Source organism: Bacillus sp. FJAT-27445 (assembly GCF_001510665.1).
GTDB lineage: Bacteria > Bacillota > Bacilli > Bacillales > Cytobacillaceae > Bacillus_D.
On the sequence record NZ_LMTI01000001.1, the window covers coordinates 228,024 to 285,694 of the forward strand.

A 57,671-nucleotide genomic window follows, 5' to 3' on the forward strand; every position below is an offset into this window, starting at 1 on the left:
TAGGAGTCGCCACCCTCCATTTCAATCAACTGAAATTTCCTTAATATAAAGGACACTATATATGGGGTGACCTGCCATGATGACCAAAAATCAAGCCAATGATGTGAACAATTGGAAGTAATCTTAGGTTTAATTTAACCTGGTTCTTCACCATAAGTGCTGGTTTATAATTAATATGCCTAACTTTTATGTTGATTGGAGCGGAGGGCACCGACTCCAGCGGGATGCAGCGGCAAGGTGGAGACCCCACAGGCGCAAGCGCCGAGGAGGCTCCACTGACGCCCCGCGGAAAGCGTGTGCCCGTAGCGCAAATCAACACATTCGCCAAAACCACTTTTGTGGGGAAGAACGTTTAACCTTCGTAATTTCCATATGAATTACAAAAGGCGGCGAGTGGGTAACCTCTCGCGGCCTTTTGTCGACAGTCTGGGAAGCCGGAAATCTCGGCTTCTTTTTTCGTTAATTTGGGTTTATCAAATGTCATAGATTGATAATCCCTAAGAATATGCCAGACTATAACTTTTTAATAAAGAGAGGCAAATCGGAAAGAACTTCTCTGAAATAGGTAGAACCTACTATTTCAACATTCCATCACACATGATATTATTATTGGCCTTTAGCAAAAGAGCGACTGGATTGTCAATAAAAATTTACGGATTTCGACAATTTTTGTTTTCCAAAAAATTGACTCTATCCTATTTATTTATAGCTGGAAAAATGTTATAGTATTGTCGATTAGTAGGAATGATTAAACATCAGATGTCTGATGTCTCAGAAAAGCCTGGAGGATGTACATGTCTATAAAGTCAGATAATCGTCATTTGTATTTGCAGGTGATCGATCGTTTAAAGCAGAATATTGGAGAAGGCGTTTACAAAGAAAGAGAAAAGCTGCCTTCGGAATTCGATCTTGCTAAACAACTGGGGGTGAGCAGGGCGACGCTTCGGGAAGCATTACGCATTCTCGAAGAAGAAAACGTTATCATTCGCCGGCATGGTGTTGGTACTTTTGTTAACGCAATGCCGCTGTTTACATCCGGGATCGAGCAGCTAAGCAGTGTGACGAACATGATCATACAGGCAGGCATGAAGCCAGGCACAATATTCCTGAGTTCATCAACACAACTGCCGGCGGAGGAGGATATTCGCCGTTTCTCATTAGGCCAGGATGAAGGAATTGCCGTGACCGAGAGGGTAAGAACCGCTAATGGGGAACCAGTTGTCTATTGTATAGACAAGGTACCTGTACGCATATTGCCCGAGGCATTCTCCCATCAGGAAGAATCCCTTCTTTCCATTTTGGAAAACCAGGCAGGCCGGAGAATTACATACGCGGTAGCCCAGATTGAACCGCTCGGCTATCACGATAAAATTTCTCCTATCCTTGAATGCGAGCCGGAAACAGCTTTATTGGTGTTAAAGCAAATGCATTTCGATGAAACGGATGAGCCAATCCTCTATTCGGTTAATTATTTCAAAGCAGATAAATTCAGCTTTAAGGTCCTTAGAAAGAGGGTTTAGAAAACTGTCTACTTTTGCTGAGAACCATTTCTACTAAATCAAACAATTATTTTTAGGGGGACAATGCCTTGAAAAAGCGCAAATTAGGTTTGTTTATGTCGCTGCTCTTGTCTGCGGGGATGCTTTTGTCTGCTTGTGGCGGTAAAGACGATTCCAAGGGTGTAGATGGAGACGGAAAGAAAAATGACCTTAAGGTAGGAATGGTTACTGACGCGGGTACAATCGATGATAAATCATTTAACCAGGGTACTTGGGAAGGTATTAAAAAAGCGGAGGGCGAGCTTGGCGTTAAGACCAAATATCTGAAGCCATCCGGTACGACTGAAGCAGATTATCTGAAAGAAATCGGCAACCTGTACGATGCAGGCTACAAATTCATCGTAACACCTGGTTTTAAGTTCGAAACTGCTGTATTCAAGGCACAGGACAACTATAAGGATGCAAAATTTGTCATTATTGATGGAAATCCTCACAACGGCGATTTTAATCCAGTCGTGAAGGAAAATACCGTTGCTATTTTCTTCGCAGAACACCAAGCAGGTTTCTTGGCAGGGGTAGCTACTGCCCTTGAACTGAAAGAAGGCGAAGCAGGTTTCATCGGCGGAATGGAAATCCCTCCAGTCCAGAAGTTTAACTGGGGCTTCCAGCAGGGTATTAAATACGCCAATGAAAACTTGGAAACCAAGATTGGCATGAAGAAGGAAAACTTTATTTACCAAGGCTCATTTGACAACGTTGCTGCAGGCGGCCAGATTGCAGCCTCCATGTTCGACCGCGGAGTTAATGTCATTCACGCAGCTGCAGGCGGTGTTGGCGTTGGTGCGATCAAGGAAGCGATCAACCGTGTTAAAGACGGTAAAAATGTATGGATCGTCGGAGTTGACGTAGACCAGTACGAAGACGGTAAATATGATGGGGACAAGTCAGTTATCCTTACTTCTGCGATGAAGAAGATTGACCTATCCGCATTTGACATGATTAAGGACGAACTTGACGGCAAATTCCAGGGCGGCAAGACCCTCATGTTTGATGCTAAAAATGATGGCGTAGGCATTCCTGATGAAAACCCTAACTTGAGCGATGATACATCCAGCAAGGTTAAAGAGGTTTACGAAAAAGTTAAGAGCGGAGAAATCGAAGTAAAGAGTGAACAAGGCGATCTGTTCAAGTAAAAAAAACGTGTGTACAAAATGAGACGGTTCTTTTCCCGTCTCTTTTGTATATTGGACTTGAAATATAGGACTCTTGCAAACTACCAGACCCGGGGAAGGTTTCTTTGTTCCGGAAACGGGTTTTTCCTTTTAACATTAAGGAAACAGTAAATGGCAAAGGTGAGTGTAACGATGAATTATGTAGTTGAAATGCTTAATATCCGGAAGGAATTCCCGGGTATTGTTGCCAACGATAATATCTCCCTATCTTTAAAGAAGGGGGAAATACACGCTCTCCTCGGTGAAAATGGTGCGGGAAAATCAACCCTGATGGGCGTCTTGTTCGGGATGTACCAGCCGGAAAAGGGAGTAATCAAAGTTCGTGGCGAAGAAGTTCGCATCACAAATCCAAATGTCGCGACAAGGCTTGGAATCGGGATGGTGCATCAGCATTTTAAGCTGGTGGAAAATTTTACAGTCACCGAAAATATCATTCTCGGGAGCGAGCCGATAAAAGGTTTGGTCCTTGATATTGACAGTGCAGCTAAAAGAATTGAAGATTTATCAAAATCATACGGCCTTAATGTGGATCCCCATGCGAAAATTGAAGATATCTCCGTTGGAATGCAGCAAAGGGTCGAAATTCTGAAAATGCTCTACCGGGAAGCGGAAGTACTGATTTTTGATGAACCGACAGCGGTATTGACTCCGAGTGAAATCGATGAACTAATGAAAATTATGCGCAATCTGATTAATGAGGGCAAATCAATCATTATCATTACCCATAAACTAAAAGAAATTAAAGCCGTAGCGGACCGATGCACGGTAATTAGAAGAGGGAAGTCGATTGGTACTGTGGATGTGGCCGAGACTAGCACAGAACAACTTGCCGAAATGATGGTCGGACGCCATGTATCCTTTAAAGTGAATAAGAAAGAAAGTACGCCAGGCGATGTCGTATTGAAGATAGATTCTCTTTCCGTAAAAAATAACAGAAAAGTGCTTGCGCTGAAAAACTTCTCACTCGAAGTGCGCGCCGGGGAAATCGTTGGGATAGCAGGGGTTGACGGGAACGGCCAAACCGAGCTTGTTGAGGCCATTACGGGACTCAGGAAAGCGGATTCAGGATCAGCCCAATTAAATGGCGAGGAAATCATTGCCCTTCCCATTAGGGATAGAATCGAAAAAGGGATCGGGCATATTCCGGAAGACAGGCAGAAACGCGGGCTCGTGCTTGACTACACGCTCGAATCCAATATGGTTTTGGAAGTTTTCAATAAGAAGCCTTTTTCAAAATACGGTTTATTGAATGAACCCGAAATGAAAAAATACGCGAATAATATCCTTGAAAATTTCGATGTCCGTTCCGGTAAAGGCGCAGCGTCGATAGCCCGCACACTATCAGGCGGAAATCAGCAAAAAGCGATTATCGGAAGGGAAATGGAACTAGATCCGAAGCTATTGATTGCGGTACAGCCGACAAGGGGGCTGGACGTCGGTTCAATTGAATATATCCATAAACGGCTTATTGAGCATCGGGATAAGGGGAATGCCGTTTTACTCGTTTCCCTCGAGCTTGATGAAGTCCTCCAGCTCTCCGACCGGATAGCAGCCATAAACAATGGGGAGTTAATCGGCGTCGTGAATGCATCCGAAACGAATGAAAACGAAGTAGGGCTCATGATGGCTGGGGTAAACAAGGAGAGAAGCGTATGAGAAATGCCATTGTATCTTTAATTGCGATTGTCCTCGGCCTCATTGCTGGCGGGATTTTGATGCTCTCAATCGGTAGCAACCCTATTGAGGGATATATGTATTTAATGCAGGGAGCTTTTAAAAACATCAAGCGTATCGGTGACACTCTTGCCACCGCTACACCGCTTATTTTTACTGGTCTTTCAGTAGCATTTGCATTCAGGACAGGCCTTTTCAATATTGGTGCTTCGGGCCAGATGTTGATTGGCGGCTTATGTGCCTCTGCGGTCGGCCTGACTTATGATTTTTCACGGCCGGTCCTTCTGCTTGCAATGATCGCGGCTGGCATCCTGGGCGGCGCATTGTGGGCGTTTCTTCCCGGATTGCTGAAAGCGAAATTCAATGTCCATGAAGTCGTCGCCACAATCATGATGAACTGGATTGCTTATTGGACCGTTTATTATGTTGTACCGGGCTATTTTAAAGGCGAATTCCTTGAAACTGAATCGAAGAAATTACCGGAAAAAGCTACATTGAAAGTCCAGTTTTTGACGGATATGTTCGATGGTTCCTATATCAACTTTGGAATATTCCTCGGCATTATCAGTGTCATCATTATCGCTTTCATTATTAACAAAACAACGCTTGGATTTGAGTTAAAAGCGGTAGGATTTAACCGGCATGCGGCGGAATACGCGGGAATGCGGGTAAACAGGAATATTATCCTTTCGATGGTTATCTCGGGAGCGCTTGCTGGCCTTGGCGGAGTCGCGATGTATACAGGCAATGCCTCGAGCATCCAAATTGGAATCCTGCCATTCCAGGGCTACGACGGAATCGCGGTTGCGCTCCTTGGGAACAATACGCCGTTTGGAGTGTTTTTCGCAGCCATCTTGTTTGGGATTCTTTATTCCGGTACAGGCTTTATGAATGCCATGACGGAAATCCCGCCTGAACTAGCGAACACAATCATTGCCATCATCATTTATTTTGCGGCCACTAGCGTCCTGATCCACCGCCTTGTCAATAAATTTTGGAAGCGCGGTTCCGAAGGCAATGTGAACGATGTGCCGGCGGCAAAGAAGGGGGAAGCATAATATGTGGACCATCATAGAGCAAATATTTCCTTATGCGATTGCTTTTACAGTTCCTCTTCTGATTACTGCATTGGGCGGCCTTTTTAGTGAAAGAAGCGGTGTCGTCAACATTGGGTTGGAGGGCTTGATGATCATTGGCGCATTCGCAAGCGCGCTGACAGTCCACTTCCTGAGCGACGTGTGGAAAAATGATACGATGGTTCTTTGGGCGGGGCTTTTCGCGGCGATGGCAGCCGGCATCCTGTTTGCCACACTGCACGCCTTTGCGAGCATTAATTTGAGCGCGAACCAGATTATCAGCGGTACAGCAATCAATTTAATTGCCGCTGCACTAACGATTTTCCTTGCGAGAAACATCACCGGGAGCGGAAATATCGGGGTAAGCGGATTTACTCCTAAATCGGTTCCCTTACTTTCAAAAATTCCTGTCATAGGCGATTTGTTCTTTACAAAAACCTACCCTACGACATGGTTTATACTTATCATTCTTTTTCTAAGCACATTTATTTTGTATAAAACGAAATTCGGTCTCAGATTACGGTCTTGTGGTGAATTCCCGCAGGCTGCCGAGGCGGCGGGAATCAATGTGCTGAGAATCCGGTACGCGGGCGTGCTGATTTCCGGGGCTTTCGCCGGATTGGGCGGAGCAATCATCATCCTTACGTATGCCGGGGAATTCACGGGTACAGTATCCGGACTTGGGTTCCTTGCCCTTGCTTCCCTGATTTTCGGCCAGTGGAGGCCGCTGGGTGTTTTGGCCGCAACGTTCTTCTTTGGATTCGCGAGCACGATTGCCAACGTTTCGCAGGTTATTCCGGAACTGGCCGTCATTCCGCCAATCATCCTGAAGATTTTCCCTTACGTCGTAACGTTGATCGCCCTGGTCGTATTCTCCAAATCATCCCAGGCGCCAAAAGCGGTCGGCGAACCATTCGACTCGGCGAAACGATAATTTTATGCGGAAAAGCTTTAAATGTATGAAAAAGCCTCCTGGCCATCCAGGAGGCTTTTTTAATGCTGGGCAAACATAAGCTGTATTAGTTGTAAAAACGAGTCCTGACAAATTATAGTTAGAATAGAATGTAAATGGCATGGGGAAAATAATATGGAAAAAATTATGGATTTTATTTCCTATTGCGCTTACTAAAGGAGGCTTTTCACATGAGCTTATTGCCGGAAAAAACGTTTTCAATGCAAGGGTATAATCTTCATGTAACGAAAACGGGAAAATATAAAACAAATGCGATTGTTTTTAAAATGAAAGCCCCATTGAATGAGGAAACGGCTACACTAAGAGCCCTTTTGCCCCATGTGCTACAGAGCAGCTCTGCCAGTTATCCAACAACTACTTTGCTCCGATCCTATCTCGATGACCTGTACGGTGCTGTCCTTAGTGTCGATCTCGCCAAGAAAGGAAACTCCCATATTATCACCTTTTACATGGAGATAGCCAATGAAAAGTTCCTGTCCGATCCCTCGCCTTTATTGAGGAAGGGATTGGAATTAATAAAGGAAATTATCGTAAATCCCTTGCTTGAAGGAAATGGATTTTCCGTTGCTACGGTCGAAAAGGAAAAAAGGACACTAAAGCAGAGAATCCAATCGACCTTTGATGACAAGATGCGCTACTCGAGCTTTCGCCTCATAGAGGAAATGTGCAAGGGTGAGCCTTATGCAATCAATGTGAATGGCAGGCTTGAAGATGTTGATTCCATTACCCCCGAAAACCTGTACGAGTATTACCGGAGGATTTTGGCAGAGGACGAGATGGATCTGTTTGTTATCGGTGATGTCGAAGAGGAAGAGGTTAGGGAAATAGCTGGAGAGTTATTCCAGTTTGAACAAAAGCAATCGAATAGGAATGGCAATACCGCCCTTGGAAAAAAAGGTGAGCCAAAGGTTGTAAAAGAAGAACAGGATGTGAAGCAAGGGAAGCTGAATATCGGCTATAGGACAAATGTTCTTTATGGCGACCCGGATTATAATGCCCTGCAGGTTTTTAACGGTATTTTCGGAGGGTTCTCACATTCCAAGCTGTTCATCAATGTCCGTGAGAAGGCAAGCCTCGCCTACTATGCTGCCAGCAGGCTCGAAAGCCACAAAGGGCTGATGCTCGTCATGTCGGGGATTGACCTGAAGAATTTCGACCAGGCGGTAGGAATTATTAAGGAACAAATGGAAGCGATGAAAAAAGGCGATTTCTCGGATGAGGAGCTCTCACAGACAAAAGCTGTCATCGTAAACCAGCTTCTTGAAACAATTGATACGAATAGAGGCATAGTCGAAGTCCTTTACCACAATGTAGCGGCCGGAAAACAGGTTCCTTTTGACAGTTGGTTAAAGGGCATGCAGGAAGTCACCCGTGAAGAAATCATTGCCGTAGCCGAAAAAATCGAACTGGATACCATTTATTTTCTGACAGGAAAGGAGGCCGCCAATAATGGATAAGATTAAATTTGACCAATTAAAAGAGGAACTTTATTATGAAAAAATGCCGAACGGGCTGGACGTGTATATCTTGCCGAAAAATGGGTTTAACAAGACATATGCCACCTTTACAACAAAATACGGCTCGATTGACAATACGTTCAAGCCGGAGGGCAAGGATGAATTCGTCAAGGTTCCGGACGGGATTGCCCACTTCCTTGAGCATAAGCTGTTTGAAAAGGAAGACGGTGACGTTTTTCAGCAGTTCAGCAAGCAAGGCGCTTCCGCGAACGCATTTACTTCTTTTACAAGAACTGCCTACCTTTTCTCAAGCACGTCCCGTGTTGAAGAAAATCTTGAAACGCTAATCGATTTCGTTCAGGACCCTTATTTTTCCGAAAAAACAGTTGAAAAAGAGAAGGGGATCATCGGGCAGGAAATTACCATGTATGATGACAACCCGGATTGGCGCCTTTATTTTGGGTTGATTGAAAATATGTACGAAACCCATCCTGTTAAAATTGATATAGCCGGCACCATTGAATCCATTGCGAAAATCGATAAAGATATGCTGTATGAATGCTACGACACCTTTTATCACCCGGCGAATATGCTATTGTTTATTGTTGGCCCTGTTTCTCCGGAGAAGATAATGGGGCAGGTAAGGGAAAACCAGTCAAGGAAACAGTTCGATGACCGGCCGCCCATTGAGCGGAAGTTTGATGCGGAGCAGGCAGGGGTCGCGAAGGCGAAGCAAGTTCTGAAAATGAATGTCCAGACACCAAAATGCTTGGTGGGTCTGAAAGCTGCCCATACCGATACGAACGGAAGCGAAATGCTTGTCCAGGAACTTTCCATTAATCTGCTTCTTGATATCTTGTTCGGAAAAAGTTCGGAAAACTATATCCGCCTTTACGATAACGGCCTGATAGACGAGACTTTTTCCTTTGATTATACACAAGAGCAAGGATTCGGCTTTGCGATGATTGGCGGAGACACAGCAAATCCTGATGGCCTGGCCGATGCATTGCGGTCAATCCTTGAGAAAACCGGGGAAGGGTCCATTACAGAAGAACAGCTTGAAAGGGCCAAGCGGAAAAGGATTGGATCATTCCTAAGAGCGGTCAACTCACCAGAATTTATCGCCAACCAGTTCACACGATACGCATTTAATGAAATGGATTTATTCTCCGTTGTACCCGAACTGGAAAAACTAACGGTTGATGATATCCGCAAAGCGGCAAAGGAACTATTTTCGGAAGAACGCTTCTCGGTCTGCCAGGTTGTACCGGCCGGAAGTGCAAATGCCGGTTAAAAAAGCGCCTTAAAGGCGTTTTTTTTACGATATGTTCCCAAATTCTAAAACGGATTGCAAAAGTAGTAAATTTGGTTTACAAAAGAGAAATAATTGATTTGGGGGTGAGGAGGATATGGGGAAATACGTACTGATAACCGGCGCAAGCGGCGGTATTGGACGTGCAATTGCGATGGAACTTGCTGAGCAGGGGTACAATCTGTATCTCCATTACAATGCAAATAGGGAATTGGTTGAAAGCCTGCTAATCGGCCTATCCGCTTACGGTGGGGAGTACATTCCGGTTCAGGCGGACTTTTCAAAGGAGGCGGGTTATAAAGGCTTGCTTTCCCAGTTGTCCGAGCTTGACTCCGTAGTCCATTGCGGAGGGATGAGTATGTATGGGCTGCTGCAGGACCTGGAGGATGAAGATGCTGTGCGGCTATTCAATATCCATGTCTTGAATCCAATTCTTTTAACAAAAGCATTAATTCCAGGACTTTTGAAGAAAAAATCGGGCTCGATTGTGTTTATTTCATCCATATGGGGTGAAACCGGAGCCGCTTGCGAAGCCGTGTATTCAGCCGCAAAAGGGGCACAAAATTCGTTTGTCAAAGCGTTAAGCAAGGAGCTTGCCCCTAGCGGTATCAGAGTTAACGCTGTTGCTCCGGGCGCTGTGGAGACACCGATGCTGGCAGGATTCGAACAAGGGGAAATCGAGGACTTGGCTGCTGAAATCCCGATGGGAAGGCTTGGAAGGCCACAAGAAGTCGCCAGTGCCGTAGGATTCCTCCTCTCTGCGCAGGCGTCCTATATTACCGGCCAGGTATTGTCTGTAAATGGCGGATGGTATACATAATTAACATTGAAAAATCCAGGTATATTTTTGCCAGCCCTCCGGGAAACTAACGTTGTATTACGAAATAGGAGGAATTTCAATGTCAGTACTGGATAACTGGAAACAGTGGGAAGATTTCTTGGCAGACAGGCTTCATCAAGCCCAGGACGAAGGAGTCAACAAAGAAGTCGTTTCGGATTTGGCTTATCAGATTGGTGATTATCTCGCAAACCAGGTTGAGCCTAAAAATGAACAGGAGAGAATCCTGGCAGATCTATGGTCTGTGGCTGATAAAGATGAACAGCAAGCCATCGCAAACATGATGGTAAAACTCGTTCAAAATAACGGCACCCGCTAAAAGAGAGGACTCCCTCTCTTTTTTTTTTGTTTTCCGCCAGCACAATGAAACTCGAGCCGCATTGTTTTTCTTTCATCTTCTAACAAAATCATATAATATAGGTTTAGATAATATGATGAAATTTGTCAGAAGGCTTAGCCAGGAGGTAACTATGGCGAAAAAAGAATGGTACGTCGAATATGAAATCCAACAAGACCGGCCCGGCTTGCTGGGAGATATCTCATCCCTTCTTGGCATGCTCTCCATAAATATAGTAACGATAAATGGTGTCGACCAGGGCAGGCGCGGACTATTGATTCGAGCGGAAAGTGATGACCAGATCCAGCGGCTTGAGTCGATTTTACAAACAATGGATACAATAAAGGTAATCAAGATAAGGGAACCGAAGCTTAGGGACAGGCTTGCAGTCAGGCATGGAAGGTATATCCAGCGTGATGCGGATGATAAGAAAACGTTTCGGTTTATACGGACTGAACTCGGTGTCCTAGTGGATTTTATGGCTGAACTATACAAGCAGGAGGGCCATAAATTAATCGGCATCAGAGGGATGCCCCGTGTCGGCAAGACGGAATCGATTGTCGCAGCGAGCGTCTGTGCGAACAAAAAGTGGCTTTTTTTGTCCTCCACTCTTTTAAAGCAGACGATCCGAAGCCAACTGATTGAGGATGAATATAGTGAGAACAATCTTTTTATCATTGATGGGATTGTTTCCACTAGAAGGGCAAGCGAACAGCACTGGCAGCTGGTGAGGGAAATTATGCGTCTTCCTGCTGTAAAAGTGATTGAGCATCCTGATATGTTTGTTCGTAATTCGGAATATACGTTGAATGATTTTGACTATATTATTGAACTCCGCAATGATCCGGACGAGGAAATTACATACGATGTGGTCGAAAAGGAAAATAAACCTTTTACTGCATCCAATTTTGGGGATTTCGATTTTTAAAAAAGTTGGAAGGTGTTTGAATTGACGGAATTGGGAAACCGATTAAAGGAAGAGCGGCTTGCAAAAGGCTTGAGCCTTGATGACCTGCAGGCAGCCACAAAAATACAGAAAAGGTATCTGTCCGGCATAGAAGAGGGGAATTACTCAACAATGCCGGGGGATTTTTATGTGCGTGCTTTTATTAAGCAATATTGCGAAGCGGTAGGGTTGAATCCGGATGAAATTTTCGATACATATAGTACGGAAATTCCATCTCCCTACAAACAGGATCTCCCTGAACAGCTGTCCAGGGTAAAAACTAGAAAAGGTATTGGGGATAGTGGATCGAGAGTGTTGGATATCCTTCCTAAAATACTGTTTTGGGTGTTTGTATTGGGAGGGGCCGCACTGATTTATTATTGGTTCCAGCAAAACGCTGCAAGTAATTCAGATTCTGAACCCGGCTTAGTAAAAGAGCCAGCCAATATTGTTGAACCAAAGGAAAAACCGGAAGATAAGAAAGAGGAAGAAGCAGGCTCAGGGAAAGAAGATGACGAAAATAAGCAGGAAGAAGAGCCCGCTGAGCCAGAGACACCTGCCCAGGAAATGGTTGTGGCAAAATCATCCGGTGGCAATACGACTTATGACTTAAATAGTGCGGAAAAATTTGAGCTGAAGATTGTTTCCACAGGTGAAACCTGGGTAAGTATAAAAAATGGCAGTGGCAAATCTTTCTTCCAGGGAACATTGGCTGTTGGCAAAGTAAGCGAAAAAACAGTTGATTTTTCCAATGAAGCGGAAGCTGTATTAAGAGTCGGGAGAACCGGTGATACTGACATTTTCGTAAATGGCCAGAAGCTGGAATATGCTATACCGCCAACGAAATCGGTCTCTCAGAATATTACAATCCGCTATAACAAAGGGAATGAATAGTCATCCTGCATGATGGCTATTTTTTCTCGCCCTAGACAATAACCCTTGGAGGAAAGACAATGAATGTGCCTAATAAGATAACAATTTCGAGAATTTTTTTAATCCCTGTATTTATGATAATCGTATTATTCCCGTTTGATTGGGGAACCGTCAGCCTTCTCGGCGCGACGATGCCTGTCACCCATTTTATAGGGGCGCTGCTGTTCATCATAGCGGCATCCACAGACTGGGTCGATGGCTATTATGCCCGGAAATACAAGCTTGTCACGAATATGGGGAAATTCCTTGACCCGCTTGCCGATAAACTGCTTGTATCAGCAGCGTTGATTGTGCTTGTGGAACTGCAATTTGCGCCATCCTGGATTGTTATTTTGATCATCAGCAGGGAATTCGCCGTTACAGGCCTAAGGCTCCTGCTAGTTCAGGGCGGCGAAGTAGTTGCGGCCAATATGCTTGGCAAAATTAAGACATGGGCGCAGATTGTGGCGATTTCCGCATTACTGCTCCATAATATCATTTTTGAAATGATCTCCATTCCGTTTGATGATATCGCCCTTTGGGTAGCGTTGATTTTTACGGTTTGGTCTGGTTGGGATTACTTTGCAAAAAACATGCATGTCTTTAAAAATTCAAAATAAAAGCCATATAGTTAAGGTGTGATCAATGGGTGAACGCTGAAATAATAGCTGTGGGTTCTGAACTGCTTCTTGGACAAATCAATAACACGAATGCCCGCTTCCTTTCAGGGCAGCTTGCACTTATAGGAATCAATGTTTACTTCCATACCGTAGTTGGTGATAATGCAGGGCGCTTGAAGCAAGCATTGGAAATCGCCGAAGGCCGCTCTGACCTGATTGTCATAACAGGAGGGCTCGGACCGACCAAGGACGACCTAACAAAGGAAACGATTGCCGCGCATCTTGGGGTTGGACTTGAAACCGATGAACAGGCGATGGAATCGATCGAGCTTTTCTTTAAAAGGACAAACCGCATTATGTCGGAAAATAATCGTAAGCAGGCCATTGTTTTAAAAGGATCGCAGGTGCTTCCGAATGACCACGGCATGGCTCCAGGTATGGTCATGAAAACTGGAGAAAAGCTATACATGCTGCTCCCTGGGCCACCAAGTGAAATGGAGCCAATGTTCCTAGCTTACGGCGCTTCGGCACTTACCAGCAGGCAGTCTTCACAGGAACAGATTGTCTCCAGAGTCCTCCGGTTTTTCGGAATCGGGGAAGCAATGCTGGAGAATGAAATCGAAGACTTGATTGACAGCCAAAGCAACCCGACGATTGCCCCTCTGGCAGCCGAAGGGGAAGTGACATTAAGATTAACAGCCAAACATTCCATCATTGGAAGCGCAATTGAATTGCTCGATGAGATGGAAAAGAAAATCCTCGATAGGGTCGGCAGCTATTTTTATGGCTATGACGACACCTCCTTGATGAAGGAACTGGCGAAAAAATTACAGGAGACCGGCCAGACGATTTCTTGCGCCGAGAGCCTTACGGGCGGAATGTTCCAGCAGGAGTTTACCGCCATTCCGGGCGTCGGGTCCAGCCTAATGGGCGGGGTAGTTTGCTACACAAATGAAGTAAAAGCGAACGTCCTCAAAGTCCGGAAGGAAACTATCGAAAAGCACGGGGTAGTCAGCGCGCAATGCGCCGCTGAATTGGCTGAGAATGTCGCTGTGCTCATGGATTCAACAATCGGTATTAGCTTCACCGGTGTGGCGGGCCCAGATGAACTTGAAGGAAATCCTGTCGGGACGATCTTCATTGGGATTAGCGTGAACGGAAAACCGGCTTCGGTTGAGAAATTGAACCTTGGCGGGAGCAGGAATGCGAACCGGATAAGATCAGTCAAGTATGGATGCCATTTTCTCCTTAAGGAACTGAATAAACAAAAGGAAGCCTGATTTTTAGCCGGCTTCCTTTCCTTTTCGGCTGGCGAATGTTCAGATAATGGGTGGAAATGGCTGAACCAACAAAAAAATAGGCCCATAATGTCTAAATCGTCCGGAGATCAGGTCTTTTTGGGACGGATTTGGCTTAAGAAAAAATCGAATAAATGTTCGTATTTTTGCTGGACAAACCCAAAGGAAAATTGTATATTATTAATAGAAGCAATTTGCTAGATTAGAGTCAATCGCTTATGCTTTTATATATATGATTTTGAAGGAGGAAACACAGTGAGTGATCGTCAGGCTGCCTTAGAAATGGCCCTAAAGCAAATAGAAAAACAATTCGGAAAAGGTTCCATCATGAAGCTCGGTGAAAAGACGGAGAGCAGGATTTCCACAATCCCGAGCGGCTCGCTCGCACTTGATGCAGCCCTTGGGGTAGGCGGATATCCTAGAGGACGTGTCATCGAAATTTATGGACCGGAAAGCTCGGGTAAAACGACAGTGGCTCTTCATGCAATCGCTGAAGTCCAGGCTGCTGGCGGCCAGGCTGCTTTCATTGATGCCGAGCATGCCCTTGATCCGGCATATGCGCATAAGCTTGGAGTCAATATTGATGAACTTCTTCTTTCCCAGCCAGATACCGGAGAACAGGCTCTTGAAATTGCTGAGGCCCTCGTCCGAAGCGGCGCCGTGGACATCGTTGTCGTCGACTCCGTTGCTGCATTGGTTCCGAAAGCTGAGATTGAAGGGGAAATGGGCGACTCGCACGTTGGTTTGCAGGCACGCCTGATGTCCCAGGCGCTCCGTAAGCTATCCGGGGCCATCAATAAATCGAAGACCATTGCCATTTTCATTAACCAAATCCGTGAAAAAGTCGGCGTCATGTTCGGGAATCCTGAAACAACTCCTGGTGGACGTGCGCTTAAGTTCTATTCGACAGTCCGCCTTGAAGTTCGCCGTGCGGAAGCATTGAAGCAGGGAACTGAAATGGTCGGGAATAAGACGAAAATCAAGGTTGTTAAAAATAAGGTCGCCCCACCGTTCAGAACCGCAGAGGTTGATATCATGTACGGGGAGGGCATCTCCAAGGAAGGCGAGGTTATTGACCTTGGTTCCGAGCTGGATATAGTCCAAAAGAGCGGCTCCTGGTATTCCTATAATGAAGAGAGGGTTGGACAGGGCCGGGAAAATGCGAAGGCGTTCTTAAAGGAAAATCCTACAATCCTCCGCGAGATTCAGCAGAAAATCCGTGATCACTATGGCCTAGACGGTGAAAAGACTGTCAAGGAAGCGGATGAGGATCCTGGACAGTTCGAATTGATCGATTAATCCGATGGGAAAGCAGAGCCGACATGGCTTTGCTTTTTTTTTGTTGTCGTTCAGGAAATGATAAAATCGAACCTTGTGGATAACTAAAATATGTTGTATTTCAGCTCCACATGGGCACTTCCGCCTTTTGCCCATCGCGTATTCCGAATATTGAGAGCGTTAAAGGACTAACCCTTGACAATAAATATTGGCAGCTATACAATTAACATTGTATATTTTACATTTTTGGTAATTTTACATGTTAAAAAGCCTTGGTGCTTGCTGTATGTTGATTGACAATGTACATGCCGACACTTGAAAATGTAACAAAAGTTCATAGCAAGAGGAGGTGTAACAATGGATCCAATTCATATCATCTCCATTTTGCTTGGCCTATTCGTCGGTGCGGTTGTTGGCTATTTTATTCGTAAATCCTTTGCGGAAAAACAAGTAGCTGGTGCAAAAAGCGAAGCAGCACAGATTCTTGATGATGCAAGACGGGACGCAGATGCCTCCAAGAAGGAAGCCCTGCTTGAAGCAAAGGATGAAATTCACAAGCTTCGCACAGAAGCTGAACGTGAGATTCGTGAACGAAGAAACGAACTGCAAAAACAAGAAAACCGGTTGCTTCAAAGAGAAGAAAATTTGGACCGGAAGGATGAAACGCTCAATAAGCGTGATATTCAACTGGAGAAAAAGGATGATTCTCTTAACCAAAGACAACAGCATATTGAACAGATGGAAAGCAAAGTGGACGAGATGGTACGGGCCCAGCAGGCCGAGATCGAACGGATCTCCGGCATGACCAGGGAAGAAGCTAAAGCGATTATTCTGGACCAGACAGAAAAAGAACTTGCCCATGACATGGCCATGATGATCAAGGAAACTGAAAACCGCGCGAAAGAGGAAGCTGACAAGCGGGCGAAGGAAGTCCTTTCCCTCGCAATCCAGCGTTGCGCTGCGGACCATGTGGCAGAAACCACTGTTTCAGTTGTCAACCTTCCAAATGATGAGATGAAAGGCCGCATAATTGGCCGTGAGGGACGTAATATCCGGACCCTTGAAACATTGACAGGTATCGATTTAATTATCGATGATACTCCTGAAGCGGTTATCTTATCCGGGTTTGACCCAATCCGCCGTGAAACTGCCCGCCTAGCTCTGGATAAACTCGTTCAGGATGGACGGATCCACCCGGCGCGCATTGAAGAAATGGTTGATAAAGCAAGGCGTGAGGTGGATGAGCATATCCGCGAAATCGGTGAACAGACGACCTTTGAGGTCGGTGTGCACGGATTGCATCCTGACTTGATCAAGATTCTTGGCCGTCTCAAATTCCGTACAAGCTACGGACAGAATGTACTCAAACACTCAGTGGAAGTGGCCCACCTTTCGGGGTTGTTGGCTGCCGAACTTGGCGAAGACGAAACACTTGCCCGCCGTGCGGGGCTTTTGCATGATATTGGGAAGGCAATCGACCATGAGGTTGAGGGAAGCCATGTTGAAATCGGAGTGGAACTTGCTACCAAGTACAAGGAGCATCCGGTTGTCATTAATAGCATCGCATCCCATCATGGAGACAAAGAGCCAACCTCCATCATCGCGGTCCTCGTGGCTGCAGCTGATGCTTTGTCAGCCGCACGTCCTGGCGCGCGAAGCGAAACACTGGAAAATTACATCCGCCGCCTGGAAAAACTCGAGGAGATTTCTGAATCCTACGATGGCGTTGAGAAATCATTCGCGATTCAGGCAGGCCGTGAAGTAAGAATCATGGTTAAGCCGGAAGCAATCGATGACCTGGCAGCCCACAGGCTGGCAAGGGACATCCGTAAACGTATTGAAGAAGAGCTCGACTATCCGGGACATATTAAAGTAACGGTTATCCGTGAAACCCGTGCAGTGGAATATGCGAAATAAAAAATGGACAGCGGCAGTCATGCCGCTGTCTTATTTTGTTGATTGATCATACAGGAAGACAGTTTAAACGAGCATCCCGTGTGAATACGGGTGCTTTTTACTATTTTGGAGGGTTATTTGTAGAAAGTCAGTATAAAAAACAGTGAAAATCAAAATTAGTAGGAAATATTTATACTTTAGGTGTAATTTTAAACAATTGGGCAAGTATCCCTAAGACTCCAGGAACTTATTCGCCCCATTATTTAAAAGATTCACCCCATTTTCTCAACAATTCGCCCTGTTATTCCACCTATTCGCCCCTATCTTAATATTCAGAAAAATACCGGGGCTCTTGCTGAAAAACGAGGCCCCGTATTTTAGGCAAACCCTTTGCAAGCCAATATGAGTACAGTCTCCATTTGCTCGCATTTAACAAGGGCAATACTGGGGCAGAGAGGTTATAGGGGGGCTTCTTGTGTCGTTAAGCGCGGGTAATCGTGACCCAGACTATGTTTTCGGAGCGCCTTGTGTCTCGAAAAAGCTGATCCCTACGGCGTAGAAAGAGCGTATTGGCGCCGGGTACTCGGATAAATGCCATACGAATGTGATACAATGAGGGAAAAGACAATAAATAGCATTGGAGAGTACCATGAATATCTTATTTATCGGTGATGTAGTAGGTTCCCCAGGCCGGGATATGGTAAAAGAATACCTCCCGAAAATCAAAGAAAAATACAGGCCGCATCTGACAGTCGTAAATGGTGAAAACGCCGCGGGAGGCAAGGGAATCACGGAACAAATCTACAAAGGATTCCTTGAGGCTGGTGCCCAGGCTGTTACCCTTGGGAATCATGCGTGGGACAACCGGGACATTCTCGACTTTATTGAACGGGCAAAAAATATGGTGCGTCCGGCAAATTTTCCAGAAGGGACACCCGGAAAAGGGATTACCTATGTGAAAATAAATGATTTGGAAGCTGCAATCATTAATCTGCAAGGCCGGACTTTTTTGCCGCCAATCGACTGCCCATTTAGAAAAGCGGACGAGCTTGTGGAAGAAGCGGGCAAAAGGACGCCGTTCATTTTTGTTGATTTCCATGCGGAGGCAACGAGCGAAAAGCAAGCGATGGGCTGGTACCTCGATGGGAGGGTTTCCGCAGTGGTCGGTACCCATACACATGTACAGACAGCCGATAATCGTATATTGCCTGGTGGGACAGCTTTTATTACGGATGTAGGAATGACAGGACCGTATGACGGCATCTTGGGTGTTGAAAGGGATGCTGTTCTAAAACGTTTCCTTACTTCCATGCCGGTCCGGTTCGAAATCCCGAAGGAAGGGCGCTCCCAATTGTCGGCTGTCTCAATTGAGCTTGACCGAAAAACGGGAAAGGCAAAAAAGATTGAGCGAATTTTAATCAACGACGACCATCCTTTTTACAGCTAATTAAGACATGTCCGCAATGCACCCGACAGGAAAGTGTGAACTAGCGAAATATCCTCCAACACGGAATATGTCCCATTGGCCATGAATATAGTATCAATGGAATGATATATACCTGACTTGTCCATGAGCTGCTCATGCGGGATCGGGATTATATGAGGAGGAGCTAGGAATGGAAATATTAAAAGTTTCAGCAAAATCTAATCCTAATTCTGTAGCTGGTGCGCTTGCCGGGGTCCTGCGTGAAAGAGGCGGAGCGGAAATCCAGGCGATTGGTGCAGGTGCATTGAACCAGGCTGTAAAAGCAGTAGCGATTGCAAGAGGGTTCGTGGCGCCTAGCGGAGTGGATTTAATTTGCATCCCTGCATTTACCGACATCCTGATTGATGGGGAAGAGCGGACAGCAATCAAGCTGATAGTCGAACCAAGATAAGACAGTGTTTTGCCGCCCTGCTGGAGAGAAGAATGCCGCTTCACTTTTTCTAGGGAAAAGAACCTAAATAACGTTAGAACCTGCTTGAATATATACCAAGCAGGTTTTTTCATGCAATAATAGAGGATGAGAAACAAAACCCGAATCAAGGAGATGGAACGGTAATGAATATATTTGATGGCCACTGTGATGTCCTTTTAAAACTGTATGAGGACAAAGAAATCCAATTCACTAATTCCCCGAAGCTTCAGGCGAGTTTGAACGGAATGAAGAGCTCTGGTATCAAAGTACAATGCTTTGCCATATACGTACCGACTGAAATCGGTCCTGAGCATTTGTTTGATGCAGCCGAGCAAATGGCGAAAATTTTCCATGAAAAAGTCGTTAACGAGAATGAGGGCGTTGTCCATGTCAGGAGCAAAGAAGAAATCGTCCGCTTAAAGGAAAATGAAATCGGCGCGATGCTTACCCTGGAAGGCTGTGACGCGATTGGCAGTGACATCGAAAAATTGAAAACTCTGCTGGGATACGGCGTATCATCCGTCGGCCTTACCTGGAACTGGGCCAATGCGGTTGCCGATGGAGCGAAAGAACAAAGTGGGAGAGGCCTGACGCCATTTGGCAGGGAGGTTGTCGAGCTGCTGAATGAAACGAAAACATGGTGCGATGTTTCTCATTTATCCGAAAGAGGTTTTTGGGATGTAATTGAGCTGTCCGATTACCCTATGGCTTCCCATTCCAATTCCTATACGCTTTGCCGCCATCCCAGAAATTTGAAGGATGACCAGATTAGGGCGCTGATTCGCAGGGATAGCGTAATGGGCCTTACCTTTGTCCCTTATTTTTTAACACAGTCAGGGGAGGCAGGCATCAGCGATATTCTTGCCCATCTTGACCATGTTTGTTCTTTGGGCGGGGAGGACCATGTCGGTTTCGGTTCCGATTTTGACGGAATTGAAAAGACGGTCAACAAGCTAGCCTCCATATATGACTATTCCAATTTAGTGAATGAGCTACAAAAACATTATTCTGAAATACAAGTAGAAAAGTTTTTATTTGAAAATATGGAAAAGAGGCTTACTGTATAAAAAGCCTTTCTTTTGCTGATAGACATGAATTCTCCGCTACCCGAGAACGTTTGAGAGATATATATCATTGTATTAAAAATATATTAAATTTTTCGACAGGAAAGGGCCGCAAAGGGTTGCATTTTTGTCGACATAGGTCTAGAATTGATAGCGTTTAGTACCCATCCAGATAAATTCCTAAGTGCTTGCCATCCTTGGGATTCAAGCGTATTCCTAGTTGTTTATTTGGAAAAGTGCTACACTTTTAGTAGAAAGTCAATACTATTATTCTTTTACATATCCAAAGGGGTGTAAAGCATGATCAATCAACTTTCCTGGAAAGTTGGAGGGCAACAAGGGGAAGGTATTGAAAGTACGGGAGAGATATTTTCGATTGCATTGAATCGCCTGGGTTATTATCTGTATGGATACCGCCACTTTTCTTCTAGAATTAAAGGCGGACACACAAACAATAAAATTCGGGTAAGCACGACTCAAGTTCGTTCCATTTCGGATGATCTTGATATTCTGGTAGCTTTTGACCAGGAAACGATCGACCTGAACTACAAGGAGCTTCACAGCAAGGGGGTTATACTTGCCGACGCCAAGTTCAGCCCTAAAAAGCCTGAGGATACACAGGCCGCAATGTATTCGGTTCCATTTACTGATATTGCCACTGAGCTGGGAACTTCGCTTATGAAAAACATGGTGGCCATTGGTGCGACTACGGCAGTCCTGGATCTTGATATTTTAGTATTTGAAGAAGTTGTCCGCGAAATCTTCGGCCGCAAAGGCGACCAGGTTGTTGCGAAAAACATGGAAGCTATCAAAGCCGGCCGTGATTTCATGATTGAACAGCTTGCGGGAATCAGGACCATGCAGCTTGAAAAGGCGGATGGCCAGAAAAGATTGTTCATGATTGGGAACGATGCGATTGCATTGGGAGCGCTTGCAGGAGGCTGCCGCTTCATGGCTGCCTACCCAATAACACCGGCATCCGAAATCATGGAATACCTAATCAAAAAACTGCCTCCACTAGGCGGAACAGTTATTCAGACAGAAGACGAAATTGCCGCGGCTACGATGGCAATCGGTGCGAACTATGCCGGTGTCCGCGCAATTACCGCTTCCGCTGGCCCTGGGCTTTCGCTTAAGATGGAAGCAATCGGACTTGCGGGCATTACCGAAACACCGATCGTCATTGTCGATACACAGCGTGGCGGTCCGTCAACAGGACTTCCGACCAAGCAGGAGCAATCCGACTTAATGCAAATGATTTATGGGACTCACGGTGAAATTCCTAAAATTGTTATTGCGCCTAGCACAGTACAGGAAGCTTTTTACGATACTGCCGAAGCACTTAACCTTGCGGAAGAATACCAGTGCCCAGTCATTATCCTTTCAGATCTGCAGCTTTCCCTAGGCAAGCAGACTGTGGAGCCGCTTGACTTCAGCAATGTGGAAATCCGCCGCGGCAAGCTACAGACAGGCGAACTTCCGGAAATTGATAATAAAGGTTACTTCAAGCGTTACGAGGTAACAGAGGACGGCGTATCTCCTAGGGTTATCCCAGGCATGAAAAATGGGATTCACCACGTAACTGGGGTTGAACACGACGAGACAGGCAAACCGTCCGAATCAGCCACAAACCGGATTGCGCAAATGGATAAGCGTTTCAGGAAAGTCGAAAACATCCGATTCAATACGCCTGTGCACACGAATGCTCCACATGAGGAAGCTGACCTTCTTATTGTCGGCTTTAACTCGACAAGAGGAGCGATTGAAGAGGCGATCGGACGCCTTTCAGCGGACGGCCATAAAGTGAATCATGCACACATCCGCCTGGTTCATCCGTTCCCAGCGGCTGAATTACTGCCGCTCGTGCGTTCTGCAAAAAGGGTAATGGTAGTCGAGAACAACGCAACCGGGCAGCTGGCAAATATTATGAAGATGAATGTGGGACATGCCGAAAAGATGTTCAAGCTTTTGAAATATGACGGAAACCCATTCCTTCCTAATGAAATTTACACAAAAAGCAAGGAGTTGTTCTAAATGGCAACATTTAAGGAATTCCGCAATAATGTTAAACCGAACTGGTGCCCAGGATGCGGGGACTTTTCCGTGCAGGCTGCCATCCAGCGCGCAGCTGCTAACGTTGGCCTGGAGCCGGAACAACTTGCCGTCATTTCTGGGATCGGCTGTTCAGGCCGAATCTCCGGTTATATAAATTCCTATGGTTTCCATGGAATCCATGGCCGTTCACTGCCAATTGCACAGGGAGTTAAAATGGCAAACCGTGATTTGACTGTCCTTGCTTCCGGCGGGGACGGAGACGGCTTCGCTATCGGGATGGGGCATACCATCCATGCGATCCGACGCAACATCGACATTACGTACATTGTTATGGACAACCAGATTTACGGGTTGACGAAAGGGCAAACCTCGCCAAGGTCTGCCGCCGGCTTTAAAACAAAATCGACGCCTATGGGTTCGATTGAGCAGGCAATCGCCCCAATGGAAATGGCGTTGTCAGCTGGCGCTACTTTCGTTGCCCAAAGCTTTTCAACCGACTTGAAGGATCTTACTGCCCTGATTGAAGCGGGCATCAACCATAAAGGATTTTCCCTGATCAACGTTTTCAGCCCATGTGTTACTTATAACAAAGTGAACACGTATGACTGGTTCAAGGAAAACCTAACGAAGCTGAGCGACATTGAAGGCTATGACCCGCATAACCGCGAGCTTGCCATGCAGACGCTCATGAAGCATGACGGACTTCTGACAGGCCTTATTTACCAGAACACGGAGCGCCCTTCTTATCAGGAGCTAATTAAAGGCTACTCTGAAACTCCGCTGTCTTCTGCAGACCTGAACCTTGACCAGGCGCATTTTGACAAGCTTGTCGCTGAATTCATTTAACCACCCTTTTGGAATTACAAAGCACCCCAATGACCACTTGGGGTGCTTTCTTTTTACCGCACGGTTTTCCAGGCGGTATATGGAACAGGGAAGGGGAAGTTCCTATTGTTTTCGCCCTCTCTACCCTTTATACTATTATAATGTGTACAATTATATATAGTATTTATTTCTAATAGAAAAACAGCAGGAAAGGAGCAATACCATTGAACGAAAACCAGCGTTTAGAGTCCAGCCAGGCTAAAGCTGATAATTCAACGGACAAAAAATCCGCGAAGGATTACAGCAAGTATTTTGAAACCGTGTTTGTGGCGCCTTCCCTGAAAGACGCGAAAATGCGAGGCAAGGAAGAAGTAAAGTACCATGATGATTTTTCGATTTCCGAGGAATTCAGGGGGATGGGAGATGGGCGCAAATTCTACATCCGTACGTATGGCTGCCAAATGAATGAGCACGATACCGAGGTAATGGCTGGTATTTTCATGGCGCTTGGCTATGAACCTACTGACAGGACCGATGATGCGGATGTCATTCTCCTGAACACATGTGCAATCCGTGAAAATGCGGAGAACAAGGTGTTTGGCGAACTCGGCCACTTGAAGGGCTTGAAAAAGGAGCGTCCTGACCTGCTCATTGGGGTCTGCGGCTGCATGTCCCAGGAAGAATCCGTCGTCAACAAAATTTTGAAGACGTATCATCATGTTGATATGATTTTCGGAACTCATAACATCCATAGGCTGCCAAACATCCTTAGCGATGCGTATATGTCGAAGGAAATGGTAGTGGAAGTATGGTCAAAAGAAGGCGACGTTATAGAAAACCTCCCTAAAGTTCGCCGCGGAAACATTAAGGCATGGGTCAATATTATGTACGGCTGTGATAAATTCTGTACGTATTGTATTGTTCCATTCACTCGTGGAAAAGAACGGAGCCGCAGGCCTGAAGATATAATCCAAGAAGTCCGCCAACTGGCTGCTGAAGGCTACCAGGAAGTTACTTTGCTTGGCCAGAACGTGAATTCGTATGGAAAAGATATAGAAGATATTCAATATGGGCTTGGTGACCTTCTGGATGATATGCGTAAAATCGGCATCCCTCGTGTCCGTTTTACAACGAGCCACCCTTGGGATTTTGACGACCGCCTCATTGAAGTGCTTGCCAAGGGCGGGAACCTAATGCCGCATATCCATCTTCCTGTCCAGTCAGGGTCAACGGAAGTACTGAAAATTATGGGTCGAAAATATACACGGGAAGAATACCTTGAGCTTATCCGCAAAATCAAGGCTGCAATCCCGAACGTCGCCTTGACGACTGACATCATTGTCGGCTATCCAAATGAAACGGATGAGCAATTTGAAGAAACGATGACCCTTTATGAGGAAGTGGGCTATGAACTGGCCTATACCTTCATTTACTCACCACGGGAAGGGACGCCTGCCGCTAAAATGCAGGACAATGTCCCGATGGCTGTGAAGAAAGAGCGTCTCCAGCGATTGAATGCCCTTGTAAACGAGCTTTCGGCAAAAGCTATGAAAACCTATGAAAATCAAATTGTCGAAGTTCTTGTTGAAGGGGAAAGCAAGAAACATCCGGATGTTCTTGCCGGTTATACCGATACGAGCAAGCTGGTCAATTTTAAAGCGCCTAAGACCGCAATTGGCAAAATCGTGAAGGTTAAAATCAAAGAAGCAAGAACATGGTCCTTGAACGGGGAAATGGTAGAATCAGCCGAAGAGGCTGCATCATTGGCAGAGGTGAATTAAATGGCGAAGTATTCGAAAGAGGATATCATTGCACGCGCGAAAGAGCTTGCCAGCATGATAGCTGAAACAGAGGAAGTTGACTTCTTTAAGAGAGCGGAAGCCCAAATTCATGGAAACCCGAAAGTGAGCACGCTAATTTCCGACATTAAGGGCCTCCAAAAGCAGGCAGTCAATCTCCAGCATTATGGTAAGCCTGAAGCTCTAAGAAAAGTTGAAGAAAAAATCGCTTCAATTGAACAGGAGCTTGATGACATTCCTGTTGTCCAGGATTTCAAGCAATCCCAGATTGAAGTCAATGAACTGCTTCAAATGATTGCAAACACAATTTCCAATACAGTAACTGATAATGTAATCGAATCAACAGGCGGCGATGTCCTTCGCGGTGAAACTGGCGCGGCGGTCAAAACTGGCGCCGGCTGCGATCATGACCACGACCACAATTAATTCCTTGCAGGCCCAATTTCGGGCCTGTTTTTTTTTGTGAAAAATCCTCTTGCTTTAGTGACAGCAATTGGCCTTGATGAGGATTAGTTGTCACGTAAAAGCGGGTGAATGACATTGTCCGGCCAAAAACGGAAAAGGAAGTCACTCAAACCCGGATAAGTGACATTGATCTGCTAAAAGCCGAAAAGGAAGTCACTCAAACCCGGATAATTGACATTGATCCGCCAAAACTCATAAAGGATGTCACAGACCCGTTGATCAATTGCCGGGAAATTTTTTCCGCCAATAACTCCTCCGTTTCCCACCGGGCAGGAACCTATAAATTCTCTGCGCATATAATGAAGCATGCCTATACATTTATCCGATGCATTGTAAATTTAGTGCACCCAAGTCTGTACAAACGCATAGGATGAAGTGAAACTGAATGAGGAGGGTTTGCTCGAATGGGAGATTTCAGAGAGATAATTACAAAAGCAGTCGTCGCAAAGGGGCACAAGTTTACACAGTCCCAGCACACGATCTGTCCGGCGCATAATCCATCCAGCATACTTGGCTGCTGGATTATCAACCATAAATACGAAGCGAAAAAGGCCGGCAAAACAGTAGAAATCCATGGCTCCTATGACATCAACGTTTGGTACTCGTTCAATGATAATACAAAAACAGAAGTTGTCACTGAACGAGTCCGTTATACGGATGTAATCAAGCTGAAATACAGGGATAAAGATTGCCAGGATGACGATGGCATCATCGCGAAAGTCCTTCAGCAGCCGAATTGCTGCGAGGCGGTCATTTCGCCGAATGGGAACAAAATCATCGTCCACGTGGAGAGGGAGTTTTCCGTCGAGGTAATAGGGGAGACAAAAGTCTGTGTGGCCATCAATCCACACGGCTGCGGAAGCGATGATGAATGGGAAGAATGCCTGGATGAAGGGGAGTTTGAAGAAATCAACCCCGACTTCCTTGTCGGCTCGGAGGAAGAATAAACATAAACTAGGAGGATTTTCTTCCTAGTTTTCTTCTTTTAGGGGGATTCGTTTCTAAAGACCGATTGTGTCGTGAAAAGTGGATGCATCGGTCTTTAGGAGTTAAAAGGGCTTAGGTACCCCAGCGATTTCCTGCTTTCACAGGATGGACAGGCTGAGACCGCTGTATCACTTTGTTCCCATGTAAAATATGCAGTGCCGCAATCACCGCAGAGATTCTGGCTCAGCGTAACTTCTTCCCGCAATACCAGGTGTGCCTTTAAGTTTATCTGGACCGCCTCCACATCGCATAAATCCACGCAAAGCCCGCATCCATTGCAATTGCCGTGGTTGATTTCTAGAACACCATCATGAATCGTATACACCTGCTGTTTGCACATCTTGAAGCAACCTTCACACAGGGTGCACTTGTTTCTCTCCAAGTCAGCCTCGTACAAGGCGAATTCGGGGAACATGCCTGCCATGTCAAATTCATGATGATTGAACCGCCACTTTGCGGGTGATAGGGTTTTTGCAGCAAGCTTCCTGCTTTCAAGCAATGCTTTATTAAAAAAATCACGCCTTGAATATTCCGTCCCATATTCTTTTTCCGGTAGGGCCGCAACAACGGTAAAAGGAGTTAACCCTAAATCTCCAAGGATACAATTGGCCATATTCAAGGAATCAGGCATATCTTCACAATTTAATCCAAAGAAGAGCCTCTTGGCCCCTTTTTTATAAAAATAAAGAAGTTCCTCAACTCCGGGGAAAATTCCTTCATCAACTAGCAGCAGGTCCTTTATGACCTTCCTTTCCGGTGATCTGCCGTGGATTGCTTGGACGGGGCATACCGGAATACATTCAGCGCATTTAGTACAAAGGGCGTGATCGATTTTTACCCCGGCTTCTGCAATGGTAATGGCGTTTTCCGGGCAGGCTGAAACACACCTGCTGCAGCTGCTTTTCGGGCTTTGGGCATGTAAGCAACTAGTTGTTGTTTCGATTTCGCTCGCAAGGCTTTCAAGCCAATTGGTTAGCATTGACACCGGGATCAGCTCCTTTCTTTTATTGTAATCTGTATTCGCAAATGTTTCCTCTCTTTGCTCAATAATTCACAAATTGTTTGGAAGTGGCCGTAGGACTACGCATAACCGGGTGGTTAATTGGAAAAATAGGTGAAGGAGGTGCTCCAATGACCGAACCAAATAAACCCGGGAACGATAATATGCCAGATTTCAAGGAGCTTGAAGACAGAGTGATTGCTGAAAGGGCGAAAGGGCCGTTCCTCGTCATCAAAACAAATTTGGATCCGGATAACCCAACCGAGGATAACCCTTACTACGAGAACAAAGAATTGACGGATAAAGACAAGTTCGAGGAATATTTTTCAGAATGATTGCTAAGAACAAAAAGCAGCCGCCGGCTTGGCGAGCTGCTTTTTCTATTTCCTTTTCTAAAAGTTGAAGGATAATTGATAATATTGTGCTTCCTGGTTATTGTAAAACGGGATTTCTGAATAAAAACGATCCTCTTCGCTGTCTTCTTCAGATGTGTATCCAGCCGCCATGAAATCCGAGCTTACCGCTACAGGCCTCTTTTCGGTTCCGGTTGGAAAAACAATAAGGTCTCCGGGCTTCACTTCCAGATGGACTTTCCGTTCCCTTCCTATCTCCAAGGCTGCGCTCCCCTGGATGACGCCGAGTACTTCATGGCTGGAGCGGTGGGTGCGACAGTATCCGGATACACCGTTCTTCCATTTGTCGATCAATTCTTTTTCACTGCCTTGCGTTGCATCCTTCAGCGCACCCGGATAATAGAGGACCGGTCTCGATGGCTGCCCGGGTATAAAACGATTTTCCAGCAAATAGATAACTTTTACATCAGAATACTTCATACCTACCCTCCCATATTCAGGCATGCTAGTCGTGTATCGCAGATGTTGTAGTGTTTTATCCACTTGTTTCCCCGTTTTTCTGAATTATAAACAATTTTCCATTTTTTCAAGGGATTTGTCACGGAAAGCCGCGATTCACCCTTTTGCGTCTATAAATTAGCGTTGCCATCGGAAAGCAGATAGGAGAAAATATGCTATAATAGAATGTCGAAGGAACCCGAATTGGGAGCCGAAACTAGAATGCGAATCTTGGAGGATACGATGGCAACTTACACGCCGATGATACAGCAATATTTGAAAATCAAGGCAGAGTACCAGGATGCCTTTTTATTTTTCCGCCTAGGCGATTTTTATGAGATGTTTTTTGAGGATGCGCTGAATGCCTCCCAGGAGCTTGAAATCACATTGACAAGCAGGGAAGGCGGTACAGAGGACCGGATCCCGATGTGCGGAGTCCCTTACCACTCGGCACAGGGATATATTGAACGATTGATAGAAAAAGGCTATAAAGTCGCTATATGCGAACAGACTGAGGATCCCAAGCAAGCGAAGGGGGTCGTCCGCAGGGAGGTTATCCAGCTTATTACTCCCGGTACGGTCATGGAAGGCCGGAGCCTACATGAAAAAGAAAATAATTACCTTGCAACGATAACCCAATTTTCAGACGGTACATACGGGTTTGCTTATACGGATTTGTCGACTGGCGAAAATAAGGTGACTCTCCTGCCAGCGAAAGAGGATGAGGTCTTAAATGAGATTTCCGTCCTCGGGGCAAAAGAGGTTGTCATTTCGGAACAGCTGGATGAAAAGCTGCAAAAGAAAATGCGCGAACGGAATGTCCTGGCGATTTCGTATGAAGAACAGACAGAAGTGGCGGAGTCTTTTGCAGGATTGACAAAGGATTTGAACCAGGAGAAATTCAAGATTGCGGCGGCAAGGCTGTTCAATTACTTGCACCGTACGCAAAAACGGAGCCTTGATCACCTGCAGCCGGTGACAACCTATCAGGTTCACCAGTTCATGAAGATTGATTATTTTTCAAAACACAATCTTGAGCTGACTGAAACGATCCGTACAAAGGGGAAGAAGGGTTCGCTGCTCTGGCTCCTCGATGAAACGAAAACCGCGATGGGGGGAAGGCTGCTGAAGCAATGGGTGGACAGGCCAAGGATTGACAGGCAGGAAATTGAGAGGCGGCTTTCACTGACTGGCAATTTTATAGAAGCCTATTTTGAGAGGAAGGAATTGCAGGAGCGGCTGAAAGAGGTTTACGACCTTGAAAGGCTTGCTGGACGGGTCGCATTCGGCAACGTGAATGCACGCGACCTGAAGCAGCTGCTTCGGTCCCTTCAGCAAATCCCATATCTGCATGACATCCTCAGCCGGATTTCCGGGCAGGAGACAGAGGCATTGGCAGGAAGCCTGGACCATTGCGAGGATATCGTTGACATTCTTGAACAGGCGATTGTGGATAATCCGCCGCTGTCGATTAAGGATGGGAATATTATCAAGGATGGTTTCAATGAGCAGCTTGACCAATACCGGGATGCGAGCCGGAACGGGAAGACTTGGATTGCGCAGCTTGAACGGGATGAGCGCGAAAAGACAGGGATAAAATCGCTGAAAATTGGCTATAACCGGGTGTTCGGCTATTACATTGAAGTAACCCGGTCAAATCTCCAGCACCTTGAGGAAGGCCTATATGAACGCAAGCAGACACTCGCCAATGCGGAGCGGTTCATCACTCCGGCGCTGAAGGAAAAGGAAGCGCTGATCCTTGAAGCGGAGGAGAAATGCGGCGAGCTTGAGTATGAGCTTTTCTGTGAAATCCGTGATCAGGTGAAGGAGCATATTCCACGGCTTCAGGCTTTGGCGAAAACAGTCAGCGAAATCGATGTGCTGCTAAGCTTTGCTGAAGTAAGCGAGGAGCGGAAATATGTAAAGCCGGAGTTTTCGGACAGTAGGGAAATTGCAATTGAAGAGGGAAGGCATCCGGTCGTTGAAAAAGTGCTCGATTCACAGGAATATGTCCCGAACGACTGCAAAATGTCAGGGGAACGGGAAATTCTCCTCATTACGGGTCCGAATATGTCTGGTAAAAGCACGTACATGCGCCAGGTGGCCTTAACGGCGATTCTCGCGCAGATTGGCTGTTATGTCCCGGCGTCAAAAGCAGTTCTACCTATTTTTGACCAGGTCTTTACAAGGATTGGGGCTGCTGACGATCTTGTTTCCGGACAGAGCACATTCATGGTCGAGATGCTTGAAGCGAAAAATGCAATCGCGAACGCGACCCAGGACAGCTTGATCCTGTTCGATGAAATCGGGCGCGGAACGTCCACCTATGACGGTATGGCGCTAGCCCAGGCAATTATCGAGCATGTCCATAACCGAATAGGGGCAAAAACGTTATTTTCTACCCACTATCATGAGCTAACGATTCTCGAGGACGAGCTTGAAAAACTCAATAACGTCCATGTTAGCGCGATCGAGCATAATGGCAGGGTTGTGTTCCTCCATAAGATTAAGGAAGGGCCAGCCGATAAGAGCTACGGGATCCATGTTGCCGAGCTTGCCGGCCTCCCGAAGGAATTGATTAAGCGGGCGGATGAAATCCTTTCCTCATTAGAGGAGGCGAGGGTGGAAAAACCTGTTCCGGTAACGCCGGATGGGAATGAAGCCGTTAAAGAAGCTCCGCCTCCTTCGCCACAGGCCTCACAGCTATCGTTTTTTGATGAACCAGTCCAGGTGAAGAAACAGGAGCTTGGCGCGAAGGAAAAGAAGGTCGTGGAGAAGATTCGCGACATGGATATTTTAAATCTGACGCCGCTGCAGGCGATGAATGTCCTGTATGAGCTTCAGAAAAAGATTAAAAACTAGCCGGGGGTGAAGCCATGGGCAAAATTATTCAGCTTGATGACGCTTTATCAAATAAGATTGCCGCGGGCGAGGTTGTTGAGCGCCCTGCTTCCGTTGTTAAGGAACTGGTAGAGAATGCCCTTGATGCCGGCAGCACCAATATTGAAATCAAGGTCGAAGAAGCCGGGCTTGCGAAAATCCGCATTACCGATAATGGGGAAGGCATTGAGGAGGAAGACGTCTCAAAGGCCTTTAACCGCCATGCCACGAGTAAAATCAAGGATGAAACGGATCTGTTCCGCATTCGGACGCTAGGTTTCCGCGGGGAAGCGCTCCCGAGTATCGCGTCGGTATCGCGGCTAGAAATGAAAACATCGACCGGTGATTCCGCAGGAACGAGGATTGTGATTGAAGGAGGGCGGGAAACCGCGTTCGAAAAAGCTTCAAGCAGGCGCGGGACCGATATCATTGTCACGGACTTGTTTTTCAACACGCCAGCACGCCTGAAGTACGTAAAGACCATCCACACCGAGCTCGGCAATATCACCGATTTGGTCAACAGGCTCGCGTTATCCCATCCAGAAGTGTCATTCCGGCTTGTCCACAATGGGAAAAAACTGCTTCACACAAATGGGAATGGCGATGTGCGCCAGGTGCTTGCTGCCATATACGGCATGGGGATTGCAAAGATGCTCGTGCCAATTGAAGGCCGGTCGCTTGATTACCGGATAACGGGATTTGCTTCTCTTCCGGAGGTAACAAGGGCATCCCGGAATTATATTTCGACGATGATCAATGGCCGTTTCATCCGAAATTACGGGCTGGCAAAAGCGGTAAAGGAGGGCTATCATACACTGCTGCCGATTGGCCGCTACCCGATTGTGCTCCTGAACATAGAAATGGATCCAATCCTTGTCGATGTCAACGTCCATCCTTCTAAAATGGAGGTTAGGATCAGCAAGGAGGCGGAACTGTTCGAGCTTGTCCATAGCACCATCTCGGCTGCTTTTAAGGCCAAACAGCTCATCCCGTCCGGCTTTAAGCCAGACCGGAGCGAAAAGCCAAAATCGGAGCAAATCTTCCTTGAACTCGACAATGTCGAAAAGGAAAAAACCGTTGAAACGAGGGAATCGACAACAGGAGCGTTTGACAGCTCTTTGAACAAGGCACCATCCTCAGATCCTGAAGCAGCACCTCAGGCATCAGATTTTGATGGGCAAGGGATAAATTTCAACTCGGGAAATGCTGCATCGCCATCCGGACAGAAATCAGCATTGTATCCACCTCGACGTACGGTAAATTCAGATACTTCTTGGACGGATTTGCCAAACCAGGTAAAGGAAATGATTTTGCCCAGAGCCGAGGAAGGAAGCCGGCAGCCCTTGCCAACTGAGGCTCAAACGGAGGATTTTTATTCCGAGGTCCCTGTCGAAAGGGTCCCGCGCATGTACCCAATCGGCCAAATGCACGGAACATATATCCTTGCGCAGAACGAGAATGGGCTTTATATAATCGACCAGCATGCGGCCCAGGAACGGATCAAGTATGAGTTTTTCCGGGAAAAAGTCGGCCAGGTGGAAAGTGAGCTTCAGGATATGCTCGTCCCGTTAACATTTGAATATTCGACGGATGAGTGTGTGAAGATCAATGAATATAAAGGCGAGCTTGAAAAAGTTGGCGTATTCTTGGAGGATTTCGGCCCGAATAGCTTCATTGCCCGATCCCATCCGCAATGGCTTCCGCCCGGTGAAGAAAAGGACGTCATTGAAGAGATGATTGAACAGCTCCTTTCAATGAAAAAAGTCGATATCAAAAAACTTCGCGAGGAAGCGGCAATCATGATGAGCTGCAAAGGCTCAATTAAAGCCAACCGCCACTTGCGGAACGATGAAATTCAGGCTCTTCTGGACGAGCTGAGACGGGCATCCGATCCGTTTACCTGTCCACACGGGCGGCCAATCATCGTCCATTTCTCTTCATACGAAATGGAGAAAATGTTCAAACGCGTTATGTAATCGAAAAAACATCCCCTGGCATTGTCTGCCGGGGGATGGTTTTGTTTGTCTTATTTTATTTTTGTCAACTGGATGGTGACGACATATTCCTTGCCAGGTTCCAGATTGGTATTGTCAACGATTTCCCCGCTGTTCGACAAAGTGATAATCGTCTTATCTGTATTGATTGTGATGGAACTTTGCTGCAACTGGTTTCTCCCCTTGTGCGTCATCTATGGTTTGCTGAAAGTTTCCGCTTTTTGCAACAGAACCTGTTTCATTTATTGTACAGTGTCCAATAACCGATTGGATAGATGAAATCGACAAATTTTTAACAATGACTTTCTATTAATATTTTCTTTTGTTTATCTATTCGATAGAAAACTTCGGACAGGTTTAAGCGTTTTTATAGAAAAGCAGTCAGAAGTTAGGGACACTTCTGACTGGTTTAAGTATTGCATAGAGTGCTCCCGCCCACCGGCATTCGATTAGGCGGGTTTAATGCAGTCCTTTCAGTGGAAAAGAATAAGGACTATAGTTTTAAGGGGGATGGAACGATGAGTGAAAAAATTCTTACGTCATCTGTTACTGCAACCGGAGGAAGGGAAGGCCATGTCCGTTCAGAGGATGGGAAAATTGACATGGACTTAGCAATGCCCGGTACGGACAGGGCAAAGGCGTTTCCAAGTGCGGTAAATCCGGAAGAGTTTTTTGCCGCAGGGTATTCCGCTTGCTTTGATGGGTCGCTGCAGCTGATGGCCAAGAAGGAGCGCATAAAGTTTGACTCTGAAGTTACCGCAGATGTAAGCTTATTGAAAGATGAAGAAACTGATGGCTTTAAGCTGGCTGTTACACTTCGGGTTAAAGGGACCGGGATTGAACAGGAAAAACTTGAAAGCCTCGTCAAAAAAGCGCACGATTTCTGTCCATATTCCAAGGCAACACGCGGGAATATTGAAGTAAAGCTTGAATCGTCCGCTGAACAATAAAGCTCATTTCCGATTTTAGGGCAGGGAAGACAAGTAACATGGGGTGCTGCCAGAGCGGCACCCTTGATTTTTCTCTTTTCAACTGATACATTACTGCAAACCAACTATTTTTTAAAAAAGGATGAAAACAATGGAGATTAACATAAAGCCGGCAGCTTTGGCTGAATTAAAAAAATCCCATTTCAATGAAAATGAAGGAATCCGGATTGAGGCGGTATTCGTTGGAAGCTGCTCCCTCTATGCGGAACATTACTTGAAAATCGACCATAAAAGGGAAGATGATGACCTTTTTGAGATAGAGGGGATTCCGGTCCTCGTTTCTAAGGAGAGCCAAAAACATCTGTATGAGAGGATTTCCCTCGACTTTAACCCGGGCCTTGGGTATAAACTTTCGTCTGATGAAGAAGTGTACAGGTACAATTTGAAGCTGTAAAGGGCATAGTGTTGGTGGAGATGATGAGCGATGACACCCGATTTAATTGTTGAGAAACTGAAAAGGCATACGCCGAAAATATTGGGCAGTGAAAACTACTCGAAATATGCTGTCCTTCTGCCCCTCGTTGAAACAAGTGACGGGGTTGCTGTTTTGTTTGAGGTAAGGTCGATGGAGCTCCGCCGGCAGCCGGGGGAGATTTGCTTTCCAGGCGGTAGGGTCGACCCGGAGGATACGGATGAAAAAGAGGCAGCCATTAGGGAAACGCTGGAGGAGCTCGGGATAAAGAGAGGCAATATTGAAGGTGTTCTCCCTCTCGATTACCTGATTTCTCCGTTTGGCATGATCATTTATCCATTTGCCGGTTTTGTGAAGGATACCGCGGGAATTAAGCCCAATAAAGCTGAAGTCGGCGAAGTTTTTACTGTTCCCCTCGATTTTTTCATGAACACAATGCCAGAAATCTATCATATCAATTTCAAGCCGGAGCCGGAAGAGAATTTCCCGTTTGAATGGGTAGCCGGCGGAAGAAATTACAACTGGCGGGCAAGGCATATGGAAGAATATTTTTATCATTATGAGGGCCGTATCATTTGGGGACTTACCGCACGCATCCTCGCCCATTTTATTTCCATCATGAAGGAAAATGGCTTGGTGAAGCCTTAGTCTTATTCATAAAAAAAGCACGCCCGGCAAAGGCTAACGGGTTCGGTTTTCGAGTACAAAAACTTAATTAGCACAACAATTAGCAGTCCAATTCGCAACTGAATTGGACTGCATCTTTTTATTGATATATAAGCGATTTCTGTACGTTTTATGGCGTTTTAGCACTCGAATTCGCACCCTTTTAACAGAGTGACCGAAGTTATTGTCAGCTTGGGAATTCGTATGCTAATTACTATGTGAATTGGTTTGTTAAAAATAGAAATTAGGTTTTTGGTTATTTATGTTAAAATTTAAGCAGAGCTTATTTAACATAAGGGAGTTTAGTTCAAGAAGGATTAACGCTTTATTTGTTGAAGTTATTAATCTCACGGGCAGTTAGTTAAAGAACAGACTAATGCGGGTAAATTTTTATATTAAATTAATGGAGTGTGTGTGAAATGGTGGATTTAGGTAATAAACCATTAATAGAAGGTGAGAAAGTTGTTCTCAGACCTTTTATGGATGAGGACTTTCCTTTTATAGAGGAATGCTTAAAGGATCCCGAAGTATTAAAACTGACAGGAAGCAGTTCGGATTTTGATAGGGAATCAATTCTCAAATGGTATACTACAAGAAATGAACAAACTGATCGCTTAGATCTTGCTATTGTTGACCAATCGAAGGGCAACTTAGTGGGAGAGGTAGTGGTCAATTTATATGATGAAAAAAGTCATAGTATGAATTTTAGGATACTTATTGGTCCGAGGGGAAGGAATCAAGGATTAGGAACGGAAGCAACCAAACTCGTAATTGATTATGTATTTAAAAACACTACAATTAACCAACTTACTTTAAGTGTTTTTGACTTCAACCCAAGAGCCAAATATGTTTATGAAAAGGTTGGTTTTGAAATATATGGAATTGATGAAAACGACCTAGAATTTGAAGGAAAATGGATTGACTCAATCAATATGAAATTAACTAGAGAAAATTGGATAAGCAGAGAAAAAAATACTTATTGAGCTACTGGGTGCGTTGATCCACGAAGGATTAAACGCCTTTTTCTGTGAAAATAAATTGAGGCCTACGTAGAAGTATATATAGGATCATTTAGTGAAAGAATAGAAGTAGCTTAAAAATGGCAATAAGAAAACAAGGCAACCTTGTCGGAGGTTTCCATGTATATCTCTTATTACTTTGGGCTATACTAGCTAATTTGCTTTTCTTTAAAAGGCTCCTTGTTTATTAACATGGAGTAAATGATCCGAAGCATTCGGTGCGACATCGCAACGAGTGCTTTTTTCTTTCCACGTCTTGCGGCAATGGACCAATATCTTGTCGCGAGCCAACGGTTTTTGCATTTTGAGACAGCCCAGGCAGCTTTACACATCGCGGTTTTTATATGGGGGTTGCCTTTTGTTGTCTTAGTGCTTTTTCTTTTACCAGCACTTTCGTGATTGCCTGGTGATACGCCAGCCCACGATGCCAAGTGTTGCGAGGTCGGAAACTGTCCCATATCGACTCCTATTTCAGCGATGATTACAGCTGCAGTATCTTTCTTAATGCCTGGAATCGTCAGGAGGAGTTCTAATTCGATTTGATAGTTCTTTAATAAAATGTCCACTCTTTCCTCGATTTCGGATAGGAGCGATTCAAGATAAATGATATGCTGCCAGGATTTGTCTGATTAAGAATATCTGGTGCTCATTAAGGGTTCCAAAAAGTGAATCCGTAATTGCCTGCTTCTTCCCGGCCATTTTTCCGTGAATGTTCGCTTCAACATCCGATGGATCGACATAGCCTTGGTCAATAAGTTTTGTGAGAAGTTTCCTCCCTGAAACTCCAAAGACATCGGAGATGATCGACCCGAGTTTTACATTCGAACACTCAAGTACTTTTTGAATCCGATTCTTTTCGGCAGTAAGATGGCTTACCCACTTCTTTCGAAGTCTTGTGAGATCACGCAGTTCCCTAATATCGACTGGTGGGACAAAGCTTTTTTCGATTAGGCCATGTCGTAAAAGCTTGGCAATCCATTCTGCGTCTGAAACATCGGTTTTCCTGCCAGGTACATTCTTAATACGTTGGGCATTGGCGAGGGAGATATCAAAGTAGTCTTCAAGGATATTGAAGACCGGCTTCCAATATACACCTGTACTTTCCATTGCGATGTGAGTGACCTCGTATTCCTCAAGCCACTTTAGTAATCGAAACAAATCTTTTGTGAGGGTAGGGAAAGTTTCTGTTGTTTGGGTTAATTCCTCACCCTGTTTGCCAGTCAAAATACAGGCTACAATGGTTTCCGCATGTACATCGAGACCTGCACAGCGTTCAATGAATACATCCATTGTCATACTCTCCTTAATGTTAATCACAAACAGTGAGTGGATCTGAAACTAAGCATTTTTCTGTACGTAGTCATCCTTAATAATAAAAGGAGCTAACAAAGGGTTGATCACCAAATCCACTCAAACAGTTTTTGTTACAGGGTCAAAGCCACCATAAAGAGCCACGTTCCTACTATACTGTTTGTGTCATCAACATTATGGACAAGGGAGATATATTTTCATGCCTGGGTTGGGAGTCGAAGGAATCATGAATGTTTTTGTTGAATTCCTTATTAAACAAAAGGGGCAGTTTAGTACAATAACAATTAACTAATAAGGTGGAGAATGTATGATTGTTGCATTTCTAAATATAGGTTGGTTTTTAATGCCTATATTGTGTATTATATTTTGTTTAAATTTAGTTTCTATATTGAAAAAGGTAAAGAACGAAGAAAAAACTGCTGTCAATACATTTTGGCTAATAATATCTTTTACACTTATTATGTGGAGTATAGCAATAATAGCTTCGGCAAGCGTTTATTAAGCTAAAGGGGGAGTTTAGTTGAAGGAGGATTATTATTCTTGGGGGATGGTGATATTATGAAAAATTATATATTGAAAGTATTCTTTATATTTTGGGGGTTTATTTTATTTATCGAGCTATTCTGGTTTAGTTCGTTGACTCATAGACCTCATTCAACTTCAGAAGTTATATACGCTGTCACTGTGATTGCTGTAACCAGTGTATTTGGTTCGGTTGGAACGTACTTATTTAAAAGTTCGAGGAAATAAGATCTTATTCAACTAAGGGTTCGATGTTCTAGGAAGGACTTCTGCCCTTTTTCCCTATTGAACAAATGTGGCAGGTTTGTGGAAAAGGATAGCTGGAATTTACTTGGGGCAAAATACACCTAAATTTAATTTAGGGTGATGGTTTTGTGAATTTATTGCGATGCTTTATACTTTTATTTTCATTGATGCTGTTTAGTGGCAATCCCGCAATAGCAGCCCCAAAACAACTCAATCTTTTAGAAAGCCAGTTACTTTCTTTTATGACTGGTTTGCACGTAGGCGAACCGAAACAAGCCGTTGAATTGTGGATATTAGGCGTAAATAACCGAAGCGGTGCTGTTCAATATGCGATGTTGTCCCCTTCGCTTCAAAAGCAATCAAGGAGAAAATTTGAGGAGACTCGCTGGGTGACAGGTCAGTCAAGCCCTTCGGTCAGTAACTTTCGTTTTACCAAAGTAGAAAAGCTTAGCGAATCCAAAATGCGGTATTCCGTTAAATACGATTTATGGGCATCATATGGAGATTTTGGTGGTGGGCAGAAGATTATAATCGTGGAAAAGAATATAGAACCATTTAGAGAGTATTGGTTTATTTCATCAATAAAAACAAAATATAATCAATGGGAAGCATTTACCCCAGCCGAGACAGTTTTATAATAGAGCATTGCAGTTAACAATCAAATAAATGTCAAAGTTTGTGAATAAATGCACTTAAACTATCGGATGCTTTAGTTGAACAATGCACTACTATAAAAAAAGCTCGAAGCATAATGTGCTTCGAGCTTTTTTTGTGCTAATTTTACTGCTAAAGTGTTTGCTAATTCAACTGCGAATTACACTTCGAAAAGCACTGCTAATTCGAATTTTGCACTTCAAAACCGAACCAGCCAGTCAAAGGGGTGCTTTTGCTTATTTTGCAACAGTATGCAGCTTCCCCATAAACTGAAGCGCTTTTCCGGTGCCAATTGCAACAGATTCCAAAGGATTCGGAGCGACATGGACAGGAACAAAGATTTCTTGTGAAAGCCATTCTTCCATTCCCTTCATCAGGGCGCCGCCTCCGGTTAAAATAACCCCACGGTCAACGATATCGCCGCTTAGTTCCGCTGGGCAATCCTCGAGAGTGGCGCGGATGGCTTCAAGGATATGTAGGAGAGATTCCCTTATCGCATCCCTGATCTCATAGGAAGAAAGAGTAACTGTTTTCGGCAGGCCAGTTACAAGGTCGCGGCCGCGGATATCCATATGCAGCTCTGGATGGTCGACAAGCGCATAACCGATTTCCATCTTGATAGATTCAGCGGTCCGTTCACCAATCAATACATTGTATTCATTGCGGACATGCTTAATGATGTCATCATCGAGGCGGTCGCCAGCAATCCGGATGGAGTGGCATGCAACAACGCCGCCGAATGAGATGATTGCGACCTCTGTCGTCCCACCGCCGATATCAACGACGACATTGGCTACTGGTTCATCAACCGGCATGCCTGCACCAATTGCAGCGGCAACTGGCTCTTCAATCAGTTGTATTTTCTTCGCTCCCGCGTTGCGTACAGCATCATGGATGGCGCGGCGTTCGACACTCGTAGATCCGGATGGCGTACATACGACTACATTCGGCTTCCGCATCGAAAGGCCGATTTTTTTCGAAGCTTTCTTCATTATATGCGTGAGCAATTCCGTCGTCATATCATAATCGGCAATAACGCCGTCCTTCAGCGGCCGAATGGCGACAATTCTTCCAGGCGTCTTGCCAATCATTTCTTTGGCGTCCTTCCCGACAGCAAGGACACTTTTTGTTTCCGTATCAATGGCCACAACTGAAGGCTCGTTGACAGCGATTCCTTTGTTTTTGCTATAAACAAGTATATTTGCAGTACCTAGATCAATACCGATTTCAGCATTTGATAACATGATTTCATAATCCCCCATTCAAATATTTCAGGCAATCTGGTGGTCAACCCCGAAAAATAACATAATCAGCGGGAGTATAGTAAACAACTCCCTTACAAGATAGACTTCTATTAGCCTACCATTGCTATGGGGGTTGACGGGTGAATGTAATTAATTCGTTATCGAATTGTAAAGAAACATGTAAAATTATGAAAAGCTGGCAATAGAATTAGAATAAAGCGGTTAAAGAAAGTCGATACTTGAACGGTATTTAGCTTCGTTTTTGGTGAAGCGGCTGCCATTGTGTATAATAAGGGCAACCAGTATGAGAGGGCAGAGTGAAGCATTTTGGAAAGTTTGCAGAAACTAGTGGTCATTGTTGGGCCGACAGCAGTAGGAAAAACAAAGCTTGGCGTTGAAATGGCCAAACATTACAATGGCGAGGTGATCAGCGGTGATTCCATGCAAATATACCGGGGGATGGATATTGGAACCGCTAAAGTGACCGAAGCTGAAACAGAAGGCATTCCCCACCATCTCATTGATATTAAAGATCCCGAAGAAAGTTTTTCGGTTGCCGAATTTAAAACAATCGTCAGGGAGAAAATTGCCGAGATAGCTTCCAGGGGAAAGCTGCCGATCGTTGTCGGCGGGACAGGGCTATACATCCAGTCGGTTCTGTATGACTATCAATTTTCCGAAGCGCCAGCCGATGAAGCATTCCGCGCAATGCTGGAGGAAAAAGCAAACGAAGAGGGAAATGAAGCTGTCCACAGGGAATTGGCGGCACTTGACCCGGCTGCGGCGGAACAGCTGCATCCGAACAATGTCAGAAGAGTCATCAGGGCGATTGAAATCATCAAGTCAACCGGAATGTCCCTGGCCGAAAACCAGAAATCAAGCCAGCCGGAACTCCTTTATAAAGCTGCGATCATTGGCCTGACAATGGACCGTGATAAACTTTATCAGCGGATAAACCGCCGGGTCGACATAATGGTCGAACAAGGTCTTATTGAAGAGGTTGAGGAGCTTTACAAACAGGGGTTGCGTGATTGCCAATCCATTCAGGCAATCGGCTATAAAGAGCTTTATAGCTACTTTGAAGGGAACAAAACCCTCGAAGAGTCAGTTGACTTGCTGAAACAAAATTCAAGAAGGTATGCTAAGAGGCAGCTTACATGGTTTCGAAACAAGATGGACGTGGAATGGTATGATATGTCCAACACAGAAGCTTTTCAGAAAATAATTACTGAAATTTTCAAGCATGTGGAAGGAAAGCTTAAACTTAAATCGAATACATATTAGGTAGAGATAATAGAGGAGGATTTAAAATGAAAACAGTCATCAATATTCAGGATCAATTTTTGAACCAGCTTCGTAAGGACAATACGAATGTCACCGTATTCCTTTTGAATGGATTCCAGCTCCGAGGGCAAATCAAAGGATTTGATAATTTTACAGTATTGTTCGAATCCGAAGGGAAACAGCAGCTTGTCTACAAGCATGCGATCTCCACGTTTGCACCAGCCCGAAATGTCCAGCTTGACCTTGGAGAACAATAATCATTCCGATTTTAATAATATGTTTAAAATAGGCCCTGATGAAGGGCCTTTTTTCATTGATGGAAAATCGGATGCCCGCTGGTAAGTGCGTTCGTAGCAATGAAACCCTTATTTGCGGGAAATTTGCGGGTGAGGCGGACCTTCAATTTTTTAAAAAGAAATTTTTTCTACGTGGGCGAATAGGATAGTAAGAAGGCGAAGTGTTTTACGCCGGTACTGCGCGAGTGATCCGTATTTTGTTTCAAATTGAGAGGTGAACGTTTTGGACCAGCCCATGCGCATGAAAGGCAATGGCCAGATTAGTATTGTCCTGAATACAGAGAAACGAAAGCCTGTAATGCCAGGGGAGCTAGAATCCTCTCTGCCCAGGGTGGTACAGAAGCAAGAGCATGCGGCATTGAAGGAAATTGAGGAAGAACTCGGCTCTCTTGTTGGAATGGAGGAAATGAAAAAAACGATAAAAGAAATCTATGCCTGGATATATATCAATAAAAAAAGGGAAGAGGCCGGATTGAAAGCGAAGAAACAGGCGCTCCATATGATGTTTAAGGGCAATCCGGGAACGGGGAAAACAACGGTTGCGAGGCTGATTGGCAAGCTTTTTTTAAAAATGAACGTCTTGTCGAAGGGCCATCTTATCGAGGCGGAGCGGGCGGATTTAGTAGGGGAATACATTGGCCATACCGCTCAAAAAACCCGTGATCTGGTCAAAAAGGCGATGGGCGGAATCTTGTTCATTGATGAAGCCTATTCACTCGGAAGAGGCGGGGAAAAGGATTTTGGCAAAGAAGCCATTGATACGCTGGTAAAGCATATGGAAGATAAACAGCATGAATTCATCCTGATCCTTGCGGGCTATTCCCGGGAAATGGAATACTTCCTTTCGCTGAACCCAGGCCTCCATTCCCGGTTCCCGCTAGTGATCGATTTTCCCGATTATAAAATTGACCAGCTGATGGATATTGCCGGGAGGATGGTGAAGGAACGGGAATATACCCTCAGCCATGAGGCGGAAAAGAAACTGAAGGACCACCTTATTTGGATCAAATCGATTTTGTCGCCTAACAGTTTTTCCAATGGCCGCTATATTCGGAACATCATTGAAAAGTCAATCCGAACCCAGGCAATGAGGCTTCTTATGCAAAACAGTTTTGACCGGCATGATTTGATGACGATCCGCAGCAATGACCTCGTTCTAGAAGAGACCTAAAGGCCCTTTGGGGTCTTCTTTTTTGATTAAAAACGATTAAAAAGGGAATGACAATACTGTATCATCCTTTTCATGGGCATGGCTTCAAGCTAAAGGTTTGACAGTGGAGAAGGAGTTTGGTTAAGTTGGTATCAAAACTAACTAGGAGGCTTTTTTAATGAACGAAATTATTGTTTACACAACGAATACTTGACCATACTGCACAATGATGAAAAACTTCCTTGAGGCTCAAGGATTGAACTACAGTGAAGTAAACGTCCAGCACGACCGCGAGGCTGCTGAAAAGCTTGTGAATGAAACCGGCCAGATGGGTGTTCCGCAAACAAAGGTGAACGGCAACTGGGTGCTAGGGTTTGACCCAGAAACACTTATGCAATACGTTAAAGAGTAAAAAAAGAGGCCTCGGCCTCTTTTTTCGTTGGAGCTTAAAATAGTGTGTTGGTTGTGACTCAAAATCGGATGAGTGACAACGTTTGGCCAAAATCCGGAAAGGAAGTCACTTAAACCCGGATGAGCGACTATGTCCGGCATAGTACCGGTGAAATTAGAGAATTGGCTGAAGTTTTGGTATGATGGGAAAAAGATACTATGAAGGAAGTGTGCCACATGGAATTAAAAACGGATAAAGAAAAAGCAATCCTTGTCGGCTGCCAGACCACGAAAGACGATGACCTTCGCTTTCAATATTCCATGGAGGAGCTTGTTTCCCTTACTGAGACAGCAAAGGGGGAAGTGTTGATTTCTGTTGTCCAAAAACGCGAGCGTATCCACCCCGCTACCTATATAGGAAAAGGGAAGGTGGAAGAGCTGAAGGCGCTTGTCGAGCAGTTTGAGGCCGATATTGTTATCTTCAATGACGAATTGTCTCCGAGCCAAAAACGGAACCTTGGATCGGAGCTTGATGCCAGAATCATAGACAGGACTCAATTGATCCTTGATATTTTCGCACAGCGCGCACGTTCAAAAGAAGGGAAGCTGCAAGTTGAGCTAGCCCAGCTTCAATACATATTGCCGCGTCTTGCCGGCCAGGGTACAGAGCTTTCCCGCCTCGGAGGAGGAATCGGGACGAGGGGGCCAGGGGAAACAAAGCTTGAGTCCGACCGAAGGCATATTAGAAGGAGAATCGATGAAATCAAGCAGCAGCTTGCTGTCATCGTTCAGCACAGGGATCGTTACAGGGAGCGGCGAAAGAAAAACAAAGCGTTCCAAATCGCGATTGCCGGCTATACGAATGCCGGAAAATCAACGCTGTTCAACAGGCTGTCCGAAGCGGATTCCTATGAAGAAAACCAGTTGTTTGCGACCTTGGATCCAATGACGAGGAAACTTATTTTGCCAAGTGGATTCGTTTGCCTCATTACCGATACGGTTGGATTCATTCAGGATTTGCCAACATCCCTAATCGCCGCATTTCGTTCCACCCTTGAGGAAGTGAGGGAAGCGGACTTGATTCTCCATGTTGTGGATATGTCGAACCCCGATTATTTCCATCATGAGAAAACAGTCAACAGGCTCTTAGATGAACTTGAAGTCAAGGACATCCCGCAGTTGACAGTGTACAACAAGCGCGACATCCAACATCCGCATTTTGTCCCAACGGCTGATACGCCAACAGCCTTCATTTCGGCTTTTGATAAAGAGGACAGGGATGCACTGAAAAAGAAAATTGAAGAGACAGCCATCGCGATGATGGAGCCCTATAGTGTCATCATTCCCGCGAATGAAGGGAAGCTTTTGTCCCAGCTGAAGAACGAAACGATTTTAAGGGAGCTGTCCTTCAGGGAAAATGATCAAGTATACAGCTGCAAGGGCTTTACCCTCATGGACCATCAGGTTGCCGGTCAACTGCAAAAATTCACAGTATAGAATGGAGAAGCAACATGTTTAAGCATTTGAAGCAAGGTGAACGTCTGAAGCAGGCGGCGCAGGAGGTGGAAGAACAGGTTGCCCATGTACATAGGGCGATAGACGAAATAATTGAAGCAAATCAATTTAGGGTTCTTCAAAGCTTTCAAACCCATAGAGTGAGCGATTCGCATTTCACCCCAAGCACCGGGTATGGATATGACGATACGGGCAGGGATGTCCTCGCTAGTATTTATGCCGATGTATTCGGTGCAGAAGCGGGGCTCGTCCGGCCGCAAATCATCTCGGGGACACATGCGATCTCCATTGCCCTTTTCGGCATCCTAAGGCCAGGGGATGAACTGCTTTACATAACTGGAAAACCTTACGACACGCTCGAGGAAATTGTCGGCATTCGCGGGACTGGGAACGGATCCTTAAAAGAATTCGGGATTTCCTATGACAGTGTTTCCCTGACGGAAGAAGGGGGAATCGACTGGGACGCAGCAGCGGCAGCCATTAAGCCCAATACGAAAATGATTGGGATCCAGCGGTCCAAGGGCTATGCGACAAGACCATCCTTTACGATTGCCGAAATCGGGGAAATGGTCAGATTCGTAAAGGAAATCAAGCCAGATGTTGTCGTATTCGTGGATAACTGCTATGGCGAATTCGTGGAATTGGAGGAGCCCTGCCATGCAGGAGCAGACCTAATCGCGGGTTCGCTTATAAAGAATCCAGGAGGCGGCATAGCCAAAACGGGCGGGTACATTGTCGGGAAGCAGGAGTATGTTGACGCCTGTTCCTACCGGATGACATCCCCGGGAATTGGAGCGGAGGCGGGCGCATCCCTTTACAGCCTTCAGGAAATGTACCAAGGCTTTTTCTTGGCACCCCATGTGGTAGGCCAGTCACTTAAAGGGGCTGTTTTTACCGCAGCGATGCTAGAAAGGTTCGGAATGAAGTCTTTTCCTAAATGGGACGCACCAAGAACCGACCTAATTCAGGCGGTTGAATTCAATGACCGCCAGAAGATGGTTTCGTTCTGCCAGGCGATTCAATTTGCCTCGCCGGTTAATTCCTATGTCACGCCATATCCTGCCTATATGCCTGGATATGAAGACGATGTGATTATGGCGGCCGGGACATTTATACAGGGAGCGAGCATTGAGCTTACTGCCGATGGCCCATTACGGCCTCCGTTTGCTGCCTATGTACAGGGGGGTTTAACCTATTCCCATGTGAAAATGGCAATCTGTTTGGCACTTGATCGATTGATGGACGAAGGATTGGTATAGCAAAAAGGCACCGTTGTAGGTTAACGGGTTCCGTTTCCTATCGCAAACTTTCGAAAATGTATAGTAAAATGGCTATCAATTTGTATATCAATTTGATAGCCATTTTTCGTTTATCCGTCAATGTTTTGGCAATAATGATTAATGAATTTGTAGTACAATTTGTATACCAATTTGTAGGGGTACAATAGCAAGTGTACCCCTACAAATTACATTACATTTTCATAGGCATACAAAAACTAATGGTTAAATGGAGATGGTTGAAGTGAAAATAATACCAAAATAGCCAAATGCAGAGGATGTAACATATTTTTGACTAGGAGACTGGCTGTACACAAATTTTACGAGACAAGAGTTGCACCTGACGGAACCCATTACAAATTCTATAAATCAAATAAGATTGAACATCCGATTGCTATGTCAGACAGAGGACATCGTTACAATGATGTTATTACAGACACTTCCAAGTTAACAAATAAGCATTTAGAAAAACTTATTGTGAGAGCCAATGACAATGCAGTTAACCTTTTTGCAGGAAATAAGGCGTAGTTTATCCATTTTGGAACGCCCGATGGTGACTTCTAGAGGCGATGGTAAATCCTACATTTACAGTAACTTCAATCCGAAATATGCTCAGATGGCAATCACCATTTTAAGGACCTTTTATAACTTCTGCCAGCCCTTTACGGCTAATGGGGATGAACTTACTCATACTCAAAGAATGGGAATTGTTGAGAGAGCGTACACTTGGAGGGACATTATTTACAAACGTTAAAATTAGACGAAATGGATATTCCACAAGAGTTAAATTCATTAAGGTATTTTGAAGGTTTATTGGATATTTATGTTGAATTAAAAGAAAGCTATCAACGGACAGTTTAAAAGAGAAGGGTCCAAAATTATGGGGGGATATTTATGAAAAGAGTTATGATAATTGGTTCTTCTGGTTCAGGCAAAACTACGCTCGGTCTAAAAATATCAGAAAAATTATCCTTACCCCTAATTCATCTGGACTATCACTTTTGGAAAGCTAACTGGGAAGCACCATCTGATAAGGAATGGAGAAATAAACTAGAAAACCTTGTCAAAGAAGACAAGTGGATAATGGATGGTAACTTTACAAGCTCCTTAGACATTCGATTAAACAGAGCTGACACAATAGTTTTCGTAGATTTACCCAGGTTTACAAGAATGTACAGAGTGATTAAACGATGGTACCAAAGCAGGAAAATTAACCGCTCGGATTTACCTAAGGGGTGTAAAGAACAGATTGATATGAAACTTTTAAAATCAGTTTGGTACTTCGGTAAAAAGAAAAAGCCTGAAATTATTAAGCTTTTGGACCAACACAAAGTCGATAAAAACATTTTTATATTGAACAATTCCAGTGATATTAAGCAGTTCATTAATACGTTATATAGTAATTTGACTCCACTTAGGTAATTAAACCAACAAGGTTTTTCAATTAAACAACGCTATAATAATTAACAATAGCTTAGTTCCTTACGGAGCTGGGCTATTTTATTTTCCAAAATACAAAAAGCACCGCAAAATACGGTGCAAATTGAACTACATTTTTCTTTACATATTTAGCTGTAAATTCACGTTTTGCGATAGGAAACGGAACCGGTTAGTTGTAGATGCCTTTTCTTTTTGGTGTAAAACATAAATGGTGCCCATTTCACTCTTTCTATCTTTTACCATAAATAAAGAATAGAAAATAGGGAATATGCCTAAAGTGACAGGACATTGAAAAATGTAAGGTACATATTTCCGGTAGGTATTCCTTAAGATTCAGTTTTCCTTTTTAATACTATTTCTTGCTGTGAAAAAAATATAAAAAACTTATGTTAGAAAACCTAACATGATATTGACAGGTTTTTTAACATTGAATATAATTCAGTTTGTAAGTCACGATAAGGGGGAGAAAACATGGGTGGAAGCAAGATTCGCCGCTCCATGCCGCTGTTTCCAATGGGAATTGTGATGCAGCTGACTGATCTGACTGCAAGGCAAATCCGCTATTATGAAGAACATCAATTGATTTCCCCAGCAAGAACAGAGGGAAATAGGCGGATGTTTAGTTTAAATGATATAGACAGGCTGCTTGAAATCAAGGATTTGATTGACAAGGGAGTCAATATGGCCGGCATCAGGGAAATATTCCTCGTTGCCCAACCTGTCGGGCAGCAAGAGTCCGAAGAGCAGAAGAAACCGAAAAGGGAATTGACGGAAGTTGAACTAAGGAAATTGCTTCGCAGCGAATTGCTCCATGCCGGGCGGTTAAACCGTTCCACCTTAAGGCATGGCGATATGTCCCGCTTTTTCAATTAATCCGTTGCTATTTATAAAGGAGGAAACAACTTGGCTAGGTACACAAGAGATGACATCGAAAAAATGGCAAAACAGGAAAACGTTAAATTTGTCCGTCTGCAATTCACGGACATACTCGGGACAATCAAAAACGTGGAAATCCCCATTTCCCAGCTTGGGAAGGCACTTGATAATAAAATGATGTTCGATGGTTCTTCTATTGAAGGATTCGTCCGGATTGAAGAATCGGATATGTATCTTTTCCCGGATTTTGACACATGGGTCATCTTCCCGTGGACAGCCGAAAAAGGGAAAGTCGCACGCCTGATTTGCGATATTCATAATGCGGATGGGACGCCATTTGGCGGTGATCCCCGCAATAACCTGAAAAGGGTACTTAAAGAAATGGAAGATCTCGGTTTCACTACCTTCAACATCGGGCCGGAGCCGGAATTCTTCCTGTTCAAGCTTGACCAGAATGGCGAACCGACTCTTGAACTGAATGACAGCGGCGGCTATTTTGACCTTGCCCCGACCGATCTTGGCGAAAACTGCCGCCGGGATATCGTTCTTGAGCTTGAAGAAATGGGCTTTGAAATCGAAGCTTCCCACCATGAAACGGCTGCGGGCCAGCACGAAATCGATTTTAAATACGCGGATGCCATCACAGCATGCGACTATATCCAAACGTTCAAGCTCGTTGTAAAAACTATTGCCAGGAAGCATGGCTTGCATGCAACGTTCATGCCAAAGCCATTGTTCGGAGTGAGCGGTTCCGGCATGCACTGCAACCTGTCCCTGTTCAAAGGAAATGAGAACGTCTTTTATGAAAAAGGGAGCAAATTAGACCTAAGTGAAAATGCATTCCATTTTATCGCCGGCGTCCTGAAACACGCTACAAACTTCACCGCAGTCACAAACCCGACTGTCAACTCTTATAAGCGCCTGGTGCCTGGCTATGAAGCACCATGCTATGTTGCATGGTCCGCGAAAAACAGATCACCGCTTATCCGTATCCCTGCTTCACGCGGAATGAGCACGCGCGTTGAGGTGCGGAGCGTAGACCCTTCGGCCAATCCATATTTGGCAATAGCTGTCCTGTTGAAAGCAGGCCTGGAAGGAATCAAGAACAAGCTGACACCGCCACCGGCAGTTGACCGCAACATATACGTGATGACAAAGGAAGAGCGCCTCGAAGAAGGAATCGTAGACCTGCCAGCTACTCTTGCCCAGGCGCTTGATATGATGAAAACCGATGATGTCATCCTGTCCGCGCTTGGCGAGCATATCGTTGAGCACTTCTTGGAAGCGAAAGAGATTGAATGGGATATGTTTAGGACCCAAGTACATCCTTGGGAACGTGAACAGTATATGAGTATGTACTAAAATAATTTGGTTAAAAGTAGTCCGGCCCGGCAATAAAGGGTTCGGGTTAGAAAATACAAAAATAATTTCAACAAATTGAACTGTAATTGATTAGGTAAATCACTAAATGATTTGCAAAGAGAAACGCTCTGATCGAAATCAGAGCGTTTCTTTTTATTTTCTTATTCAATTGGCTATGTTAATTAAATGAATGAAAGCATCAAGTTTATAAAGTTCGGAAGGAGGGCAAAAAATTAATAAGGCAGAATTGTGACATTTGTTTATTACTTTCCAAACCACGTTGGTATATAATAGAGTGAACTTCCATCAGTTGGTTCATTGATGGGTAGGTTGAAACAATTGGACCCTTATAACAAGCTAACACTCCATCTTATTTTTTGAATCCCGAGGCTGCGGGCTTTTTGTCCGTTAAGCGCGGGGCAAAAGGAAAGCAAATGCAAACAGCCGCCAAGGGGGTGGGCGGCCATTTTAAGATATATACAGCATTTTTCAATGCGGTTTAGCGGGTTCAGCTGGCGCATAACTGTTGAGTAAATGCCAGCTGATCACAATGATGTGAATCTTGATGTGATGTCTTCTGGATGGCTGTACATGCTGTCTCTCCGATGCAAATGGTGTATCTCGATGTCTTATCTCAGTTGAGATCCTGATGTAATGAATTGTTTCTTTGCTGCTGTCTCTTAGTTGTCATCGATGCCGATGGTGTATCTTGTTCGCATATCTTAGTTGTTATCTTGCTGTAATGAACTGGTTCTTAGCTGTTGTTCTTAGGTGCATCATGCTGCGTGTTTTTGTCGATTCTGGATGCGTTTCCATTCATGGATGTGTGCATCTAGCTGTTGGCTCTGGCTGTATTCTGGCTGAATGATGCGATGTCGATACTCAGCAATTTCGTGTTGTGTTGTTAATGTGTGATTGCTGTTGTTGTTTCTCTGTATCTATAAAATAACAGATTCAACATTAAAAATGTGGGCATGTTGTTTATGTTCACAATACTGTAAAAAACTTTTGACAAACTTTTGACTAAGGGGATTTTAGGAGGGGTTAATTTGATCAGAATGGCGGTTGCAGGTGCGGCGGGATTCGTTCTCGTATTTATTGAATCCTATTTTGTCATGATAATAAAGGGGTTTAAGACGATAGAGTTTGGAGGAATCAGCCCGTTTGTCGGCGTATGGGCCATGAATTTCTTCCTCGTATTTTCCATACTTACGCACGTGAAGCTTTGGTATGACGAGAGGGAACAGGCAAGGGAAGATGCTCCTGCTAAACCATAAAACCGAATATAGGCAAAGAAAAAACAGGCTATCTGCAATAGCCTGTTTTTTAATGGATGCTTCTGTAGACGCCGATAACCTTCCCCAAAATGGAAACTTCCCTCAGGATGATTGGTTCCATTGCAGGATTTTCCGGCTGAAGGCGGAAATAGTCTTTTTCTTTATAAAATCGTTTACATGTAGCTTCGTCTTCTTCTGTCATGGCTACAACAATATCCCCGTTATTCGCGGTTTTTTGCTGCTTGACGATTACATAGTCCCCATCGAGGATACCTGCCTCAATCATACTTTCCCCCATAATTTCAAGCATGAATACCTGCTCGTCTGAGGGTACCATCCTTTCTGGAAGAGGGAAATACTCTTCAACGTTCTCGACAGCTGTTATGGGCTGGCCGGCAGTAACACGGCCGACAATAGGGACATTGACGACCCTGACTTTTGGAATGTATGATTCCTCAGTCTCCAATATTTCAATTGCCCTTGGCTTAGTAGGGTCACGCCTGATCATGCCTTTCAATTCCAGGCGTTCAAGGTGGCCATGTACTGTAGAACTGGAGGCAAGCCCAACTGCTTCCCCAATTTCACGGACGGACGGCGGGTAACCCTTTCTTTTTACTTCACTTTTAATGTAATCAAGGATCTCCTGTTGCCGTTTTGATATTTTAGCCATAAATGGATACACCTCGTTTATATTGTTACCTTATTATAGCATGAACTGGACAAGGATACAAACATAAGTTCGAGTTTTTGTGTTGACATCAAACAAATGTTCGTATTATAATAAAATCAATTAAACCGAACATACATTCTTAAGGGGTGCGTCCAGTGAAAAAGTTTTTGAAAAACAACTCATACGCAATTTTGCTTATTTTATTCAGTTGCCTGACCGCAGGGGCAGTATCGCTTTTCAATGAGCCAGCCACCGAAGATACATATATGACGATTACAATTAAAGAGGGAGACTCCCTTTGGGCAGTTGCCGGAGAACTTGCGGATCAACATTCGTTAGAGCGAGCCGAAATCATAAACTGGGTAAAGAAAAACAATGCGCTTGAAAGTGAAACCATTTTTCCTGGAGATAAGTTACTTGTACCGGTAAAAAAGCTTGCCATTGACGGCGGCCAGCAGCTTGCCAGTGCGGGAAGCGGTGAATAGAGTGGAGGGAAGCAGAGTCCGGGCAGCCATCTATTGCCGAGTCAGCACAGAAAAAGAAGCCCAGGAAACCTCCCTTGCCAGGCAGGAAGAGGAGCTGCTTGCCCTTGCAAAGCGGCATGAATTCGAAACTGCAGCCGTTTTTCGTGAGCAGGCAAGCGGCTATGACCTTGAACGGGAAGGCCTTCTTGAGCTCCTCTCGCTTATTAAGGAAGACGAAATCGATGCCGTCTTGATCCAGGATGAAACAAGAATCGGCCGGGGGAACGCGAAAATAGCCATTCTCCATCTTTTGTCCAAGAATGGAATTAAGCTTTATAGCGTGGCGCATGACGGCGAACTGCAGCTGTCGGAATCCGATTCGATGATTATCAAAATTGTCGCCATGGTTGAGGAATACCAAAGGAAGCTGCATAACATCAAAATAAAACGTGGAATGAAAAGAGCGGTTGAAAATGGTTACCGACCGCAAAGAAATCTAAAAAACATCAATGAAAGCCCAGGCCGGGAAAGAATAGAAATCCCGATAAATGAAATTATCCGGCTGAAGGGGAACGGACTTACATTTGCCGAAATCGCTGCAACACTCAGGGGATTTGGCTATGATGTCTCAAAGGCGACTGTCCATCGAAGATACAGGGAAGCAATGGATAAGGACAAGCCCTCTTCCTTGTAATCAGCGGTATTTTTATAGTATTATGCATGGTAGCCTAATCGAAAGAGGGAGTGCCATGCTATCAAAAGAAAAACTTGCCCGTATAAACGAATTGGCCAGGAAATCGAAGTCAGTCGGATTGACAGCTGACGAAGCAAAAGAACAAACCCTGTTAAGGAAGGAATATTTACAGGTTTTCCGTTCTTCCATGCTCGATACATTGACCAACACGACCATTATTGATCCGGAAGGGACCGACGTCACACCGGAGAAAATTAAAGCAAGAAAAAACAACAGGCATCTCCACTAAAACGGGGGGCCTGTTTTCTTTTTGCCTATACCAAAAAAACCCTGATTTATTCATGTTTTTAGGCTTTTTTACCGATAAAAAAATAATTTTTAATTGGTAGCGCATTCATATAGGTGATTTGTTGAATAATTCACAAGAGAGCTATAATATTAAGTAGGTAGGATTCTGAACACGAAAGGATGTAATATATGTTTGACAAAATTGATGCTTTGTCCGTAACCTCAATAAGGACGTTGTCAATCGATGCAATCGAGAAGGCTAACTCCGGGCATCCGGGAATGCCGATGGGCGCAGCTCCAATGGCTTATACGCTATGGACCCGGTTCATGAACCATAATCCACAAAATCCGAACTGGTTTAATCGTGACCGATTCGTGCTTTCCGCTGGCCACGGCTCAATGCTGTTATACAGCTTGCTTCACCTTTCTGGCTACAATGTAACTATGGATGATATTAAGCAATTCCGCCAATGGGGCTCCAAAACTCCTGGGCATCCTGAGTACGGCCACACTGAAGGCGTTGAAGCCACAACAGGTCCACTTGGACAAGGAATTGCGATGGCAGTGGGAATGGCCATGGCTGAACGCCATTTGGCAGCTACCTACAATAAAGATAATTACGAGCTCGTTAACCATTTTACATACAGCATTTGCGGTGACGGGGATTTGATGGAAGGTGTTTCAGCTGAGGCTGCTTCACTTGCAGGCCATTTAAAGCTTGGCAGGCTCGTAGTCCTCTATGATTCAAACGATATCTCACTTGATGGCGATCTTCATCAATCCTTCTCCGAAAGCGTAAAGGACCGATTCCTTTCCTACGGCTGGCAATACATCAGAGTAGAAGACGGTAACGACCTTATTGAGGTTGCTAAGGCGCTTGAAGAAGCAAGAAGCGATCTTGACCGCCCAACCATGATTGAGGTAAAAACAATCATCGGGTACGGCTCACCGAATCTTTCAGGAAAATCCGATGTCCATGGCGCTCCGCTTGGAATGGATGAACTGAAGCTAACAAAAGAAGCATATAAATGGACATTTGAAGAAGATTTCCATGTACCTGAAGAGGTTTATTCCCACTTCCGCAAGATGGTCGAAGAAAACGGCGCGAAAAAAGAAGCGGAATGGAACAGCCAGTTTGAGCAATACAAAAAAGACTATCCTGAACTAGGCAGCCAGCTGGATCAGGCGCTTAAAGGCGAGCTTCCTGAAGGCTGGGACAAAGACATTCCTGTTTACAGCGAAGGCAAGAGCCTAGCAAGCAGGGCTTCATCCGGCGAAGCGATCAATGCAATCGCCCAAAACCTGCCGACTTTCTTTGGCGGATCCGCCGACCTTGCAGGTTCAAATAAAACATCGATCAAGAATGCTGGTGATTTCCTGCCGAACTCCTACGAGGGACGCAACATTTGGTTTGGCGTAAGGGAATTCGCAATGGGTGCTGCCCTTAACGGTATGGCACTACATGGCGGATTAAAGGTGTTCGCTGGTACATTCTTCGTATTCTCCGACTACCTGCGCCCTGCTATCAGGCTTGCTGCACTTATGGGACTTCCGGTTACGTACGTCTTTACTCATGACAGCATTGCTGTTGGGGAAGATGGCCCGACCCACGAACCTGTCGAGCAGCTCGCAGCACTAAGGGCAATGCCGAACCTATCCGTTATCCGTCCGGCTGATGGAAACGAGACTTCGGCTGCTTGGAAATTGGCAATTGAATCAAGGGATATTCCGACAGCGCTTGTCCTTACAAGGCAAAACCTGCCGACCCTTAAAGGAACCGATAAAAATGCCTATGACGGAGTTTCAAAAGGTGCCTATGTGGTTTCCCCATCGTCTAAGGAAACTCCAGACGCCCTCATCCTCGCTTCAGGCTCAGAGGTTGGCCTTGCCGTTAAAGCACAGGAAGAGCTTGCGAAGGATGGAATTGAAGTATCGGTTGTGAGCATGCCTTCATGGGATCGTTTTGAAAAGCAATCGAAGGAATACAAAGAATCAGTTATTCCTAAATCTGTAAAAAAACGCCTTGGCATCGAAATGGGCACATCACTTGGCTGGCATCGCTACACAGGTGACCAAGGTGAAGTCCTTGCGATTGATACATTTGGCGCTTCCGCCCCTGGCGAAAAAGTTATGGAAGAGTATGGCTTTAGTGTTGGCAACGTTGTTTCCAAGGTAAAGGACCTTCTTCAAAACTAATCGAATGCAAAATCAAACCGAAGGCTGGGCGTAAATTGCCCAGCCTTTTTGATATCGCACAACGGTAATAAGATGTCCACAGATTGCACCAAAGACCTTGTTAATCTAGTGACAGGGAAAGCTTGAAATAGTATAATGAAAGACAAGGTAAAATTTTCAATAATCGGAATAAACGGACCGGAAACGGATCCGGAATGGCAAAAAAGTAAATGTAAAAAGGGGATACCGTCCAACCAGCCATGATATTTTTTTAAAAAATGATTAAGATTCGCGTTTCCTCCGTTACAGGGTAATAGGAGAATGGAATTAGAAGCAGGGAGAGAATGGAATGAGAAAGTACCAGCTCTATTTAATTGAAGACGAGTTTGCCTCCCATTACTTCGGAAGAGAGCGCATATTTTTTCATTTATTTAAAGAAAATAGAGAGGCTGCCGGTGAGCTTAAGCATATTACAGATAAGCAAATCAGCTTTATTACAAAGCCGCTGCCGGTTTTGCGGATTCATCAGCTTCTGCATAAGCAGTTGGAAAAGACGAATAGCCTTAAGGCGGAAAACGGCCGCTATATAATAGAACTCAACAATAGGACAAGCTGGGCAGCCCTAACGGTTAATGAAACCTTCATACTAATTGATGCCGATGGAGGCTATGAGGCGGAAACGGCATTTTTTGAAGTCCTTCGAAAATGTGAGTCTTCGTTCCTCGCCATTGACATGGAGAATGATAAATATGGATGGCTGAAACCAATTAAGGAAAGAAAATTTGTCTAAATGGCACGAACTATTGTATAATTACGCTTGGTAAATTACACTGTATTAGCAGGACAACACGAAGGAGGAAATAAAATGAGTACTGGTTATGTAGTCCTCATTGCTGTTCTGGCTCTAGTAGCTGGAATTGCAATCGGATTTTTTATAACACGCAAGTACATGATGGATTATCTTAAGAAAAATCCGCCAATTAACGAACAAATGCTGAAAGTCATGATGATGCAAATGGGCATGAAACCGTCCCAAAAGAAGATCAATCAGATGATGCAAGCAATGAATAAGCAAACCAAATAACAATTTGCTTGAAACCCTTATAAGACAAGGGTTCTACCGAGTTTTAGTAACCAATTTAGATGAGTTATATGGAAGCGGATTCGTGATTTAGTGAATCTTTCTCCGATTTTTTATCATTTTTGGTTAATCACTCTTCAATCCAAGCCTAAAGCCACTTTTACTGCGAAAGATTAAGCAGGAAAGGTGGCTTTTTATGTTGTTGGAACATTTAAGAGACTAATACTTGTTCAGGAATAAGACAATGATTCCGATGATGGCTGATTGTGGATCAAGGGCGATGTAAATTAGAGGGCTTAAATCAGTAAAATATCAGGGAAACAACAATCCTTATCAATGGGAAAAGAAATAAGGAAATAGTATCTTTATTAGTTCAGCATGAAAGAGAATATGGATTAAATTTCATAGATAAAGACACATATTATGAGGATAAGGTACAAAGATAGGATAATTTTTTCCGAACTTATTTAGGCACAGGCATTTCACATATCAGATTTTAAAACGTAAAAAAGAAGCGGCTAAAAGGGTTCTCCCTGGGTGACTCTCGCTAGGACCGAGCTGGCTCTTTAGTATAGCTGAAAATATAATCCACGATTTCAAAAAAAATGACGTAAAATGAACAAGAAATATGAATAAAATACCTAAAAAATTTGTTTTAATTTCTTCGCTTTTGTCGTATAACTAAGATAAGAGCGAGGTGAACAAAAAATGGAAACTCCAGAAGTGATAGTCTATGATTCCTTTAATATTGACGATTTAAGAGAGACACCTTATCTTATTGGAACTTTAACTAATGAAATTATTACCTTGCTGAATTTATCACTTAGTGAAAGACATATTTTGATATGGAAAGATAGAATCAAATATATTGAAAAACATAAAGAAGATTTTAGTAGCGATTTAGAATTTAAAAAACATATAGAAGCCATTCCATCAATTGTTCAAAACCCCGACTATGTTGGACTTCATCCAAAAGGGGATAGCTTACAATTTATTAAAAAAATTGATAAAACAATTCTTGTAGCAGTAAGGGTTAAAAATAAAGGCAAGTTAGCAGTTAGATCTGCTTACCCTATTGACGAGTTGAAATTAGAAAGTTATTTAAAATCCGGTACAGTAAAAAAATTCTAATCCAAATTCGAAAACCTTTACTTTTTATCATATTTTTGATATTCTCTAGTTAAGATATATAAGACAGATATT

At 44.5% G+C, this 57,671-nt stretch carries 53 protein-coding genes and 1 pseudogene; 48 read left to right on the forward strand and 6 right to left on the reverse strand.

All coding sequences use genetic code 11. The features are described 5' to 3' along the window. The first annotated feature begins 794 nt into the window (after positions 1 to 794). The 23 genes from AR337_RS01120 to AR337_RS01235 all read left to right on the forward strand — a co-directional run bounded on the left by AR337_RS01120 (position 795) and on the right by AR337_RS01235 (position 26,401). On the forward strand, positions 795 to 1,520 hold the full coding sequence (locus AR337_RS01120; RefSeq protein ID WP_059170168.1) for a GntR family transcriptional regulator: 726 nt from the start codon (positions 795 to 797) through the stop codon (positions 1,518 to 1,520). A gap of 68 nt (positions 1,521 to 1,588) precedes the next feature. Further along, positions 1,589 to 2,692: a BMP family protein gene (locus AR337_RS01125; protein WP_059170169.1), complete on the forward strand. Its 1,104-nt coding sequence runs from the start codon at positions 1,589 to 1,591 to the stop codon at positions 2,690 to 2,692. Positions 2,693 to 2,863: 171 nt separating this feature from the next. Next, positions 2,864 to 4,387 carry an ABC transporter ATP-binding protein gene (locus AR337_RS01130; RefSeq protein ID WP_059170813.1) on the forward strand — a complete coding sequence of 508 codons (1,524 nt, stop codon included), beginning with the start codon at positions 2,864 to 2,866 and terminating at the stop codon, positions 4,385 to 4,387. Further along, positions 4,384 to 5,463, forward strand: a complete 1,080-nt coding sequence (locus tag AR337_RS01135) for an ABC transporter permease (RefSeq protein ID WP_059170170.1) — start codon at positions 4,384 to 4,386, stop codon at positions 5,461 to 5,463. Before AR337_RS01130 ends, AR337_RS01135 begins: the two co-directional genes overlap by 4 nt. A 1-nt stretch (position 5,464) precedes the next feature. Continuing rightward, on the forward strand, positions 5,465 to 6,415 hold the full coding sequence (locus AR337_RS01140; RefSeq protein ID WP_059170171.1) for an ABC transporter permease: 951 nt from the start codon (positions 5,465 to 5,467) through the stop codon (positions 6,413 to 6,415). Between the two features lie 209 nt (positions 6,416 to 6,624). Beyond that, positions 6,625 to 7,911, forward strand: a complete 1,287-nt coding sequence (locus AR337_RS01145) for a pitrilysin family protein (protein WP_059170172.1) — start codon at positions 6,625 to 6,627, stop codon at positions 7,909 to 7,911. Continuing rightward, the gene (locus AR337_RS01150; RefSeq protein ID WP_059170173.1) at positions 7,904 to 9,205 is read left to right on the forward strand and encodes a pitrilysin family protein; all 1,302 of its coding nucleotides are present in this window, start codon (positions 7,904 to 7,906) and stop codon (positions 9,203 to 9,205) included. Before AR337_RS01145 ends, AR337_RS01150 begins: the two co-directional genes overlap by 8 nt. Before the next feature lie 115 nt (positions 9,206 to 9,320). Further along, entirely contained in the window at positions 9,321 to 10,043 is a 723-nt protein-coding gene (locus AR337_RS01155; RefSeq protein ID WP_059170174.1) for an SDR family oxidoreductase, read from the forward strand. Between the two features lie 79 nt (positions 10,044 to 10,122). Further along, positions 10,123 to 10,380, forward strand: coding sequence for a DUF3243 domain-containing protein (locus tag AR337_RS01160; RefSeq protein WP_059170175.1), 258 nt, complete (start codon positions 10,123 to 10,125; stop codon positions 10,378 to 10,380). Positions 10,381 to 10,531: 151 nt separating this feature from the next. Beyond that, positions 10,532 to 11,326 (forward strand): DUF3388 domain-containing protein, encoded by a 795-nt coding sequence (locus tag AR337_RS01165; protein ID WP_059170176.1) that lies wholly within the window; start codon positions 10,532 to 10,534, stop codon positions 11,324 to 11,326. A 12-nt stretch (positions 11,327 to 11,338) separates the two neighbouring features. Continuing rightward, positions 11,339 to 12,238, forward strand: a complete 900-nt coding sequence (locus AR337_RS01170) for a helix-turn-helix domain-containing protein (protein ID WP_367576239.1) — start codon at positions 11,339 to 11,341, stop codon at positions 12,236 to 12,238. A gap of 59 nt (positions 12,239 to 12,297) precedes the next feature. Continuing rightward, entirely contained in the window at positions 12,298 to 12,876 is a 579-nt protein-coding gene (pgsA, locus tag AR337_RS01175) for a CDP-diacylglycerol--glycerol-3-phosphate 3-phosphatidyltransferase (RefSeq protein ID WP_059170178.1), read from the forward strand. 29 nt (positions 12,877 to 12,905) lie between these two features. Then, positions 12,906 to 14,156 carry a competence/damage-inducible protein A gene (locus tag AR337_RS01180; protein ID WP_059170179.1) on the forward strand — a complete coding sequence of 417 codons (1,251 nt, stop codon included), beginning with the start codon at positions 12,906 to 12,908 and terminating at the stop codon, positions 14,154 to 14,156. A 273-nt stretch (positions 14,157 to 14,429) separates the two neighbouring features. After that, entirely contained in the window at positions 14,430 to 15,473 is a 1,044-nt protein-coding gene (gene recA, locus AR337_RS01185; RefSeq protein WP_059170180.1) for a recombinase RecA, read from the forward strand. A 336-nt stretch (positions 15,474 to 15,809) separates the two neighbouring features. Then, entirely contained in the window at positions 15,810 to 17,369 is a 1,560-nt protein-coding gene (gene rny / locus AR337_RS01190; RefSeq protein WP_059170181.1) for a ribonuclease Y, read from the forward strand. A 628-nt stretch (positions 17,370 to 17,997) separates the two neighbouring features. Continuing rightward, entirely contained in the window at positions 17,998 to 18,795 is a 798-nt protein-coding gene (locus AR337_RS01195) for a TIGR00282 family metallophosphoesterase (protein WP_059170182.1), read from the forward strand. A 169-nt stretch (positions 18,796 to 18,964) separates the two neighbouring features. After that, complete coding sequence (spoVS, locus tag AR337_RS01200) at positions 18,965 to 19,225, forward strand: stage V sporulation protein SpoVS (RefSeq protein WP_010193268.1); 261 nt, start codon at positions 18,965 to 18,967, stop codon at positions 19,223 to 19,225. Between the two features lie 164 nt (positions 19,226 to 19,389). After that, entirely contained in the window at positions 19,390 to 20,313 is a 924-nt protein-coding gene (locus AR337_RS01205) for a dipeptidase (RefSeq protein ID WP_059170183.1), read from the forward strand. Positions 20,314 to 20,610: 297 nt separating this feature from the next. Then, positions 20,611 to 22,344 carry a 2-oxoacid:acceptor oxidoreductase subunit alpha gene (locus tag AR337_RS01210; RefSeq protein WP_059170184.1) on the forward strand — a complete coding sequence of 578 codons (1,734 nt, stop codon included), beginning with the start codon at positions 20,611 to 20,613 and terminating at the stop codon, positions 22,342 to 22,344. Further along, entirely contained in the window at positions 22,345 to 23,211 is an 867-nt protein-coding gene (locus tag AR337_RS01215) for a 2-oxoacid:ferredoxin oxidoreductase subunit beta (protein WP_059170185.1), read from the forward strand. A 203-nt stretch (positions 23,212 to 23,414) separates the two neighbouring features. Beyond that, a complete protein-coding gene (gene miaB, locus AR337_RS01220; protein ID WP_059170186.1) occupies positions 23,415 to 24,971 on the forward strand; it encodes a tRNA (N6-isopentenyl adenosine(37)-C2)-methylthiotransferase MiaB in 1,557 nt (518 codons plus the stop codon). Beyond that, positions 24,972 to 25,415: a RicAFT regulatory complex protein RicA family protein gene (locus tag AR337_RS01225; RefSeq protein WP_059170187.1), complete on the forward strand. Its 444-nt coding sequence runs from the start codon at positions 24,972 to 24,974 to the stop codon at positions 25,413 to 25,415. Between the two features lie 443 nt (positions 25,416 to 25,858). Then, positions 25,859 to 26,401 carry an outer spore coat protein CotE gene (locus AR337_RS01235; protein ID WP_059170189.1) on the forward strand — a complete coding sequence of 181 codons (543 nt, stop codon included), beginning with the start codon at positions 25,859 to 25,861 and terminating at the stop codon, positions 26,399 to 26,401. A gap of 95 nt (positions 26,402 to 26,496) precedes the next feature. On the opposite strand, the gene AR337_RS01240 is transcribed toward AR337_RS01235, so the two are convergent. Beyond that, positions 26,497 to 27,420 carry a 4Fe-4S dicluster domain-containing protein gene (locus AR337_RS01240; protein ID WP_253701477.1) on the reverse strand — a complete coding sequence of 308 codons (924 nt, stop codon included), beginning with the start codon at positions 27,418 to 27,420 and terminating at the stop codon, positions 26,497 to 26,499. Positions 27,421 to 27,572: 152 nt separating this feature from the next. Here AR337_RS01240 and AR337_RS01245 point away from each other — a divergent pair, with 152 nt between their 5' ends. Next, positions 27,573 to 27,776: a hypothetical protein gene (locus AR337_RS01245; RefSeq protein ID WP_059170191.1), complete on the forward strand. Its 204-nt coding sequence runs from the start codon at positions 27,573 to 27,575 to the stop codon at positions 27,774 to 27,776. Positions 27,777 to 27,833: 57 nt separating this feature from the next. On the opposite strand, the gene AR337_RS01250 is transcribed toward AR337_RS01245, so the two are convergent. Next, entirely contained in the window at positions 27,834 to 28,274 is a 441-nt protein-coding gene (locus AR337_RS01250) for a cupin domain-containing protein (RefSeq protein WP_059170192.1), read from the reverse strand. Positions 28,275 to 28,535: 261 nt separating this feature from the next. On the opposite strand from AR337_RS01250, the gene mutS reads away from it, so the two are divergent. Next, positions 28,536 to 31,154: a DNA mismatch repair protein MutS gene (gene mutS / locus AR337_RS01255; protein ID WP_059170193.1), complete on the forward strand. Its 2,619-nt coding sequence runs from the start codon at positions 28,536 to 28,538 to the stop codon at positions 31,152 to 31,154. A gap of 14 nt (positions 31,155 to 31,168) precedes the next feature. Then, positions 31,169 to 33,148, forward strand: a complete 1,980-nt coding sequence (mutL, locus tag AR337_RS01260; RefSeq protein WP_059170194.1) for a DNA mismatch repair endonuclease MutL — start codon at positions 31,169 to 31,171, stop codon at positions 33,146 to 33,148. A 50-nt stretch (positions 33,149 to 33,198) separates the two neighbouring features. On the opposite strand, the gene AR337_RS22965 is transcribed toward mutL, so the two are convergent. Next, the gene (locus AR337_RS22965) at positions 33,199 to 33,336 is read right to left on the reverse strand and encodes a hypothetical protein (protein WP_156424270.1); all 138 of its coding nucleotides are present in this window, start codon (positions 33,334 to 33,336) and stop codon (positions 33,199 to 33,201) included. Positions 33,337 to 33,684: 348 nt separating this feature from the next. On the opposite strand from AR337_RS22965, the gene AR337_RS01265 reads away from it, so the two are divergent. The 4 genes from AR337_RS01265 to AR337_RS01280 all read left to right on the forward strand — a co-directional run bounded on the left by AR337_RS01265 (position 33,685) and on the right by AR337_RS01280 (position 36,216). Next, positions 33,685 to 34,116, forward strand: coding sequence for an organic hydroperoxide resistance protein (locus AR337_RS01265; RefSeq protein WP_059170195.1), 432 nt, complete (start codon positions 33,685 to 33,687; stop codon positions 34,114 to 34,116). Positions 34,117 to 34,246: 130 nt separating this feature from the next. After that, positions 34,247 to 34,549, forward strand: a complete 303-nt coding sequence (locus AR337_RS01270; protein ID WP_059170196.1) for an iron-sulfur cluster biosynthesis family protein — start codon at positions 34,247 to 34,249, stop codon at positions 34,547 to 34,549. A gap of 30 nt (positions 34,550 to 34,579) precedes the next feature. Further along, positions 34,580 to 35,215, forward strand: coding sequence for a CoA pyrophosphatase (locus tag AR337_RS01275; RefSeq protein WP_059170197.1), 636 nt, complete (start codon positions 34,580 to 34,582; stop codon positions 35,213 to 35,215). A gap of 437 nt (positions 35,216 to 35,652) precedes the next feature. After that, positions 35,653 to 36,216 carry a GNAT family N-acetyltransferase gene (locus tag AR337_RS01280; protein WP_059170198.1) on the forward strand — a complete coding sequence of 188 codons (564 nt, stop codon included), beginning with the start codon at positions 35,653 to 35,655 and terminating at the stop codon, positions 36,214 to 36,216. A 185-nt stretch (positions 36,217 to 36,401) separates the two neighbouring features. Here AR337_RS01280 and AR337_RS01285 read toward each other — a convergent pair. Then, positions 36,402 to 37,542 (reverse strand): annotated as a pseudogene (locus AR337_RS01285) (IS110 family transposase). A 917-nt stretch (positions 37,543 to 38,459) separates the two neighbouring features. On the opposite strand from AR337_RS01285, the gene AR337_RS01300 reads away from it, so the two are divergent. Beyond that, entirely contained in the window at positions 38,460 to 38,969 is a 510-nt protein-coding gene (locus tag AR337_RS01300; RefSeq protein WP_253701432.1) for a hypothetical protein, read from the forward strand. Between the two features lie 252 nt (positions 38,970 to 39,221). Here AR337_RS01300 and mreBH read toward each other — a convergent pair whose 3' ends face one another. Next, positions 39,222 to 40,229, reverse strand: a complete 1,008-nt coding sequence (gene mreBH / locus AR337_RS01305; RefSeq protein ID WP_059170201.1) for a rod-share determining protein MreBH — start codon at positions 40,227 to 40,229, stop codon at positions 39,222 to 39,224. Between the two features lie 327 nt (positions 40,230 to 40,556). On the opposite strand from mreBH, the gene miaA reads away from it, so the two are divergent. The 10 genes from miaA to AR337_RS01360 all read left to right on the forward strand — a co-directional run bounded on the left by miaA (position 40,557) and on the right by AR337_RS01360 (position 51,096). Then, a complete protein-coding gene (miaA, locus tag AR337_RS01310) occupies positions 40,557 to 41,513 on the forward strand; it encodes a tRNA (adenosine(37)-N6)-dimethylallyltransferase MiaA (protein ID WP_059170202.1) in 957 nt (318 codons plus the stop codon). 26 nt (positions 41,514 to 41,539) lie between these two features. Continuing rightward, entirely contained in the window at positions 41,540 to 41,770 is a 231-nt protein-coding gene (gene hfq / locus AR337_RS01315) for an RNA chaperone Hfq (RefSeq protein ID WP_059170203.1), read from the forward strand. Positions 41,771 to 42,032: 262 nt separating this feature from the next. Further along, positions 42,033 to 42,980, forward strand: a complete 948-nt coding sequence (gene spoVK / locus AR337_RS01320) for a stage V sporulation protein K (protein WP_059170204.1) — start codon at positions 42,033 to 42,035, stop codon at positions 42,978 to 42,980. Between the two features lie 157 nt (positions 42,981 to 43,137). Then, entirely contained in the window at positions 43,138 to 43,371 is a 234-nt protein-coding gene (locus AR337_RS01325) for a glutaredoxin family protein (protein ID WP_082686791.1), read from the forward strand. 215 nt (positions 43,372 to 43,586) lie between these two features. Beyond that, the gene (gene hflX, locus AR337_RS01330) at positions 43,587 to 44,846 is read left to right on the forward strand and encodes a GTPase HflX (RefSeq protein WP_059170206.1); all 1,260 of its coding nucleotides are present in this window, start codon (positions 43,587 to 43,589) and stop codon (positions 44,844 to 44,846) included. 14 nt (positions 44,847 to 44,860) lie between these two features. Continuing rightward, the gene (locus AR337_RS01335; RefSeq protein ID WP_059170207.1) at positions 44,861 to 46,123 is read left to right on the forward strand and encodes a methionine gamma-lyase family protein; all 1,263 of its coding nucleotides are present in this window, start codon (positions 44,861 to 44,863) and stop codon (positions 46,121 to 46,123) included. Between the two features lie 912 nt (positions 46,124 to 47,035). Continuing rightward, the gene (locus AR337_RS01345; RefSeq protein ID WP_059170209.1) at positions 47,036 to 47,563 is read left to right on the forward strand and encodes a hypothetical protein; all 528 of its coding nucleotides are present in this window, start codon (positions 47,036 to 47,038) and stop codon (positions 47,561 to 47,563) included. A 489-nt stretch (positions 47,564 to 48,052) separates the two neighbouring features. Next, positions 48,053 to 48,454, forward strand: coding sequence for a MerR family transcriptional regulator (locus tag AR337_RS01350; RefSeq protein WP_059170210.1), 402 nt, complete (start codon positions 48,053 to 48,055; stop codon positions 48,452 to 48,454). 30 nt (positions 48,455 to 48,484) lie between these two features. Continuing rightward, positions 48,485 to 49,819: a type I glutamate--ammonia ligase gene (gene glnA, locus AR337_RS01355; protein ID WP_059170211.1), complete on the forward strand. Its 1,335-nt coding sequence runs from the start codon at positions 48,485 to 48,487 to the stop codon at positions 49,817 to 49,819. 1,058 nt (positions 49,820 to 50,877) lie between these two features. Then, the gene (locus AR337_RS01360) at positions 50,878 to 51,096 is read left to right on the forward strand and encodes a hypothetical protein (protein WP_253701479.1); all 219 of its coding nucleotides are present in this window, start codon (positions 50,878 to 50,880) and stop codon (positions 51,094 to 51,096) included. Positions 51,097 to 51,145: 49 nt separating this feature from the next. Here the strand turns inward: AR337_RS01360 and lexA are convergent, their stop codons facing one another. Further along, positions 51,146 to 51,766, reverse strand: coding sequence for a transcriptional repressor LexA (gene lexA, locus AR337_RS01365; RefSeq protein WP_059170213.1), 621 nt, complete (start codon positions 51,764 to 51,766; stop codon positions 51,146 to 51,148). Positions 51,767 to 51,921: 155 nt separating this feature from the next. Between lexA and AR337_RS01370 the strand changes: the two genes are divergently transcribed. The 7 genes from AR337_RS01370 to AR337_RS01400 all read left to right on the forward strand — a co-directional run bounded on the left by AR337_RS01370 (position 51,922) and on the right by AR337_RS01400 (position 57,599). Beyond that, complete coding sequence (locus tag AR337_RS01370) at positions 51,922 to 52,251, forward strand: LysM peptidoglycan-binding domain-containing protein (protein WP_059170214.1); 330 nt, start codon at positions 51,922 to 51,924, stop codon at positions 52,249 to 52,251. Further along, positions 52,244 to 52,924 carry a recombinase family protein gene (locus AR337_RS01375; protein WP_059170215.1) on the forward strand — a complete coding sequence of 227 codons (681 nt, stop codon included), beginning with the start codon at positions 52,244 to 52,246 and terminating at the stop codon, positions 52,922 to 52,924. The genes AR337_RS01370 and AR337_RS01375 overlap by 8 nt, the downstream gene beginning before the upstream one ends. Before the next feature lie 55 nt (positions 52,925 to 52,979). After that, positions 52,980 to 53,213, forward strand: a complete 234-nt coding sequence (locus AR337_RS01380; RefSeq protein ID WP_059170216.1) for a DUF896 domain-containing protein — start codon at positions 52,980 to 52,982, stop codon at positions 53,211 to 53,213. A 188-nt stretch (positions 53,214 to 53,401) separates the two neighbouring features. Next, complete coding sequence (tkt, locus tag AR337_RS01385) at positions 53,402 to 55,408, forward strand: transketolase (RefSeq protein WP_059170217.1); 2,007 nt, start codon at positions 53,402 to 53,404, stop codon at positions 55,406 to 55,408. Positions 55,409 to 55,736: 328 nt separating this feature from the next. Then, positions 55,737 to 56,177: a sporulation inhibitor of replication protein SirA gene (sirA, locus tag AR337_RS01390; protein ID WP_059170218.1), complete on the forward strand. Its 441-nt coding sequence runs from the start codon at positions 55,737 to 55,739 to the stop codon at positions 56,175 to 56,177. Between the two features lie 75 nt (positions 56,178 to 56,252). Next, positions 56,253 to 56,471: a YneF family protein gene (locus AR337_RS01395; RefSeq protein WP_059170219.1), complete on the forward strand. Its 219-nt coding sequence runs from the start codon at positions 56,253 to 56,255 to the stop codon at positions 56,469 to 56,471. 705 nt (positions 56,472 to 57,176) lie between these two features. Further along, positions 57,177 to 57,599: a PBECR2 nuclease fold domain-containing protein gene (locus AR337_RS01400; RefSeq protein ID WP_059170220.1), complete on the forward strand. Its 423-nt coding sequence runs from the start codon at positions 57,177 to 57,179 to the stop codon at positions 57,597 to 57,599. Positions 57,600 to 57,671 lie beyond the last annotated feature (72 nt).

Coding starts and splice junctions, on each gene's coding strand:
- mreBH (WP_059170201.1), bottom strand. CDS start 40,229: ATGTTATCAAATGCTGAAATCGGTATTGATCTAGGTACTGCAAATATA.
- AR337_RS01160 (WP_059170175.1), top strand. CDS start 10,123: ATGTCAGTACTGGATAACTGGAAACAGTGGGAAGATTTCTTGGCAGAC.
- AR337_RS01335 (WP_059170207.1), top strand. CDS start 44,861: ATGTTTAAGCATTTGAAGCAAGGTGAACGTCTGAAGCAGGCGGCGCAG.
- AR337_RS01235 (WP_059170189.1), top strand. CDS start 25,859: ATGGGAGATTTCAGAGAGATAATTACAAAAGCAGTCGTCGCAAAGGGG.
- mutL (WP_059170194.1), top strand. CDS start 31,169: ATGGGCAAAATTATTCAGCTTGATGACGCTTTATCAAATAAGATTGCC.
- AR337_RS01140 (WP_059170171.1), top strand. CDS start 5,465: ATGTGGACCATCATAGAGCAAATATTTCCTTATGCGATTGCTTTTACA.
- AR337_RS01270 (WP_059170196.1), top strand. CDS start 34,247: ATGGAGATTAACATAAAGCCGGCAGCTTTGGCTGAATTAAAAAAATCC.
- AR337_RS01345 (WP_059170209.1), top strand. CDS start 47,036: ATGAAAAGAGTTATGATAATTGGTTCTTCTGGTTCAGGCAAAACTACG.
- AR337_RS01395 (WP_059170219.1), top strand. CDS start 56,253: ATGAGTACTGGTTATGTAGTCCTCATTGCTGTTCTGGCTCTAGTAGCT.
- sirA (WP_059170218.1), top strand. CDS start 55,737: ATGAGAAAGTACCAGCTCTATTTAATTGAAGACGAGTTTGCCTCCCAT.
- tkt (WP_059170217.1), top strand. CDS start 53,402: ATGTTTGACAAAATTGATGCTTTGTCCGTAACCTCAATAAGGACGTTG.
- AR337_RS01245 (WP_059170191.1), top strand. CDS start 27,573: ATGACCGAACCAAATAAACCCGGGAACGATAATATGCCAGATTTCAAG.
- AR337_RS01145 (WP_059170172.1), top strand. CDS start 6,625: ATGAGCTTATTGCCGGAAAAAACGTTTTCAATGCAAGGGTATAATCTT.
- AR337_RS01135 (WP_059170170.1), top strand. CDS start 4,384: ATGAGAAATGCCATTGTATCTTTAATTGCGATTGTCCTCGGCCTCATT.
- AR337_RS01120 (WP_059170168.1), top strand. CDS start 795: ATGTCTATAAAGTCAGATAATCGTCATTTGTATTTGCAGGTGATCGAT.
- AR337_RS01240 (WP_253701477.1), bottom strand. CDS start 27,420: ATGCTAACCAATTGGCTTGAAAGCCTTGCGAGCGAAATCGAAACAACA.
- AR337_RS01250 (WP_059170192.1), bottom strand. CDS start 28,274: ATGAAGTATTCTGATGTAAAAGTTATCTATTTGCTGGAAAATCGTTTT.
- AR337_RS01225 (WP_059170187.1), top strand. CDS start 24,972: ATGGCGAAGTATTCGAAAGAGGATATCATTGCACGCGCGAAAGAGCTT.
- AR337_RS01155 (WP_059170174.1), top strand. CDS start 9,321: ATGGGGAAATACGTACTGATAACCGGCGCAAGCGGCGGTATTGGACGT.
- AR337_RS01150 (WP_059170173.1), top strand. CDS start 7,904: ATGGATAAGATTAAATTTGACCAATTAAAAGAGGAACTTTATTATGAA.
- AR337_RS01350 (WP_059170210.1), top strand. CDS start 48,053: ATGGGTGGAAGCAAGATTCGCCGCTCCATGCCGCTGTTTCCAATGGGA.
- mutS (WP_059170193.1), top strand. CDS start 28,536: ATGGCAACTTACACGCCGATGATACAGCAATATTTGAAAATCAAGGCA.
- spoVS (WP_010193268.1), top strand. CDS start 18,965: ATGGAAATATTAAAAGTTTCAGCAAAATCTAATCCTAATTCTGTAGCT.
- AR337_RS01380 (WP_059170216.1), top strand. CDS start 52,980: ATGCTATCAAAAGAAAAACTTGCCCGTATAAACGAATTGGCCAGGAAA.
- rny (WP_059170181.1), top strand. CDS start 15,810: ATGGATCCAATTCATATCATCTCCATTTTGCTTGGCCTATTCGTCGGT.
- lexA (WP_059170213.1), bottom strand. CDS start 51,766: ATGGCTAAAATATCAAAACGGCAACAGGAGATCCTTGATTACATTAAA.
- AR337_RS01205 (WP_059170183.1), top strand. CDS start 19,390: ATGAATATATTTGATGGCCACTGTGATGTCCTTTTAAAACTGTATGAG.
- AR337_RS01360 (WP_253701479.1), top strand. CDS start 50,878: ATGGCGGTTGCAGGTGCGGCGGGATTCGTTCTCGTATTTATTGAATCC.
- AR337_RS01275 (WP_059170197.1), top strand. CDS start 34,580: ATGACACCCGATTTAATTGTTGAGAAACTGAAAAGGCATACGCCGAAA.
- AR337_RS01400 (WP_059170220.1), top strand. CDS start 57,177: ATGGAAACTCCAGAAGTGATAGTCTATGATTCCTTTAATATTGACGAT.
- AR337_RS01215 (WP_059170185.1), top strand. CDS start 22,345: ATGGCAACATTTAAGGAATTCCGCAATAATGTTAAACCGAACTGGTGC.
- AR337_RS01280 (WP_059170198.1), top strand. CDS start 35,653: ATGGTGGATTTAGGTAATAAACCATTAATAGAAGGTGAGAAAGTTGTT.
- AR337_RS01195 (WP_059170182.1), top strand. CDS start 17,998: ATGAATATCTTATTTATCGGTGATGTAGTAGGTTCCCCAGGCCGGGAT.
- AR337_RS01165 (WP_059170176.1), top strand. CDS start 10,532: ATGGCGAAAAAAGAATGGTACGTCGAATATGAAATCCAACAAGACCGG.
- hfq (WP_059170203.1), top strand. CDS start 41,540: ATGAAAACAGTCATCAATATTCAGGATCAATTTTTGAACCAGCTTCGT.
- pgsA (WP_059170178.1), top strand. CDS start 12,298: ATGAATGTGCCTAATAAGATAACAATTTCGAGAATTTTTTTAATCCCT.
- AR337_RS01265 (WP_059170195.1), top strand. CDS start 33,685: ATGAGTGAAAAAATTCTTACGTCATCTGTTACTGCAACCGGAGGAAGG.
- AR337_RS01130 (WP_059170813.1), top strand. CDS start 2,864: ATGAATTATGTAGTTGAAATGCTTAATATCCGGAAGGAATTCCCGGGT.
- hflX (WP_059170206.1), top strand. CDS start 43,587: ATGGAATTAAAAACGGATAAAGAAAAAGCAATCCTTGTCGGCTGCCAG.
- AR337_RS01210 (WP_059170184.1), top strand. CDS start 20,611: ATGATCAATCAACTTTCCTGGAAAGTTGGAGGGCAACAAGGGGAAGGT.